Origin of the sequence: Kitasatospora sp. NPDC048296 (assembly GCF_043201815.1) — a bacterium.
Classification (GTDB): Bacteria; Actinomycetota; Actinomycetes; order Streptomycetales; family Streptomycetaceae; genus Kitasatospora.
In genome coordinates, this window is record NZ_JBICZB010000003.1 from 1 (window position 1) to 57,516 (window position 57,516).

A 57,516-nucleotide genomic window follows, 5' to 3' on the forward strand; every position below is an offset into this window, starting at 1 on the left:
TCGACCGGACCAGCTACAAGGCCACCATCAGCATCGACATCCTGACGACACCAGACCCGTGACCGGAACCCGCAGGCTCTATCTACACGGCGTTGCGGCTAGCCCAGGACGGTGACCGTCACCACCCCGTCCGCGTCCGCCGTGACGGTGACCGCGTCGAGGGTCGCGGCGAGGGCGTCCGGGTGGTGGGCGGCGGCGCGGGGGCCGATGCCGATGACGCGCATGCCGGCCGCGCGGGCGGCGGCGATGCCGGCGCCGGAGTCCTCGAAGGCGAGGCAGTCGGCGGGGGCGTGGCCGAGGGCGGCGGCGCCCTTGAGGAAGCCCTCGGGGTCGGGCTTGCTGGCGCCGACCGACTCGGCGGTGACCAGGACGGGCGGCAGCGGCAGGTCGGCGGCGGCCATCCGGATCCGGGCGAGCGGCTCGTCGGCGGAGGTGACGAGGGCGTGCGGCAGGTCGGCCAGGGCGGCGAGGAAGGCGGGGGCGCCGGGGACCGGGACGACGCCCTCGACGTCGGCGCGCTCCTCGGCGAGCATCTGCGCGTTCTCGGCGAGGTTGGCCTCGACGGGGCGGTCCGGCAGCAGCACGGCCATGGTCGCGTGGCCCTGGCGGCCGTGGACGACGTGCATCACCTCGACGGGGTCGAGGCCGTGCCGCTCGGCCCAGCGGCCCCAGCAGCGCTCGACCACGGCGTCGGAGTTGACCAGGGTGCCGTCCATATCGAGGAGGAGGGCGCGGGCGGTCAGCCGGAGGGGGGTGGCGGGCATGGGGTGGCTCCTCGGGGAGAATGGCGGCGCGGCCAGGAAGGCGAGCTCTTTGTTTCCAAATGATACAAAAGCTCAGTGGAGCAGATGGGCGTTGACCGCCCGGGCCTCCTCGGCCAGCTCCGGCAGCTCCACCACCTCGACCCCGGCCGCCTCCAGCAGGGCCGTGCCCTGGCAGTCGGTGACGAACAGGTCCGGCTCGCGCCAGGCGACCACCACCCGCGCCGCGCCCGCCGCGATGAGCAGCCGGGCGCACGGCACCGGCCGCGAGGCGCGCTGCCCGCAGGGCTCCAGGCTGCTGTAGACGGTCGCCCCGCGCAGCCGGGCGTCGCCCGCCGGGAGCTTGCCCAGGGCTGCCTCCTCGGCGTGGTCGTGCGCGTGAGCCTCCCGGCTGAAGCCCTCCGCCAGCACCTCGCCGTCGGTGCCGACGATCACCGCGCCGACCGAGAAGGCCGTCTCGGAGGGCGGGCAGCGGCGGGAGAGCTCGATGGCCCGGCGCAGGTGGTCGAGGTCGGTGGTGGTGGGCTGGTTCACGGCGCGGGCTCCTTCGGGGCGTACCTCAACAGGACGACGTCGCCCACGGTACGTGCCTCCAGCAGGCGCATCCGCCGGGCCGGACCGCCCGGGAAGGCGGCCTGGCCGACGAACCGCGGCGCCCCGGCCTGGCCGACCAGCAGCGGGGCGACGGCCAGCTGGAGCTCGTCCGCCAGGCCCCGGGCCAGGAACTGGGTGTGCACCCCGCCGCCCCCCTCGACCATCAGCCGGCGCACCCCGCGCGCGCCCAGGTCGTCCAGCACCGCGCCGAGGTCCACCGCGCCGCCGAGCGCGACCACCTCGGCGAGTCCGTCGAGCCGGGGCCGCAGCACGGCGGCCCCGGCGTCGGTGGTGTAGGCGAGCTTGGCGCCGCCGGTGTGCCAGAATCGCAGGTCGGCATCGAGCGCCCCGCTCGCGCTGAGCGTCACCTTCAGCGGGTACTCCGGGTGCCCGGCGGCCACCCGGGCGGCCCGGCGCGTGGGGTCGTTGACCAGCAGGCGGGGGTTGTCGGCGCGCAGGGTGTTGCCGCCGACCAGGATCGCGTCGGCGGCCGCGCGCTCCTCGTCCACCCGGTCGAAGTCGGCGGCGTTGGAGAGCAGCAGTCGGTCGGGGGAGGCGTCGTCGAGGTGGCCGTCGAGTGACACGGCGGCGCTGAGCAGGACGAAGGGGCGCTGGCCGGGGCCGGGCATGGGCGGGGACCGTTCTGTCGGGGGCGACTCCACGGTACGGCGGCGGGGTGTGGCGTGGCCCTGGAGGGGCCGGAATGTGAGACGGTTCTTCTCGCAATCCGGGATGGGGCGTAGCGTCGGAGCCGTCGCGCGAACGGAAGACCTGCCGGAACACCGACCACGCCCGGGGGGACCCTCATGCCAGGACCGCAGTCCGCCACCGTCTACACCCACGGCCATCAGGAGGCCGTGCTGCGCTCGCACCGTTCCCGGACCGCCGCCGACTCGGCCGCCTACCTGCTGCCCGAACTGCGGCCCGGCCAGGCCCTGTTGGACGTCGGCTGCGGGCCCGGCACGATCACCGCCGACCTGGCCGAACTGGTCGGCCCGACCGGGCGGGTGGTGGCCGTGGACACCTCCGCCGAGGTGCTGGAGCAGGCCGCCGGGTACGTCGCCGAGCGCGGCCTGTCCAACGTGCTGTTCGAGCTCGCGGACGTGCACCGACTGCCGTACCGGGACGGCGAGTTCGACGTCGTGCACGCCCACCAGGTGCTGCAGCACCTGGGCGATCCAGTGGACGCGCTGCGCGAGATGCGCCGGGTGACGGCGCCCGGCGGGGTGGTCGCGGCCCGGGACGCCGACTACGCCTCGATGACCTGGTTCCCCGAGGCGCCCGCGCTGGACCGCTGGCTGGAGCTGTACCGCCGCACCGCCCGCGTCAACGGCGGCGAGCCGGACGCCGGGCGGCGGCTGCTCTCCTGGGCCCGCGCGGCCGGCTTCACCGAGGTGGCCGCGAGCACCAGCACCTGGACGTACGCGACGCCCGAGCGGCGCGACTGGTGGGGCGGGATGTGGGCGGACCGGGTGACCGGCACGGCGTTCGGCCGGACGGCGGTGGAGCGGGGCTTCGCGGACCGGGCCGAGCTGGAGCGGATCGCGGCCGGCTGGCGGGAGTGGAGCGCCGCCGAGGACGGGTGGTTCTCGATGATCCACGGCGAGGTCCTGGCCCGCGGCTGAGCGGAGGGTCCGGTCGGGCGGTTGGGGGGGGGGGGCGGTAACGGTCGAGCGGGTGTTCGGAAAGATCGGGTAAAGTCGCGCAACCGTTCACCTCGGGCCCGTCCGGGTCCGAGCCACGGTGTCGAACGCCGCAACGCCGAGCTGACGCCCGCCCCGGCGGGTTGGGGGAGTCCACGTGTCCAAGCCTGAGTCCGAGCTGCCCGCCGCCTCGGGGCCGGACCCGCGGGTGGGCTTCCGCAAGGATTCGGGCCGTGCGGACGCCGAGGTCGAGCCCGCTGCCGTCCGGCCTGCTGCCGTCGCGCCCGCTCCCGTGGAACCCCCGGCCGCCGAGCCGGCCCCGGAACCGGAGTCCGCGCCCGAGCCGGCCCCGGCCTCCGCGCCCGTCGACCCCTGGGCCCCGCCCGCCGACCACCCTCCGCAGGCCGCCCCGCCGGCCTTGCCGGCCCCGCCCCAGCCGCCGCCCCCGCCGCTGCCCGCCGGTGGCTGGGCCACGGCGCCGTCGGCGGCGCAGTCCGGCCTCCGGCCCGGTCAGCCGTACCCGTACCCGTACCCGTACCCGTACGGTTCCGCGTCCCCGTACCACCCGAAGCCGGAGCAGCGCACCAACGGCTTCGCGGTCGGCTCGCTGGCGACCGGACTGAGCCTGCTCGCGCCGGTGGCCCTGGTGTTCGGGATCATCGCGCTGACCCAGATCAACCGCCGCAAGGAGCGCGGCCGCGGCATGGCGGTGACCGGTCTGGTGCTCGGGGTGGCCGGCACGGTGCTGCTGGCGCTCCTGGCGGGCGCGGGGGACTTCAGCTCCGCGCGGGACGGCCGGTACGCCCAGAAGCCCCCGCCGGGCTCGGTCCGCTGGTCCGCGCTGAAGGCCGGGGACTGCTACAACTCCCCGAGCGGGAGCAGCACGACCGACGGGCCCGGCGACGAGACGGTGTACTGGGTGGGCCGGGTGCCCTGCTCGGACCCGCACCACGGCGAGGTGGCCGGTACCGCCAAGGTGCCCGAGAGCAAGGGCCCGTACCCGGGCGAGACCGCCATGCGCGAGCGGGCGGCCACGCTGTGCCGCACGGTGCTGGAGGAGTACGCGCTCGACCAGTGGGCGGTGCCGGACGGCATGGACGACGTCTACCTCTACCCGACCTCGGGCAACTGGGCGGCCGGCGAACGGTACGTCACCTGCGCTTTCGAGGACCGGGACGACCAGCATCTGGGGACGGTCCGCACCGACCGTGCCAACCTGACCGCCGCTCAGCTGGCCTACCTGGAGGCGGTCCGGGGCTTCAACAACACCTACACCGACGCGCCGAAGCAGGACGTCGGCGTCGCCGAGGCCGAGTACCGGTCCTGGGCCCGGCGGATGGCCGCCGCCTCCCGGGCCGAGGCCGCCGCCCTGCGCAAGCCGGCCACGGACTGGCCGGCCGACGTCCGGCCGACGGTCGAGAAGCTGGCCGAGGCGCAGACCCAGGCGGCCACCGCCTGGGACGCCGCGGCCGCCGGCGCCGACCTGTCGGGCGACCTGCCCCGGGCCCGGGCGCTGGTGGCCAAGACCGTGCCGATCAGCGTGGAGATCCGCCGCGCCCTGGGCCTGTCCACCGGTGAGCAGGTGCCCGACCTCCGGGTCTGAAACGCCCGGGCGAACACCCGGGCACATGGGTTACCCGCCGTTAACTCCGCCCGTACCTCCCGGTAGCGCGCCGCCCGTACGCTCGCTGCCATGTCCCCGGCCCGACCCCCACGCCGGCCGGGGACAGCCTCCCGTGTCGCCGGTACGCTCCCCTCATGGGCACCTTCCGGGTGATGCGGCAGGACGACAACGGCAACCGCTTCCTGGTCGCCAAGGGCCTGGACCGGGCCGAGGCGCAGCGGTTGGCGGCGGAGTTCGAGGCGCGTGGCCACAAGCAGCTGTACTGGGTCGAGTCCGAGGACGGGGACGCCGCGCCGTAGGGTCGGGGCCATGGAGCAGACCGGTGAGACCCCCAGCGAGCCGCGGATCGTCGTCGGCGGTGCGCTGATCCACGGCGGCCGGGTGCTCGCCGCCCGGCGCAGCGCGCCCGCGGCGGTGGCCGGGCGGTGGGAGTTCCCCGGCGGCAAGGCCGAGCCCGGGGAGACCGAGCCGCAGGCGCTGGAGCGGGAGCTGCTGGAGGAGCTGGGCGTACGGGCGCGGGCGCTGCGTCGGCTGCCCGGGGCGTGGACCGTCCGGCCGGGCCTGGAGCTGCGGTTCTGGGCGGCCGAGCTGCTGGACGGCGAGCCGCGCCCGCTGGAGGACCACGACGAGCTGCGCTGGCTCGGCCCGGCCGAGCTGGACGGCGTGGACTGGATCGAGCACGACCGCGAGGTGCTGCCGTACGTCGCCGAGGTGCTGGTGGCCGCGGGCGACGCGCAAGCCGCCAGATAGGTCAATCGGACAAGACGACCCGGCGGCCGGGATAGCCTGGGTTCTGCTGGGTATGTCGCGTTTCCGCACTATTCGTCACCATCGGTGAGCCGTCCCAGCCGGCGACGCCGATCCCGACCCAGAGCCGGAGGCCCCGTCGGTGTCGACAACCGGGAACGGCGGCGGGGGAGCGCGGCGGGCAGGCGCCGCGGGAGGCGCCGCCGCCCGCGCCCGACTGCGCCGCGCCGTCCGTCCGGCCGCCCCGCAGCCGCCGTCCGGCCGCCGTCGCGCCGGTGCCTCCGCGGCCCCGGAGGCGGCCCGGCCCGCCCGGCCCGTCCAGCTCGTCCAGCCCGCGCCGACCCCGGCCGTCCCCGAGCCCGGCACCCCGCCCGGCCCGCGCAGCCGCCCCGCGCGGCCCTTCCCCGGCGGGCCCGCAGACGCCGCGCGGGGCCTGGGCGCGCCGCCCGACGGCAGCCTGCTGGACATGCTCAAGGTCGCCAACGCGATCCTGGACACCGCGGGTCGGGTGGTGCTGTGGAGCCCGGCGGCCGAGGAACTGCTCGGCTGGCCGGGCGAGCTGCTGGTCGGCCGCCGGATCGACGAACTGATCCCGGACCAGGCGCAGGTCGCCCGGATCCGGGCCGCGATCCAGGACACCCTGCACCACGGCCGCTGGGCGGGCAGCGTCGAACTGCGCGACCGGGACGGCCTGCCGGTCACCGTGGACGCCCGGATCTCCCTCCTGATGGACGGCGACGGCACCCCGTTCCTGCAGGCCAACATGGCCGAGACGGCCGCCGTCCGGGCCGTCGAGCGAGACCTCGCGGTGCGCGACGCGCTGTTCGAGCAGTCCCCGCTGGGCATCGCCATCCTGGACACCGACCTGCGTTACACCGCCGTCAACCGGACCCTCGCCGAGCTGAACGGCGTCGCCCCGGAGGACCACGTCGGCCGCACCACCGGCGAGACCCTGCCCGAGCGGGCCGCCGACGAGATCACCACGATCCAGCGCCAGGTGCTGGCCACCGGCGAGCCGGTCATCGACGTCACCCTCGCCTCCCCGGTCACCACCCGGCCCGGCTACCGCTCGATCTCCTACAGCCGGATGACCGACCGCTCCGGCCGGGTGCTCGGCATCTCCGGCACCGTGATGGATGTGACGGAGCGTTATCGGGCGGTCGCCAAGGTCGAGCACGCCCGGCGCCGGCTCTCGCTGCTCAACGAGTTCGGCTCCCGGGTCGGTGACCTGCTCGACGCCTCTCGGATCGCCCAGGAGCTCGCCAGCTCCGTGGTCCCCCGGCTGACCGACCACTCGGCGGTGATCCTGCTCCAGGCCGTCGCGCACGGTGACGACCTGCCCCGGCACGGCCACGACCGGCGCACCTCGTTGCTCCAGCTCGGCACCGCCTCCGTCCAGGACGGCCCCGAGGTCGAGGTGATGCTCCGGCGCGGCGCCCGGATCACCTTCGCCGAGGACTCCGCCTGCGGCCGGGTGCTGCGCACCGGCGTGCCCGAGCTGCTCTCCGGCGCCGACCAGCTGGACGAGGTGACCTACCCCGGCGACCCCAAGACGCAGGCCGCGCACGACCTGGGCGTGCACTCGATGCTGGTCGTCCCGCTGCGCGCCCGAGGCATCGTGATCGGCCTGCTGCTGGTCAGCCGGGCCGGCTACCGCGAGGGATTCGACCGGGACGACCTGGCCTTCACCGTCGAACTGGCCGACCGGGCCGGCAGCTCGCTGGACAACGCCCGCCTCTACGCCCGCGAGCGCACCGCCGCGCTCACCCTGCAGCGCACCCTGCTCCCGCAGCAGGTCCCGCAGCCCACCGGCGTCGAGGTCGCCTACCGCTACGTGCCCGGCAGCAGCGGCACCGAGGTCGGCGGCGACTGGTTCGACGTCATCCCGCTGCCCGGCGACCGCACCGCGCTGGTGGTCGGCGACGTGATGGGCCACGGCCTGCGGGCCGCCGCCACCATGGGTCGGCTGCGCACTGCCGTCCGGGTGCTGGCCGCCCTCGACCTGCCGCCCGACGTGCTCCTGCGGCACGTCCACGAGCTGGCCGACGACCTGGCCCAGGGCCCGGACGAGGCGCTGCTGGCCACCTGCGTCTACGCGGTCTTCGACCCGGGCACGGCGATGCTGACCGTCGCCAAGGCCGGGCACATCCCGCCGGTGCTGGTGGTGCCGGGCGAGGAGACCACCGAGGAGCCGACCCACACCGGCGGCCCGCTGCCCGGCGGCGCCGGCCGGATCCTCGACCTGCCCTCCGGCGCCCCGCTCGGCGTGGGCGGTGTCCCGTTCGAATCCGTCGAACTGAAGATCCCCGAGGGCAGCCTGCTCGCGCTGTGCACCGACGGCCTGGTCGAGTCCCGGGACAAGGACCTGGACGTCGGCCTCGGCCGGCTGATCACCGTGCTCCAGGAGCCGCACGCCTCCATCCAGGCCGCCTGCGAGGCGGTGCTCGACACCATGGAGCAGGGCCGCGAACCGGACGACGTCGCCCTGCTGCTGGCCCGGCTCGGGCACGGCCAGGCCGGCACCCCGACGGCCGGCTGGACCCTGCCCGCCGAGCCCACCGCCGTCTCCCGGGCTCGCCGGCTGGTCCGCGCCGCGCTCGCCGAGTGGGGCGTCGAGGACCTCACCGACACCGCCGAACTGTTGGTCAGCGAGCTGGTCACGAACGCCGTCCGGTATGCCAGCGCCCCGATCGGGGTCCGGCTGACGCTCGGTGAGACACTGCTGGTCGAGATCTCCGATCCACTGCCCGACCCGCCCCGGGAGCGGCACGCGGCCGAGGCCGACGAGGGCGGCCGGGGCCTGGAGCTGGTCCACCGGCTGGCACTGCACTGGGGCGCCCGGGCCGAAGGGATCGGCAAGGTGGTCTGGTTCGAGCTGGACCTGCCGGGTAATGAGCTCGGCGAGTAGGACGCGAGTAGAACGCCAGGAGAGCGGTGCCGCATATGCCATCGGGAGCCCGGGGGGAGCGCGCGCTCCGGAAGGGGGCGCGGGCGTGGCATTGTGGTTGCGCGGGCGGTAGGACAAAAACCTTCGCCCGATCTGATGTTGTGATGTTGAGGGCGTGTGAACGTACCCCTCGATGATGAATACTCGGTCTTCTCGACATCCGGACGGTCGCGGGTTGGAGGGGTCGGTCCGTTGAACAGCACACCGGCGCGGAACGCGCCGAGCAGCAGCGGTCATGCCGCCGTACCCGGGCAGGCCGGCTCCGCGCACCTGCCCGGACCGGCGGCGCCGCCCGCCACCGGGCAGCGCCCCTGGGGCGCCGGCGACCCCGGCTCGATCTACGACTACATCCGGGTCGCCACTTTCGCGATCGGCCCCGACGGGCGGATCAGCCAGTGGAGCGAGCGCGCCGCCGAGTTCTTCGGCGTCCCCGCCGCCGAGGCCGTCGGCGCCGACCCGGTCTCCACCTTCGTGCCCCGCGAACTCTGGCAGCGCGGCCGCGCCCGGCTGGAGCGCACCCTGGCCGGCGAGGAGTGGGTCGGCACCACCCCCTACCGGGACGCCGCCGGCGGCGAGGGCCTCGCTGAGCTCTACCTGATGCCGGACAGCGCCCTGCCCACCGCGGGCGCCACCTGCCTGGCCGTCGACCTCGGCCGACTGCGCCGGATCGAGACCGACCTCGCCGCCTCCGAGGCCGTCTTCGGCCAGACGCCCACCGGCTTCGTGCTCTTCGACGACCGGCTGCGCCTCCAGCGGGTCAACGACGCCTTCGCCTCCGGCATGGGCCTGGTTCCCACCGACCTGGAGGGCCTCACCCCGCACGACCTCTTCCCGCCCTCCGAGGCCGACCGGCTCACCGCCGCCCTGCGCAAGGTCCTCGCCACCGGCGAACCCGTCTTCGACCTGCGCTTCCACAGCGCCGTCCCGACCCGCGAGGGCAACCGGCTCTGGGCCGTCTCGCTGTACCGGCTGAACGGCTCGGCCGGGCAGCCGATGGGCGTGGCCGGGCAGGTCTCCGACGTCACCAGCCGGCACGTCGCCGAGCGCGAGGCCGACGGCGTGCGCCGCAACCTCGCCCTGCTCAACGAGGCCAGCGCGCACATCGGCTCCACCCTCGACCTGGAGACCACCGCCAAGGAACTCCTGGACGTCGTCGTCCCGCCGTTCTGCGACCTCGCCACCGTCGACCTGTACACCGCGCTGCTCTCCGGCGAGACCGTCCCCAGCGCCGGCCGGCCCGGCGACACCGTGCTCACCGACGGCAGCGGCGAACTGCGCCGGGTCGCCGTCTCCAGCGTGCTCGGCGGCGCCTCCTCGGTGCTCGGCTCGGTCACCGGCCTGCCGATCGCCGAGGCCGGCGGCACCCTCTGTTACCCGCGCCGCTCCCCGTACGCCCGGGCACTGCGCACCGGCCGCAGCGTCGTCCCCGAGCCCGGCCGCGACCCGCTGCTGCGCTCCACCCTGATCGTCCCGCTGGTCGCCCGCGACCAGGTGCTCGGGCTGGTCCAGCTCTCCCGGGCGATCGGCAGCGAGCCCTTCGACGCCCGCGACGTGGCCATCGCCGAGGAACTCGTCGCCCGTGCCGCCGTCTGCATCGACAACGCCCGGCTCTACCGCCGCGAGCACGAACGCGCGCTGATCCTCCAGCGCAGCCTGCTGCCCCCGGGCAACCCGGCCGCCAGCGGCCTGGAGATCGCCTGCCGCTACCTGCCCAGCAACAACAACACCGAGGTCGGCGGCGACTGGTTCGACGTCATCCCGCTGCCCGGCAACCGCACGGCCCTGGTCATCGGCGACGTGATGGGCCGCGGCCTGCGCGCCGCCGTCGCCATGGGGCAGCTGCGCACCGCCGTGCGGACCCTGGCGATGCTCGACCTGGAGCCCGGCGAGGTGCTCACCGCGCTGGACGAGATCGCCCGCGGCCTCGGCGACGACTCCGTCCCGGCCGGCCCGCCCACCCCGTACGGCCGGCTCACCTCGACCGCCGACGAGGAGGCCCGCGAGGTCTACCTGGCGACCTGCGTCTACGCGGTCTACGACGCCGTCACCCGGCGCTGCTGGATCGCCAACGCCGGCCACCTGCCGCCCGTGCTGCTCACCCCCGGCGAGGGTGCCCGGATGCTCGACGTGCCGCCCGGCCTGCCGCTCGGCGTCGGCGGCGAGCCCTTCGAGGAGGTCGAGGTGGACCTCCCGGACGGCGCCGTGCTCGGCCTCTACACCGACGGCCTGGTGGAGAGCCGCAAGCACCAGCTGGACGAGGGCCTGCGCGCCTTCCGGGCCGCCCTCTCCGCCGAGGGCAAGGCCCTGGAGGACCTCTGCGACCACGTCCTCGGCGAGCTCAACCCGCACCACGGCGAGGACGACATCGCGCTGCTGATGGCCAAGGTGCACGCCTTCCCCGAGGACGCCGTCGGCAACTGGTTCCTGCCCCCCGAGCCCACCTCGGTCGCCAAGGCCCGTGAGCTGGCCTGCAGCTGGCTGCTCTCCCGGGGCCTGGAGGAACTGGTCGACACCACCGAACTGCTGGTCAGCGAGCTGGTCACGAACGCGCTCAAGCACGGGCGGGGCGAGATCCGGCTGCGGCTGCTGCGCGAGCGCACCATGGTCTGCGAGGTCTGGGACGACGGCTACGCCCAGCCCCGGCAGCGGCGCGCCCAGGAGACCGACGAGGGCGGGCGAGGTCTGCAGCTGGTCAGTCTGCTGGCCGAACGCTGGGGCAGCCGGCGCACGCCCAAGGGCAAGATCGTCTGGTTCGAGCTGGCGCTGTAGCGGTGGCGAGGCCGTAAGGCTGGGCCGTACGGGTGCAGTCGCCCGGCTGCCCGCCGTGTCGGTGCGGGCCGGGCCGTCCGGGCGGCGTTGCATGGCCGCCATGCGCGTCCGCCAGCTCACCGCCGCAGCCATCGCCCTGTTGCTCGCCGCCGGCCTCGGCGGCTGCTCCGACGACCCGGCCCCGGCCCACACCGCCGAGCCCGCACCGGCCTCGGCCGACCCCACCGCCACCACCGGGGACGTCCGGCCCGCCAACCGCAACGACGTCGAGAACGGCGGCACGCTGCGCTGGGCGATGGACGGTTTGCCGGCCACGCTGAACGTCTACCAGAGCGACGCGAACGCCGACTCGGCGCTGCTCGCCCACGCGCTGTACCCCTCGCTGTTCCGGCCCGACGAGCACGGGCGGCTCGTCCCCGACCCGGACTACCTGGCCGGCGCCGAGTCCACCCCGCCCGGGCAGCAGCCGCAGGTGGTCACCTACCGGTTCAACCCGCACGCCGTCTGGAGCGACGGCACCCATCTGTCGGCCGCCGACCTCACCGCCCAGCAGGCCGCCCTGGCCGGGCTGGACCCGGCCTACCGGAGCGCACACCCGGCCGGGTACGACGCCATCGAGTCGATCACCGAGGGCGCCGGCCCGTACGAGGTCAAGGTGACCTTCCGGCGGCCGTACGCCGAGTGGCGCGCGCTGTTCGGACCGCTCTACCCGGCCGCCGAGACCTCCACGGCGGCGGCCTTCAACCGGGCGCTCACCGGCGGCGGCCACCTGACCGCCGGGCCGTACACCTTCTCCCGGTACGACGCGAAGGACAGACGGATCACCATGGTGAGCAACCAGCTCTGGTGGGGGGACCTGCCGAAGACCGACCGGATCGACTTCGTGGTCACGCCGCCCGAGCAGCGGTTGGACGCGTTGGACCAGGACCTGCTGGACGTCGCCCCGCTGACCGTGGCGGTGGACCGGGCGGTGCCGGTCGCTCCCACGGCAAGCCCCTCGGCGGGCACCGGTCCGGCCGCCCCGCCCGCCCCGCCCGCCGCCGCGGACGCCGGGGCGCCCGAGGCGGCGGCGCAGGCGCTGCGGCGGGCCGAGTCGCTGCCAGGGATCACCGTGCACCGGGCCGCCGCCGCCTCGCTCACCGAACTCACCGTCAACGCCGCCCGCGGCCCGCTCAGCGATTCGACGGTCCGGCGGGCGCTGGCCCGGGCGGTCGACCGGCGGCGGATCGCCGAGGCCGCGCTCGGCCCGCTCGGGCTGCCCGGCGCCCCGCTCGGCAGCCACCTGCTCACGGGGGACCAGGAGGGCTACCGCGACAACAGCGCCGCGGTCGGCCCGGCGGAGGCCGGTGAGCTGCTGGACGAGGCGGGCTGGAAGCGGCCGAACGGCGGCACCCGGGTCAAGGACGGCAAGGAGCTCGCCCTCACCCTGCTCGTCCCGGCCGGCTCGGCGACCGCCAAGCGCACCGCCGACGCGCTCACCGCCTCCCTCGCCGAGTCCGGCATCGCGGTGAAGACGCAGGCCGCGCCCGCCGAGACCTTCGTCAAGGACCACCTCGCGGCCGGGGACTACGACCTCGCCCTGTTCTCCTGGCCGGCCGGCCCCAGCCCGGCGGGCGAGCAGCGCGCCGCCTACGCCAAGCCCCGGCCGGACGCCAGCGGCACTCCCGAGCCGGGCACCAACTACGGCCGCAGCGGCACCGAGGAGATCGACCGGCTGTTCGACCGGGCGGCCGCCGAACTCGACCCGGCGGCCCGGCTGGACCTGCTGCAGGAGGCGGACGTGCGGATCTGGCAGTTCGGGCACTCGGTGCCGCTCTACCAGCGGCCTGAGCTGGTGGGTGTGCGGACCGGAGTGGCCGGGGTCGGCGCCTGGGGCTTCGGGTGGCCCCGGTTCCAGGACGTCGGCTGGAGCCGCTAGAGCTCGGCGGGCTGCGGCTCCAGCAGGCGCTCGACGTCGGCGATCCGGGCCAGCTCGGGGCACTCTTCACGGGCCCGGGCGAGCGCCTCGCGGGCCTCCTCGGGGCGTCCGGCCGCGATGAGGGCGGCGGCGAGGGAGCAGCAGGCCTGGGCCCGCCGGAAGGGGGAGTCGACCGCGGTGGAGAGGCGGCGGGCCACCCGGATGGCGGTGTGGGGGTCGTTCCGGAACCGGGCGAGGTCGGCCGTCGGCAGGAAGTCGGGGAAGCGCGCGGGGTCGTGGATGCCCCACCGGGCGAGGAACGGGTCCAGTCGGGCCGCGGCCAGCTCGGGCGAGATCTCACCGGCGTCGGTGTGGCCGATGAACGACATGCCGATGATGTAGCACACCGGATGAGGCGCGCCGCCGAGCTCCAGGTCTTCGAGGGCGAGCCGCTGGGCCTCCGCGTAGCGCCCCTCGGCCAGTGCGATCCCGGCCGGGGTGAGGAGCGCGGGCCGACCCTCGTCCATCGCTCGGTGTGCCTCGGAGATCCGGCCGCGGTTGAGGAGCCGCTCGGCCTCGACGGCGCTGGACGACCAGAGGTCGACCTTCGCGGACCCCGGGCGGAAGGGCATGACGAACACGACCCACAGCGAGTCGACCGGATCCGACGCGGTGCGCACCGCCTGCATGACGAAGGTGACCAGCAGGCCGAAGCCGATACCCCGGGGCAGCCCGGTGCAGGAGGTGGCCAGCCAGGCGCCGAGCCCCGCGTGGAGGCCGAACAGCGCGACAGCGGCGAGCCAGAGCCGCAGCCGCGGCGCGCGGACCGGCCGCAGCCCCCAGGGGAACACGAAGCCGCTGGTCGGCCGGAGGCCCAGTTCGACGGGCACCCCGGCGATCGAGCCGCTCCACAGCTTCCGCCCCCGGCCGTACCTGGCGCAGTACAGCTGCCCGCCGCAGAGCCGGTGGGTGAGCAGGAACCAGAGGTCGGAGAGCGGTTCCTGGCCGACCAGGAAGCCGATCGCGCAACCGGTCGCGGTCGAGGCCGGGAGCCCCCGGAGGACGGCCACGAGGAGGGCGGCGGCGCCGGCGGCGCGGAACAGCCGGGACAGCGAGGGGCGGAGGCGTTGGATCACGAACGGAAGAGTGTCGGAGCCTGGCCGCCGGGTGAAGAGTGCGTGACCCAGCTGTGATCTTGGTCCCGCCCGACCTGCTCGTTTCCGCCCACCTGGGTGCTTCCCCGTACGATAGGAGGAAGCCGAGGCATGTCCATATGCCCGGCGGGTGGACCGGTAGTAGCAGGCGGAACGGGTGGCAGCGGCCGACAGGGGCCGCAAGTGCGCGTCTCGCGGCCGGGCGCCGTAACCCACGATTCCGGGAGAATCCGCTAGGCATGCCCACGCGCAACGACATCCGTAACGTAGCCATCGTCGCCCACGTCGACCACGGCAAGACCACGCTGGTCGACGCCATGCTGAAGCAGGCCGGCGCCTTCGCCGCCCACCAGCAGCTCGACGACCGGATGATGGACTCGAACGACCTGGAGCGCGAGAAGGGCATCACCATTCTCGCGAAGAACACCGCGGTCAAGTACCACCCCAAGGACGGTGGCGCGCCGATCACCATCAACATCATCGACACCCCGGGCCACGCCGACTTCGGTGGCGAGGTCGAGCGCGGTCTGTCGATGGTGGACGCGGTCGTGCTGCTGGTCGACGCCTCCGAGGGCCCGCTGCCGCAGACCCGCTTCGTGCTGCGCAAGGCGCTCGCCCAGCGCCTGCCCGTCATCCTGTGCATCAACAAGACCGACCGTCCGGACTCCCGGATCGACGAGGTCATCAACGAGACCTACGACCTGTTCCTGGACCTGGACGCGGACGAGGAGCAGATCGAGTTCCCGATCGTCTACGCCTGCGCCCGTGACGGCGTCGCCTCGCTGACCAAGCCGGAGAACGGCACCGTTCCCGCGGACAGCACCAACCTGGAGCCGTTCTTCTCCACCCTGCTGGAGCACGTCCCGGCCCCCAGCTACGACGAGGACGCCCCGCTCCAGGCCCACGTCACCAACCTGGACGCCGACAACTTCCTCGGCCGTATCGCGCTGCTGCGCGTCGAGCAGGGCGAGCTGCGCAAGGGCCAGACCGTGGCCTGGATCAAGCGCGACGGCTCGATCCAGAACGTCCGCATCTCCGAGCTGCTGATGACCGAGGCGCTCACCCGCAAGCCGGCCGAGGTGGCGGGCCCCGGTGACATCTGCGCCGTCGCCGGCATCGGCGACATCATGATCGGCGAGACCCTGGCCGACCCGGAGAACCCGATCGCCCTGCCGCTGATCACGGTGGACGAGCCGGCCATCTCGATGACCATCGGCACCAACACCTCGCCGCTGGTCGGCCGCGGCGGCTCCGGCAAGGGCGCCGACGCCAAGGCCGGCGTCAAGGTGGACCGCAAGGTCACCGCCCGCCAGGTGAAGGACCGCCTGGACCGCGAGCTGATCGGTAACGTCTCGCTGCGCGTCCTGGACACCGAGCGCCCGGACGCCTGGGAGGTGCAGGGCCGCGGTGAGCTGGCGCTGGCCATCCTGATCGAGACCATGCGCCGCGAGGGCTTCGAGCTGACCGTCGGCAAGCCGCAGGTGGTCACCAAGGAGGTCAACGGCAAGACCCACGAGCCGGTCGAGCGCCTCACCGTGGACGTCCCCGAGGAGCACATGGGTGCCGTCACCCAGCTCATGGGCATCCGCAAGGGCCGGATGGACAACATGTCCAACCACGGCTCGGGCTGGGTCCGGATGGAGTTCGTCGTGCCGTCCCGGGGCCTGATCGGCTTCCGCACCGAGTTCCTCACCAACACCCGCGGCACCGGCATCGCCCACTCGATCCACGAGGGCCACGAGCCGTGGTTCGGCCAGCTGACCACCCGCAACAACGGCTCGCTGGTCGCCGACCGCGCCGGTGTGGTCACCGCCTTCGCGATGACCAACCTCCAGGAGCGCGGCGTGCTCTTCTGCGAGCCGGGCACCGAGGTGTACGAGGGCATGATCGTCGGTGAGAACTCGCGCGCCGACGACATGGACGTGAACATCACCAAGGAGAAGAAGCTCACCAACATGCGTTCCTCGAACGCTGACGTGGCCGAGTCGATCGTCCCGCCGCGCAAGCTCTCGCTGGAGCAGTCGCTGGAGTTCTGCCGCGAGGACGAGTGCATCGAGGTGACCCCGGAGACGGTTCGCATCCGTAAGGTCGTCCTGGACCAGAAGGACCGCGGGCGTACCGCCTCGCGCGCCAAGAAGGCGTGATCCGGACGCTCTGAACAGCCATTGGCCGGATTGTTTCGCCCCCCTTTCCGATTGGAGAGGGGGGCGAACTTTTTCAACTACTCCAAGTTGTCGGGGCCGGTATTAACGGAATAACGCTCATCACACCCGAGTGTCCGCTGAGCGGACGCGACGGTTCGTCATGCATGACGACTGTCCGTTTGATACCTGTCTGGCTATGTCTCAAATGTCCGGTTTTCGAAACTTGCCGACTGTTCATGTGACCTAATTGAGATCGTCGCTGGTCACTTTCGTGTCCGTGCGTGACGGATAGTGGAGCCAGTCAGGCTCGGGTCAAGGGTGAACGCGCAGGGGTGCGCGCCGAAACCACGAGCGCGGACGGCATTGCGGACCCGGTGACAACCGTTCCGTGGTGCCCTCCCCGTCGCAACGTCGAATTCAGGAGGCACACCGATGCGTGGTGTGAGCCAGGCCAAGTGGATTGTCGCAGCGGTTGCTGTCGCGCTCGCCGCGACTGCTTGTAGCAGCAGCGGCAGCAGCGACACCTCCGGTGGGAGCTCGGACAGCGCCGCGGTCAACCCCGCGGGCGTCTTCAGCTACCAGAGCGCCGAGCCCCAGCGCCCGCTGCAGCCGGCCAACGCCATGGAGAACCAGGGCGGCCGTATCGTCAAGCAGCTCTTCACGGGCCTCGTCGACTACGACCCCGCGACCGGTGCCCTGCGCAACCAGGTGGCCGACAAGATCGAGACCACCGACGCCAAGAACTACACCGTCACCCTGAAGTCCGGCTGGACCTTCCACGACGGCACCCCGGTCACCGCCAAGTCCTTCGTGGACTCCTGGAACTGGTCGGCCAACCCGGCGAACAACCAGATCAACTCGGACTGGTTCTCCGACATCGCGGGCTACGACGCCGTCCACCCGGACAAGGGCGACCCGACCGCCAAGGAGATGTCCGGCCTGAAGGTCGTCGACGACACCCACTTCACCATCGAACTGACGGGCCCCGTCTCGTACTTCACGTACAAGCTGGGTTACTCGGCCTTCTTCCCGCTGCCCACCGGGTTCTTCACCGACCCCAAGGGCTACGGCGAGAAGCCGGTCGGCAACGGCCCCTACAAGTTCGTCTCGTGGGAGCACAACAAGGCCATCACCCTGGCCGCCTACGACAAGTACGCGGGCAGCAACAAGGCGAAGAACGGCGGGATCGTCTTCCGCAACTACACCTCGCCCGAGGCCGCGTACAAGGACCTGATGTCCGACACGCTGGACGTTCTGGACCAGGTCGACTCGACCGACCTGCCGAAGTACAAGGACGACCTGGGCAAGCGCGCGGTCGACCAGCCGCAGGGTGCGATCCAGAACATCTCGTTCGCGCTGTACAACGCGGACTGGAGCGACCCGGCCAAGGCCAAGGTCCGCCAGGGCCTGTCGATGGCGATCGACCGCGACACCATCACCAAGACCGTGCTGAACAACAGCCGCCAGCCCGCCGACTCGTTCGTGGCGCCGGGCGTCATGGGCTACAAGGCCGGCACCTGCGGCGACGCCTGCAAGTACGACCCGGCCAAGGCCAAGCAGCTGATCGCGGACGGCGGCGGCGTCCCGGGCAACAAGATCACCATCCTCTACAACTCCGACGGTGGTCACAAGGAGTGGGTGGACGCGGTCTGCAACTCGATCCGCCAGGCCACCGGCGTCGAGTGCCTCGGCGACCCGAAGCCGGACTTCAAGACCTCTCGTGACATCATCACGAAGAAGCAGGTCCCGAGCATGATGCGGACCGGCTGGGTGCAGGACTACCCGCTGAACGCCAACTTCCTGCGGGACGTCTACGGCACCGGTGCCGCCGCGAACGACGGCGGCTACTCCAGCAAGGAGTTCGACGACCTGGCCCACCAGGCCGACGCGGCCACCTCGGTCGAGAAGACCGCGGACCTCTACCAGCAGGCCGAGGCCGTTCTGGCCAAGGACATGCCGCAGATCCCGCTCTGGTACTACAAGACCAACTCGGGCTACTCCAACAACGTTCAGAACGTGAAGTTCAACTCCTTCGGCGACCCGGTCTACACCGACGTCGAGGTCAAGAAGAAGTAATCGGTCGGCACCGCCTGACCCGGTGACAACGGCCGGTGCCCGTCCCATCCCCACAAGGGCGAGGACTGGCACCGGCCGTTGGCACGCCGACTTATCTCTGGCCGGGTTGACGGGCCCGGCAGAGTCATACATGGAGGCACGATGGGGCGCTTTGTCGCGAGGCGACTGCTCCAGATGATCCCGGTGTTCATCGGAACAACCGCACTCATCTTTTTCATGGTGCACGCGCTACCGGGTGACCCGGTGGCAGCGATGTGGGGCGACAAGGCGCCGGACCCGGTGCAGCTAGCCGCCCTGAGGCACCAGATGGGCTTCGACAAGCCGCTGATCGGTCAGTACTCCGATTACATGGGCAAGCTGCTCACCGGCGACTTCGGCAAGTCCCCCCTGGACGGACGTCTGGTGATCGACAAGATCACCGAGGCGCTGCCGGTCACCATCCGGCTCGCGCTGTTCGCGTTCGCCATCGAGATCGTGCTGGGCGTCACCATCGGGCTGTTCTCCGGTCTGCGCCGCGGCAAGGCGTTCGACAAGGGCACGCTGATCCTGACCCTGCTGCTGATCTCGATCCCGGTCCCGGTGCTGGGCTTCATCTTCCAGACGGTCTTCGCGACCAACCTGAAGTGGGTCACCCCGACGGTCCAGGACTCGAACGACATGACCCAGCTGGTGCTGCCGGCCCTCGTCCTCGGCTCCCTGTCGCTGGCGTACGTCGCGCGCCTCACCCGTACCTCCATAGCCGAGAACATCAAGGCCGACTACGTCCGCACCGCGGTGGCCAAGGGCCTGCCGCGCCGGAAGGTCATCGGCACCCACCTGCTGCGCAACTCGATGATCCCGGTGGTCACCTTCCTCGGCACCGACCTCGGCGCCCTCATGGGCGGCGCGATCGTCACCGAGGGCATCTTCAACGTCAAGGGCGTCGGCAACGCGCTCTACCACGCGATCAACCTGAAGGACAGTGCGACGGTCTCCGGATTCGTCGCCTTCCTGGTGATCGTGTACCTGGCCGCCGGCCTGATCGTCGACCTGCTTTACGCGGTCCTGGACCCGAGGATCCGTTATGCCTGACCTGACCGAGAAGAAGACGGCCGAGGAGATCCCGGCCCAGGCCGCCGTCGCGGTGGCCGCCAAGCCGGAGAAGGCCCGCAGCCTCGGCTCCGACGCCTGGCACGACCTGCGTCGCAAGCCGATCTTCGTGATCTCCGCGCTGCTGATCCTGCTGCTGATCGTCATCGCGATCGCCCCCGGCCTGTTCACCTCGGTGGACCCGCGGGCCGGCGACCTGCGCCTGCACTACCTGACGAAGCCGAACTACACCCACTTCTTCGAGGCGGACTGGTTCGGTTACGACCTCCAGGGCCGCAGCATCTACGCCCGCGTCGTCTACGGCGCCCGTGCCTCGGTCGTGGTCGGCATCTGCGTGACCCTCGGCGTGACCATCCTCGGTGGCATCACCGGCATGATCGCCGGCTACTTCGGCGGCTGGGTCGACACGCTCATCTCCCGCATCACCGACATCTTCTTCGGCATCCCGCTGCTGCTCGGTTCGCTGGTGGTCCTGAACGCCTTCACCTCGCGCACGGTCTGGAGCGTCGTCTTCGCGCTGGTCGCCCTGGGCTGGACCCAGATGACCCGTGTCATGCGCGGTTCGGTGATCACGATCAAGCAGGCCGACTTCGTGACCGCCGCCAAGGCGCTCGGCGCCGGCACCAGCCGGATCCTGTTCAAGCACATCCTGCCGAACGCGATCGCCCCGGTGATCGTGGTCGCCACCATCGCGCTCGGCGGTTACATCGCCACCGAGGCGACGCTGAGCTTCCTCGGCATCGGTCTGCAGGACCCGACCATCTCCTGGGGTATCGACATCAACTCGGCCCAGAAGGTGATCCGGACGGCGCCGTTCGCGCTGTTCTTCCCCGCCGGGATGCTGAGCATCACCGTGCTGGCCTTCATCATGCTCGGCGACGCGGTGCGCGACGCCCTCGACCCGAAGCTCCGCTGAGAGAAGAGGTGACGACCCGATGACCACCGTGATCGAGAACAACCAGAAGAGCGACCGTCTCGAAGTCGGAACCCCGCTCCTGGAGGTCAAGGACCTCCACGTGGAGTTCCACACCCGGGACGGCATCGCCAAGGCCGTGAACGGCGTCAACTACTCCGTCGCGGCCGGCGAGACCCTCGCCGTGCTCGGCGAGTCCGGCTCCGGCAAGTCCGTGACGGCGCAGACCATCATGGGCATCCTGGACATGCCTCCGGGCAAGGTGACCCAGGGCGAGATCCTGTACCGCGGTCAGGACATGCTCAAGATGAGCGACGAGGAGCGGCGCAAGATCCGCGGCCGGAAGATCGCGATGATCTTCCAGGACGCGCTGTCCGCCCTCAACCCCGTGCTCAGCGTCGGCTACCAGCTCGGCGAGATGTTCCGGGTGCACCAGGGCGCCTCCAAGGCCGAGGCGAAGGCCAAGGCCATCGAGCTGATGGACCGGGTGCGCATCCCCGCTGCCAAGCAGCGCGTGGGCGACTACCCGCACCAGTTCTCCGGCGGCATGCGCCAGCGCATCATGATCGCCATGGCGCTGTCGCTGCAGCCCGACCTGATCATCGCCGACGAGCCCACCACCGCCCTGGACGTCACCGTCCAGGCCCAGGTGATGGACCTGCTCGCGGAGCTGCAGGCCGAGTACAACATGGGTCTGATCCTGATCACCCACGACCTCGGCGTGGTCGCCGACGTCGCGGACAAGATCGCCGTGATGTACGCGGGCCGGATCGTCGAGACCGCCCCGGTGCACGAGCTGTACGCGAACCCCGCGCACCCGTACACCAAGGGCCTGCTCCGCTCGATCCCGCGCCTGGACCAGAAGGGCCAGGACCTGTACGCGATCAAGGGCCTGCCCCCGAACCTGCTGAAGGTCCCGGCCGGTTGCGCGTTCAACCCCCGCTGCGATGTCGCCACCGACCTGTGCCGCACGGAGATCCCGGCGCTGCATCACGTGACCGGCAAGGACGGCGAGGAGCTCACCGGCCGCCGCAGCGCGTGCCACCTTTGGAAGGAGACCCTCCATGGCTGAGAACATCCTGGAGGTCAAGGACCTGGTCAAGCACTACCCGCTGAGCCAGGGCATCCTGTTCAAGAAGCAGGTCGGCGCGGTCAAGGCCGTCGACGGCATCAGCTTCGACCTGAAGAAGGGTGAGACGCTCGGCATCGTCGGCGAGTCCGGCTGTGGCAAGTCCACGCTGGCCAAGGTGCTGATGAACCTGGAGCGGGCCACCTCCGGCCAGGTGCTGTTCAAGGGCGAGGACATCTCCAAGCTGAGCGGCTCGGCCCTCAAGGCCGTCCGCCGGAACATCCAGATGGTGTTCCAGGACCCGTACACCTCGCTGAACCCGCGTATGACGGTCGGCGACATCATCGGGGAGCCCTTCGAGATCCACCCCGAGGTCGCGCCCAAGGGCGACCGCCGCAAGGCCGTCCAGGACCTGCTGGACGTCGTGGGTCTGAACCCGGAGTACATCAACCGGTACCCGCACCAGTTCTCCGGCGGTCAGCGCCAGCGCATCGGCATCGCCCGCGGTCTCGCGCTCAAGCCCGAGATCATCATCTGTGACGAGCCGGTCTCCGCCCTGGACGTGTCCGTCCAGGCGCAGGTGATCAACCTGCTGGAGCAGCTGCAGGGCGAGTTCGGCCTGTCGTACATGTTCATCGCGCACGACCTCTCCATCGTCCGGCACATCTCCGACCGCGTCGGCGTGATGTACCTGGGCAAGATGGTCGAGATCGGCACCGACGAGCAGATCTACGAGAACGCCACCCACCCGTACACCCAGGCGCTGCTGTCCGCGGTGCCGGTGCCGGACCCGACGGCGCGCGAGTCGCGGGACCGGATCATCCTCACCGGTGACATCCCCTCGCCGGCCAACCCGCCGTCCGGCTGCCGCTTCCGCACCCGCTGCTGGAAGGCGGAGGACCGCTGCGCGGAGGAGATCCCGCTGCTGGCGATCCCGACCACGCTGGAGGGCCCGGCCGCGCACGAGTCGGCCTGCCACTTCGCCGAGGTCCGGGAGTCGGCCGCGGCCTGACCTCCCCCCGGTGTCCCAGGAAGGGCCCGCGGCTTCGGCCGCGGGCCCTTCCGGCATTCGGTCGATCCGGCACTGCGCCGGCCCGGCACCGCGTCAACCCCGCAGGGGGTTACGGCACTCGTCCGGGTGCACCCGGCTCGCGCCGTCGCCGGGGCACGCTTCTCATGGGGTGTGATGCGACACACACCCGATGAGGAGGGACCTCCATGCCCGTAGCCGCCCGTGCTCGCCTGGTCCTCGCCGCTGCGACGTCCGTGGTCCTGGTGGCCACCGGGTGCGGCGGCGGAGGAGGCGGTGGCACCAGCTCGTCGAACGCCACCAAGACGTTCAGCTACCAGAGCAGTGAGCCGCAGAACCCGCTGCAGCCCGCCAACGCGAACGAGGTCGGCGGCGGTCGCATCATCCAGAACCTCTTCAAGGGGCTGGTGGACTACGACCCCAGCACCGCGAAGATCCGGCTGCAGGCCGCGGACAAGATCGATACCAGCGACTCGCAGACCTTCAACGTCACCCTGAAGGACGGCTGGAAGTTCCACGACGGCACCCCGGTGCACGCCAAGAACTTCGTGGACGCCTGGAACTGGGCGGCCAACCCGGCCAACGCCCAGATCAACAGCTCGTGGTTCGACGACATCGAGGGTTACCAGGACGTCCACCCGACCAGCGGGAAGCCCACCGCGGACAAGATGTCCGGACTGACCGTCACCGACGACCTGCACTTCACCGTCAAGCTGCACCACAAGGTCTCGTACTTCGAGTACAAGCTCGGCTACATCGCCTTCTCGCCGCTGCCGGACGGCTTCTTCAAGGACCCGAACGGGTACGGGCAGAAGCCGGTGGGCAACGGCCCTTACCAGTTCGTCAGCTGGTCCCACAACACCGAGGTGGTCACCAAGACCTTCCCGGACTACCAGGGCGTGGACAAGCCGAAGAACGGCGGCATCGTCTTCAAGATGTACACCACGTCCGAGGCCGCCTACGCGGACCTGCAGTCCAGCAACCTGGACGTGATGGACCAGGTGCCGCCGTCCGCGCTGGCGACGTACAAGAGCGACCTCGGCGACCGGGCCATCGACGCCCCGCAGGGCGCGATCCAGAACATCGGCTTCACGCTCTACCAGGCCGACTGGTCCTCCCCGGACAAGGCCAAGGTGCGCCAGGGCCTGTCGATGGCGATCGACCGCGACACCATCACCAAGACCGTGCTGCAGGGTTCCCGCAAGCCGGCCAGCGCCTGGGTGGCCGAGGGCGTCGAGGGCTACAAGGAGGGCGCCTGCGGTGACTTCTGCAAGTTCGACCCGGCCAAGGCCAAGCAGCTGATCCAGCAGGGCGGCGGCGTCCCCGGCAACAAGCTGCTGATCACCTACAACGCGGACGGCGGCCACAAGGAGTGGGTGGACGCGGTCTGCAACTCGATCCGGCAGAACACCGGCGTCGACTGCCTGGGCGACCCGAAGCCGGACTTCAAGACCGCGCGCGCGGCGATCACCGCGCACCAGCTCGACGGCGCCTTCCGGACCGGCTGGGTGCAGGACTACCCGCTGAACGCCAACTTCCTGGCCGACGTGTACCGCACCGGCGCCGCCTCCAACGACTTCGGGTACAGCAACCCGCAGTTCGACGACGCGGCCACCAAGGCCGACGCGGCCCCCAGTGTCGCCGACACCGTGACCGGTTACCAGCAGGCCGAGGCCGTGCTGCCGAGCGGCATGCCGGCCATCCCGCTCTGGTACTACCGCACCAACTCGGGCTACTCGAGCAAGGTGCAGAACGTGAAGTTCGACTCCTTCGGCAACCCGGCCTGGACCCAGGTCGAGGTCAAGGGCTGATCTCCTGCGGCCCGCCCGGCGGCGGGCCCGCACCCCCGGGCCGGCCCCGCCCTCCCCGCACGGAGGGCGGGGCGCGGTCTCTCGGCCGACCGGCCCGGCCGGCCGGAACATAGGGCGTGTCTTGCGGGTCCTTGCCGGGTCCGCGGCCTGATCCGACAAAACCCACAAGACACGCCCTGGAAGGAGGCTCGGATGGGCAGTTACGTGCTGCGGCGGGTGCTGCAGATGATTCCGGTGTTCTTCGGCACCACGCTGCTGATCTTCGTGATGGTCTACACGCTGCCGGGTGACCCAGTGGTCGCGCTGTTCGGCGAGAAGGCCGCCGACCCGGCCGTGGTGGCCAGCATCAAGCACAAGTACTACCTGGACCAGCCGGTCTGGAAGCAGTACCTGCACTACATGGGGAACCTCTTCCAGGGCGACTTCGGCACCAGCTTCACCGGCCGCCCGGTCTCCGACATCATGGCCAACGCCTTCCCGGTCACCATCCGGCTGGCGCTGCTGGCCTTCGTCTTCGAGATGATCCTGGGCCTCGCCCTCGGCCTGGTCTCCGGGCTGAAGCGCGGCAGCATCCAGGACACCCTGGTGCTCGTGCTGACCCTGGTGGTGATCTCGATCCCGGTCTTCGTGCTGGCGTACATCGCGCAGACGGTCTTCGCCACCAACCTCGGCTGGGTCACCCCGACCGTGCAGAACAGCTACGACCTCTCCCAACTCGTTCTGCCTGCCGTGGTGTTGGGTTCACTGTCGCTCGCCTACGTGGCCCGGCTCACCCGGACCTCGATCGGCGAGAACCTGCGGGCCGACTACATGCGCACGGCCGTCGCCAAGGGCCTTCCCCGGCGCACCATCGTCCTGCGCCACCTGCTGCGCAACTCGCTGATCCCGGTGGTCACGTTCCTCGGCACCGACCTCGGCGCGCTGATGGGCGGCGCGATCGTCACCGAGGGCATCTTCAACGTGCAGGGCATCGGCAACGTCCTGTACCGGGCGATCAACACGAAGGAAGGCCCCACCGTGGTCGGCATCGTGACCGTCCTGGTGATCGTCTACCTGGTCGCCAGCCTGCTCGTCGACCTGCTCTACGCGGTCCTGGACCCGAGGATCCGCTATGCCTGACATCCACGACGAGGACTCGTACGAGCCGCACCCCAAGCCCGGCGTCGCGCGCCTCGACTACGCCGGGGAGCAGGGCATGGCGGTCGAGCAGGGGACCCTGGTCGAACGGGACGTGGAGAAGCGGGAGGACGCCCGCAGCCTCTGGGGCGACGCCTGGCGGGACCTGCGCCGGCGGCCGATCTTCCTGATCTCGGCGGTGCTGATCCTGCTGCTCGTCATCATGGCGATCTTCCCCTGGGCCTTCACCGACGCCGACCCGCGCAAGGCCGACCTGGTGCACGACTACCTGCGGCGGCCGGACTGGGGCGACATCTTCGGGACCGGCTGGTTCGGCTACGACGCGCAGGGCCGATCCATCTACGCCCGGGTCATCTACGGCGCCCGCGCCTCGATCACCGTCGGCATCTTCGTGACCGCCACGGTCACCGTGCTCGGCGGGCTGACCGGCATGGTCGCCGGGTACTTCGGCGGCGGCGTGGACGCGGTGATCTCCCGGATCACCGACATCTTCTTCGGCATCCCGCTGCTGCTCGGTTCGCTGGTGCTGCTGAACGCCTTCTCCACCCGCACGGTGTGGAGCGTGGTCATCGCGCTGGGCGTGCTCGGCTGGACCCAGATCGCCCGTGTCATGCGCGGCGCGGTGCTGACCGTCAAGCAGGCCGACTACGTGGTGGCCGGCCGGGCGCTCGGTGCCGGGACCGGACGGCTGATGTTCCGGCACATCCTGCCGAACGCGATCGCCCCGGTGATCGTGGTCGCCACCATCGCGCTCGGCGGCTACATCGCCACCGAGGCGACGCTGAGCTTCCTCGGCATCGGTCTGCAGGACCCGACCATCTCCTGGGGCATCGACATCTCCTCCGCCCAGAAGGTGATCCGCACGGCGCCGTACGTGCTGTTCTTCCCGGCCGCGGCGCTGTCCGTCACCGTGCTGGCCTTCATCATGCTGGGCGACGCGGTGCGCGACGCCCTCGACCCGAAGCTTCGCTGAGCGAGGGGAGCGCATCGTGACCACAGCTGTGCACAGCACCGAACACGAGCGGGAGACACCGTACGAGGGGCCGCTGCTCGACGTCCGGGACCTGCACGTCGAGTTCGTCACCCGGGACGGCGTGGCCAGGGCCGTCAACGGGGTCAACTACAGCGTCCGGGCCGGGGAGACGCTGGCGGTACTGGGCGAGTCCGGCTCCGGCAAGTCGGTGACCGCACAGGCGATCATGGGCATCCTGGACATGCCGCCGGCCCGGATCCCGCGCGGCGAGATCCGCTTCCGCGGCCGGGACATGCTGAAGATGGGCAAGGACGAGCGGCGGAGGATCCGCGGCCGGAAGATCGCGATGATCTTCCAGGACGCGCTGTCCGCCCTCAACCCGGTGCTCAGCGTGGGCTTCCAGCTGGGCGAGATGTTCCGGGCCCACCAGGGGGCCTCGCGGGCGGAGGCCAGGGCGAAGGCCGTCGAGCTGATGGAGCGGGTGCGCATCCCGGCGGCCAAGCAGCGGGTGAACGACTACCCGCACCAGTTCTCCGGCGGCATGCGCCAGCGCATCATGATCGCCATGGCGCTGGCCCTGGAGCCGGACCTGATCATCGCGGACGAGCCGACCACAGCGCTGGACGTGACCGTCCAGGCCCAGGTGATGGACCTGCTGGCCGAACTCCAGGCCGAGTTCCACATGGGTCTGATCCTGATCACCCACGACCTGGGCGTGGTCGCCGACGTCGCGGACAAGATCGCGGTGATGTACGCGGGCCGGATCGTCGAGACCGCGCCGGTGCACGAGCTGTACGCGCGCCCGGCCCACCCGTACACCCGGGGCCTGCTGGACTCCATCCCGCGGCTGGACCAGAAGGGCCAGGAGCTCTACGCGATCAAGGGCCTGCCGCCCAACCTGCTGCGGATCCCCAGGGGCTGTGCCTTCAACCCGCGCTGCCCCCGGGCGCAGGACATCTGCCGGGCCGAGGTGCCGGAGCTGTTCCCGGTCGCCGAGGAGGACGGCACGCCGCTGGAGGGGCGCGGCAGCGCCTGCTTCTTCTGGAAGGAGACCCTCCATGACCGTTGACGGAGCCGGCGCCGGCAGGGCCGCTGCCAACGGGTCCAGCGCGCTGGGCGGGGTGGTGCCGGAGGAGGTCGCGTTCAACCAGGACATCCCGCGCGGCGAGCCGATCCTCGAAGTCCGGGACCTGGTCAAGCACTTCCCGCTCACCAAGGGCGTGCTGTTCAGGCGGCAGGTCGGCGCGGTCAAGGCCGTCGACGGGGTCAGCTTCGATCTGATGCAGGGTGAGACGCTCGGCATCGTCGGCGAGTCCGGCTGCGGGAAGTCCACGCTGGCCAAGGTGCTGATGAACCTGGAGCCGGCCACCGGCGGCTCGGTCCGGTACAAGGGGGAGGAGATCTCCCGGCTGTCCGGGTCCGCGCTGAAGGCCGTCCGGCGCAACATCCAGATGGTGTTCCAGGACCCGTACACCTCGCTGAACCCGCGCATGACGGTCGGCGACATCATCGGGGAGCCCTTCGAGATCCACCCCGAGGTGGCGCCCAAGGGCGACCGCCGCAAGGCCGTCCAGGACCTGCTGGACGTGGTCGGGCTCAACCCGGAGTACATCAACCGGTACCCGCACCAGTTCTCCGGCGGTCAGCGCCAACGCATCGGCATCGCCCGGGGATTGGCACTCAAGCCGGAGATCATCATCTGCGACGAGCCGGTCTCGGCGCTGGACGTGTCGGTGCAGGCGCAGGTGATCAACCTGCTGGAGCAGCTGCAGGGCGAGTTCAACCTGTCGTACATGTTCATCGCGCACGACCTCTCCATCGTCCGGCACATCTCCGACCGGGTCGGCGTGATGTACCTGGGGAAGATGGTCGAGATCGGCACCGACGCGGAGATCTACGACCACGCGACCCACCCGTACACCCAGGCGCTGCTGTCGGCCGTACCGGTGCCGGACCCGACGGCGCGCGAGTCGCGGGACCGGATCGTGCTCACCGGGGACGTGCCCTCGCCGGCCAATCCGCCGTCCGGCTGCCGCTTCCGGACCCGCTGCTGGAAGGCGCAGGAGCGCTGCGCGGAGGAGATCCCGCTGCTCGCCTCGCCGAGCTGGCTGCAGGGCGCGGCCTTCCACGACTCGGCTTGTCACTTCGCGGCGGAGCGCGAGATCGAGCAGGGCGCGGCGGAGCGCGAGATCGAGCAGAGTGCGGCGGAGCGCGAGATCGAGCAGGGCGCGCCGGAACGCGAGAACGGGCCGAGCGGAGACTGACCGCGCCGTCCCCAGGGCGCGTCCTCGGCACGGGGGCGCGCCCCGTGCCGTGCCGTGATGGAACCGAGATCTGCCGCGCCCTCCCCAAGTGCGCGTCGGTCATTGATAGTTGCTAGACGCCTATCGGTGGTCGCTGCTGCGCTGAGGAGGGCTGCTCACATGGACGCGGTGGAGGTGATCGGCGGCGGCCGGTCGAGCCTGGAGCCCGGGACCCCGTTGCTGGAGGTCGAGGACCTGCACATCGAGTTCCACGCCCAGGACGGCGTCGCCAGGGCCGTCAACGGGGTGAGTTACTCGGTGTCGGCGGGGGAGACGCTGGCTGTGCTGGGGGAGTCCGGCTCCGGCAAGTCGGTGACCGCGCAGGCGGTCATGGGCATCCTGGACATGCCGCCGGGGAAGATCACCTCGGGGCGGATCCTGTTCCGGGGCGAGGATCTGCTGACCATGAACTCCAAGGCCCGGCGGGCCGTCCGGGGCCAGCGGATCGCGATGATCTTCCAGGACGCGCTGTCCGCCCTCAACCCGGTGCTCAGCGTGGGCTACCAGCTGGGCGAGATGTTCCGGGTGCACCAGGGGCTCTCCCGCAAGGAGGCCCGGGAGAGGGCCGTCGAGCTGATGGAGCGGGTGCGCATACCCGCCGCCCGGCAGCGGGTCGGTGACTTCCCGCACCAGTTCTCGGGCGGCATGCGCCAGCGCATCATGATCGCCATGGCGCTCTCCCTGGAGCCCGACCTGATCATCGCGGACGAGCCGACCACCGCGCTGGACGTCACGGTGCAGGCCCAGGTGATGGAGCTGCTGGCCGAACTCCAGGCCGAGTTCAACATGGGCCTGATCCTGATCACCCACGACCTGGGCGTGGTCGCCGACGTCGCGGACAAGATCGCCGTGATGTACGCGGGCCGGATCGTCGAGACCGCCCCGGTGCACGAGCTGTACGCGCGCCCGGCCCACCCGTACACCCGGGGCCTGCTGGACTCCATCCCGCGGCTGGACCAGAAGGGCCAGGATCTGCACGCCATCAAGGGCCTGCCGCCCAGCCTGCTGCGGATCCCGCAGGGCTGCGCGTTCAACCCGCGCTGCGACCGGGTGCAGGACCGCTGCCTGGCCGAACTCCCGCCGCTGGTGCCGGTGGTGGACGAGGAGGGCGCCGAGCTGCCGGGCCGGCGCAGCGCCTGCCACTACTGGCGGGAGACGCTGCACGGCTGAGCCCCTTCGGGCCAACCGGGCTCCGGGCGGCCCTACTTGGTGAATCCGACGTTCTCCCAGACGATGTCGGACAGCCCCTGCGCCCCGATGTTGGCGAGGTCGGCGCGGGCGCCGTACAGCTGCGGCCGCTGGTAGAGCGGCAGTACGCCGGCCACCTTCCAGAGCTCGCCGTCGGCCTGGTTGATCGCCTCGGAGGCGGTGCCGGCGTCGGTCGCGGCGGCGGCCCGGTCGAGCGCGGCGTCCGCGGCCGCGCTGCCGGCGCCGACGTGGTTGGCACCGCCGTTCTGCGCGAAGCCGGCCCGGCTGCCGCTGGCCGGGAACGGGGTGCCGATCAGGGCGTAGGCGGCCAGGTCGAAGTCGTTGCGGTTGACGTACTTGTCGAAGAACTCGTTGGCGGCGGCGGTCACCGTGGTGACCTTGATCCCGACGTCCTTGAGCATCTTGGTGACGCCGACGGCCTCGTTCTGGGCCACCGCGACCCCGGCCGGGACGATCATCCGCAGGTTCAGCTCGCGGCCGTCCTTCTTCCGGACGTCGCCGTCGAGCTTCCAGCCGGCCGCGTCCAGCTTGCGGGCGGCGTCGGCGGGGTCGAAGCGGGACAGGCCGAGGGAGTTGTCGCGGTAGCCGTTCTGGTTGGCGACCAGCAGGTGGTTGTTGAGCGGGACGCCGGGCCAGTCCAGGCCGTTGAGGTCGGAGCGGATCAGGGCGTCCCGGTTGATCGCCTGGAACACGGCCTGGCGGACGGACGGGTCGCCGAGCGCCGGGGTGCGGGCGTTCAGGGTGATCTGCCGGAAGTCCGGCCCGCCGGCCCGGCGCACGGCGGCGCCCTTGGTGTTCTTGATGACCTGGTAGCCAGCCAGGTCCGGGCCGTTGTTGAAGAGGTCGATCCCGCCCTTGGCGAAGGCGGCGCCCATCGCGTCGGGCAGCATGGCGTGGAAGACGATCTTGTCCAGCATCGGCTTGTCGCCCCACCAGGTGGGGTCGGCGACCAGGGTGACGGTCTGCGCGGCCGGGTCCAGGCGGTCGACCTTGAACGGGCCGGCGGTGAGCGGGATCGCGTCCAGGTAGGCCGAGTTGAACAGCTCCGGGGTGGAGACCTTGGCGGCCGGCAGCAGCGGGGCGTTGGCGGCGCCGTTGAACATCGACTGCCACTCGGAGAACGGCTGGTCGAAGGTCATCACGGCCTGGAAGTCGTCCTTGCCGCGCTCGACCGAGGAGACCAGCTCGAAGCCGGTGCTGCTGGAGGGCCGGTAGGCCGGGTTCCGGCCGTTCAGGGCGCGCCAGTTGGCCTCGATGTCGCGCCAGGTGATCGGGGTGCCGTCGGACCAGTGGGCCTTGGGGTTGAGCGTCCAGGTGACCACCTGCCGGCCGTCCTTGAAGTCGGCGTGCGCCTCCTGCAGGTAGGCCGGGTTGACGGTCTGGGTGCCGGCCGCGTCCGAGCGGAAGAAGGTCGGCAGCAGCGGCTTGGTGACGGCGATGGTCGAGGACTCGCTGCCGTCGGCGTGGATCGGCGACCACTGGTGGGAGAACTGGGTGATCGCCAGGTTCAGGGTGCCGCCCTGGCGCAGCTCGGAGCGGTCGTGCTGGTTGATGTCGATCGAGGTGAGCTTGGGGACCCCGGCGGCGCTCGGCATCGCGTCCGCGCCCGCGTCGCCTTGCCCGGAGGAGCAGGAGCAGAGCGCGAGCGAGAGAGTCAGGACGGTGAGGCCGGCGAGCAGTGCCGTCCGGTGGTGCTGGAGGCGGTTGCTCATCGGCGTGGCTCCCGGGGTCGTTGTGACGGAAGGTGTGGCGTCACATCTTGCTGACCGGGAGGGGGAGTTGTCGAGGGGCGGGACCGTCTGCCGGTACTGCGGCAGCGGGCCCGCCCCTCGTTCGTGTCCGGTCCGTCAGGCGACGGTGAACTTGAAGGTGCGGTCCTTGTCGCCGGTCTTGTCGAACAGCGAGGTGACGGCGTCCGCGACGTCCTGCGGGGTGATCGTGCCGGTCTGGCCGTTCTTCTTGACCTTCACCTTGTCGAACACGCCGTTCAGCTGCGAGCTCAGCGCGTCGAGGTCCCACTTGGGCGCGATCTTGCCGGAGGCGTCCGGGACCAGCGTGAGCGCCTTGGCGGCGGTCTTGGCGCCGAATTCCCAGGACTTGGCACCGGCCACAATGTGGATCTTGCCGTTGGCGACCTGCTTGCCGAGACCGTCGGCCGCGGCCTGCAGGGCCTGGGTGGAGACCTTGGGCTGGGCGGCCGTGACGGCCAGCGCGATCGGCTGGTCCGGCTTGCCGGCGGCGCGGTCGCGGTAGGCCTGCTCGACCACGTCCAGGGCGGCGTTGGAGTCCACCGCCTGGCCGGCCTTGCCGGGCACCACGACCGGGTCGCCGTTGTCGCCGAACTTGACGTAGCCCTCCTGCAGGCCCTGGCCCGAGCCGGCCGCCAGCGAGTCCAGCGCCGCCTTGAGCTTGGCCCGGTCGACCCGGACCTCCGGCGCGACCGCCTTGGTGCCGCCCTTGAGCGACTTGATGACGTCGACCGGGTTGTAGCTGTGCGCGGCGAGGCCGTCCACGGTGGCCGTGGTGTCGAAGCTCAGCCCGGCGACGGTCGGGTCGAGGTCGACGCTCTGGTCACCGATCTTCAGCTTGAGCGGCTGCTGCCCGGCCTTGCCGACCGACTCGTCCAGGGCGTGGATCGCCTGGTCACGGCTGTTGCCGCCGATGTCGGTGCCGAGCACCACGGTGCCCTTGGGGACGTCCGACTCGTTGAGCATCAGGCCGGTGCCGTACGCGGCGGCGCCGAGGAAGAGCACGCCGCCGACGGCGTAGACGCCGAGCTTGACCAGCTTCTTGGCGCCGCCTCCCTTGCCCTTGCCCTTGCCCTTGGCGGGGGCGGCCGGCTCGGCCTTGGCCGGAGCCGGGGCGGGGTTCGGTGCGGGGGCGGGCTGCGCGGCGGGACCGGGCGGAACCGGGCCGTCGGGACCGCCCGGCGCGGGTCGGGCCGCCTCCGGGCCCGGGCCGGTGGCCGGGGTCGGCAGCGGGGTGAACTCGGTGGCCTCCGGGTCGCGGCCGGCCTGCGGGGAGCCGCCGGGGGCGGGCTGCGGCGCGCCCGGGAACAGCCCGCCGGGGGCCGCCGGGGGGCCGAAGGGGTCCTGGCCGGGGGCGGCCGGACGCTGGGTGGCGAACGGGTCGGCGCCGGTCGGGGCCGAGGCGAACAGGCCCGGCTGCGGACGGCCGTCGGCGCCGCGCGGGGCGCCGTTCTGGGGCAGGCCGGGTATGGCGGCCGGCGGCGGGGTGTTCTCGCGGATCGGCGCGAAGCCGTCCACGGAGGTGTCCTCCGGGCCGGGCGCGGCGGGGGCCGGGCCCTGCGGACGGCCGTTCAGACCCGGCGCGCCCTGCGGGCCGTTCTGCTGCCGCCGCTTCGGCCGTCCACCGTTCGGCTGGGCCCCGTTCGGCTGCTGGGCCTGCTGCTGGGGGCGGCCGCCGCGCGGGCCGCGCGGACCGGCCTCGGAGCCGGTCGGGCCGAACGGGTCGGCGACCGGGGCGAACGGGTCGGTGACGGGGGCGAAGGGCTCGGCGGCCTCGTACACCCCGGGCTCCTCGGCCGGCGCATCGGCGCCGAACGGCGCGGGGGCCTGGTTCGGCGACTTGCCCGGGGCGGGCACCGGGCGGCCGTTCGGGCGGGCCGCAGCGGCCGACGGGGCCGGGCGGGCGCCGTTCGGGGTGCCCTGCGGACGGGCCTCGGCGGCGGTGCCGGCTCCGGCCGGGGCCTCCGGCGCGCTCGGGGCACCGGCCGGCACGGCGGCCGGGGTGGGCTCGGTGGCCGGGGCCTTCTTCTGCCGCGGCCGGAACCACGCGCCGGTGGACTCGGACTCGGAGGTCGCCGGCGGGATCGGCGGGATCTGCCACTCCGGCGGCAGGTGCGGCGGGGTGGCCCCGCGGCCACCGCCCTCCATCACGCCGAGGACGGGCGAGGCGGGCGCGGAGCGGTGCCGCGGGCCGCCCGGCTCGGCGGCGGCCGGGGCCGGGGCCGGCTCGCCCGGGCCGTCCTCGTTCTTGACGGTGCTGCGGACGACGACCGGCGGGATCGGGCGCGAGCCCGGGATGTTGATCCGCACCCGGGTGGTCAGGGTGGTCTCGGTCTTCGGGCCGTCGTCCTCGCCGCCCGACGCGGCGCCCTGGTCGGCACCGGCCGCGGCCCGGTCGCCGCCGGGGAATCCCGGTGTGCCGTAGGGCGGCGTGCCCGACGGGTAGGCGTCCGGACCCGTGCGCCGGGGCGTCGGGTTGGCGTTGTCAGATTCGCGGCTGCTCAATGCTGCTCTGCTCCGGGTTCGCGGGCGGGCCGTGCGGCGCGACCGCGGTTCGTGGTCGCCGGGCCCTGGGCCTGTCTCTGCGACCGACGGTCGGGTTCGACGTACTGCGGGACCACCATACTGGGAAGAACTGAGGGGTGAACGGCTTCGGACAGATCCTGATACGTCCGGTTCCTCCGGTATGAGAGTACGGCCGTGTGGTCCTGACTGCGCGTCGTGCGCGGTGCCGTACGCCGCGCGCGGGCGGGATCAGCGCGGGGGGTTGGGCACCCCCGGGAACCAGCTGCCACGGGTGGGCAGGGTGGCGCAGATCACGCCCAGGACCGATCCGGCGAACAGCCAGGCCAGCGAGGTGGCGTTGGACCACAGCACGTTGTCGCCCTCCGGCCGGGGCACCATCATCAGCAGCATCGCCAGGAACCAGCCGGCCGCGGGCATCGCGGCGCCGAGCCGGGTGCCGGTGATCCGCAGACCGGCGTAGAAGGTCGCGACGCTCGCGGCGAGCGCCAGCAGAACCCCCACCGGCGGCCACAGGGCCTGCACAAAGGATCCGCAGACCGATACCGCGATGCCCAGGAGGAAGAACAGGACATACACCGCGATCCGGACGGCGCGCGGGGGTTGAGGCTCGGCCAGCCGCTCCTTCTGGGTGCCGAGGACGGTCGCCGCGAACGAGCGGCGCGGCGGCGTGGCGGGCGCGGTCATCGGACGCTCCCCTCAGTGGCGGTCTCGGTCTCGGTGTCGTGGTCCAGGCCCGCGAACAGGTCGCGCTCGGGCCGCTCCGGCCCGGCCTGGCCGCGCACCAGCTGGTAGTACTCGGTGGCGAACAGCGGCTGGCCGAGGTCGTTGGAGAGCGCGAAGAAGGCGCCGTCCACGGTGATCTGGGTGGCGTGCGCGGCCATCGCGGCGGCCTTGCGCCCCGCGTACCCGGCGCCGTCCAGCGCGGTGGTGACGGCCTCGTCGGCCACCACCCCTGGCACGTCGGCGGGCTGGGCGACGCCCGGGAACGGCGCCTTGACGGCGGTTTCGGCGAGCCCGGCCTCGATCACCGAGCGGGGCATCCGGTTCCAGTACACCTTGGCGATCCGCCAGGCACTGCCCAGCTCAGGGCGGTGCGCCGGGTCGGCGGCCAGCTCGTACGCGCGCATCGCGACCCGGTGCGCCTGGATGTGGTCCGGGTGCCCGTAGCCGCCGTTCTCGTCGTAGGTGACCAGCACCTGCGGCCGCACCTCGCGGATCACCGCGACCAGGTGGCCGGCCGCCTCGTCCACGTCGGCCCGCCAGAAGCAGCCGGGGACGTCGTTGTCGGGCACGCCCATCATCCCGGAGTCGCGGTAGCGCCCCGGGCCGCCGAGGAAGCGGAAGTCGGTGACGCCGAGGGCGCGCATCGCCTCGGTCAGCTCGCCGATCCGGTACGCGCCGAGGGTGTCGTCCCGATCGGCCGTCAGATGGGCCAACTCGGGCGGGATCACCTCGCCGCCCTCGCCGAGGGTGCAGGTCACCAGCGTCACCCGGGCGCCCTCGGCGGCGTACCGGGCCATGGTGGCGCCGTTGCCGATCGACTCGTCGTCGGGGTGGGCGTGCACCAGGAGGAGGCTGCGGCCGGTAGTCGCGGTCATGGGAGGAAGCCTAGGGCCTGCCGCCAAACTCGCGTCGTTCGCCCGGAGGGCGGGCGGGGCGGCGGCAGGCCCTTGCCGACCGCGGCCGCGGGTCAGAGCTTCAGGCCGTTGAGCATCCCGGCGAGGTTGCTGGTGACCTGGCTGATCGACGGGGCGATCGAGCTGGAGGCCAGGTAGAAGCCGAGCAGCGCGCAGACGACGGCATGCGTCGGCTTCAGGTCGGAGCGGCGGACCAGCACCACCACGATCGTCAGCGTCAGCGCGACTGCGGAGATGTTCATGGCCATGTCGGCTCATCCCCCTTCTCGGGTGCCGACCCCTGGGGAGGGTGGCGGTGGGACCGTACGGGAATCGGGGCCGGGTGACCGGGGGCCGGGACGGACCCGACGGTCACTCGCCTGACCAGTCATACCCGATAGGTAAGGGGAGCATTACATTCAGTGAGCCCACGTGTGCCGGGGCATCGGCGCACTCGTACGGTGCATGGGCCGGTCGGAGGGGGTTTGGAGCTCTTTGGGGGGTACTTCGCGACGATGCTCCGAACGAGTGATCACCAGTCACCCTGTCGTGGGAGTCCGCCGTCGTAGGGTCTGGTGCCATGACCTCCCACACCCCTGCGGACACCTTCCCCCGGCAGTACGCGCGGACCCTGCGCTACACCGTCGGCGCGCCCCGCTCCTTCTCCGTCGCACCGGACGGCTCGCGGGTCGTCTTCCTGCGCTCACGCTCCGGCAGAGACCGGGCCAACCTGCTCTGGACCCTCGACACCGCCACCGGCGAGGAGCGGATCGCCGCCGACCCGGCCGTCCTGCTCGGCGGCGGCGAGGAGGACCTCTCGCCGGCCGAGAAGGCCCGCCGCGAGCGCAGCCGCGAGGGCTCGGCCGGCGTCGTCGGCTACGCCCTGGACGCGGACGGGAAGCTCGCCGCCTTCGCCCTGTCCGGTCGGCTGTTCACCGCCGACCTGGCCACCGGCGCCACCGCCGAACTGCCCGCCCGGGGCCCGCTGCTGGACCCGCGACTCTCCCCGGACGGCACGCACGTCGCCTACGCCAACACCACCGGCGAGCTGCGGCTGACCCGTACCGACGGCAGCGGCGACCGGGCGCTCGCCGAGCCGGACGGCCCCAACGTCACCTGGGGCCAGGCCGAGTTCATCGCACAGGAGGAGATGGACCGCGACTGCGGCTTCTGGTGGTCCCCGGAGAGCGACCGGCTGCTGGTCGAGCGCGCCGACGACAGCCCGGTGCGCCGCTGGTGGATCGCCGACCCGGCCAACCCGGACCGCGAGCCCGCCGAGGTCGCCTACCCCGCGGCCGGCACCGCCAACGCCGAGGTCGGCCTCTGGGTGCTCGACCTGCACGGCGGGCGCACCGAGGTGTCCTGGGACCGCGAGGCCTTCCCGTACCTGGCCCGGGTGCACTGGTCCAAGGGCGGGGTGCCGCTGCTGCTGGTCGAGTCCCGCGACCAGCGCGCGCAGCGGATCCTCGGCCTGGACGTGGTCACCGGCGCCACCGACGTGCTGTTCGAGGAGCGCGACGAGGCCTGGCTGGAGGCCTTCCCGGGCGTCCCGGCCTGGACCCCGGACGGCAAGCTGGTCCGGATCTCCGACGAGGGAGGAGTACGCGCGCTGGTGGTCGGCGACCAGGCCGTCACCGGGGCCGACCTGCACATCAGGTCCGTCGTCACCGTGACCGAGGAGGAGGTGTTCTTCACCGCCTCCGGCGGCGCCGAGGAGACCGACCCCGAGCCCGGCTGGATCGCCGTCGGCCGGATCAGCCACGACGGCAAGCGGCTCGCCTGGGAGTCTTCCAACGGCCGTCCGTTCACCTCCGTCACCAGCGCGGTGCACGCCGGCGGCATCACCGTCCGGGCCACCGCCGAGCCCGACCTGCCGGGCTCCCTGGTGCAGGTCGCCCGCGACCTGCCGGAGGGCGTGGTGGTCGACGACGTCGCGATCATCGCCTCCTACGCCGAGACCCCGGTCATCACCGCCCGCCCGGTCTTCCGCTTCGCCGGCGAGCGCCGCATCCCGGCCGCCGTCTTCCTGCCCACCGGTTACGACCGCGAGCGCGACGGCCTGCTGCCCGTCCTGATGGACCCGTACGGCGGCCCGCACGGCCAGCGCGTCGTCCAGGCCCACAACCCGCACCTCAACTCGCAGTGGTTCGCCGACCAGGGCTTCGCGGTGGTCGTCGCCGACGGCCGCGGCACCCCCGGGCGCGGTCCGGCCTGGGAGAAGTCCATCGCCTTCGACTTCGCCGGACCCACCCTGGACGACCAGGTGGACGCGCTCCAGGCGCTCGCCGGGGAGTTCCCGCTCGACCTCGACCGGGTCGCCATCCGCGGCTGGTCGTACGGCGGCTACCTCTCCGCGCTCGCCGTGCTGCGCCGCCCGGACGTGTTCCACGCGGCGGTCGCCGGTGCGCCGGTCACCGACTGGGAGCTGTACGACACCCACTACACCGAGCGCTACCTGGGCCACCCGGCCGAGCGGCCCGAGGTGTACGAGGCGAACTCGCTGAACGGCTACGCGGCCGGGCTGGAGCGGCCGCTGATGATCATCCATGGTCTCGCGGACGACAACGTGGTGGCCGCCCACACCCTGCGGCTCTCCTCGGCGCTGCTGGCCGCAGGCCGCCCGCACACCGTGCTGCCGCTGTCAGGTGTCACCCACATGACCCCGCAGGAGGAGGTCGCGGAGAACCTGCTGCTGCTCCAGGTCGACTTCGTGAAGCGCGCGCTGGGCCTGTAGAACCCCCCTGGCCAGCCTGTTCGCGGCCGGTACCCGGTACTGCCTCATTGGGGTGATGGGGGTGCCGGCCGCCGGCATGACATCCGTCATACCGAAGGCACGACGGCCGACACTGCCGCCGGCACCCGCCAGCGCGGGACTCTGAGGTGGTGCGGACAGCGCCGCACAGGACACCCGTCAGGGGAGAGGAGCCGGGCGATGGTTACCGAGGTGGCCGCCTTCCGCGGCGTCGGCAAGAACTACGGGCGGGTCCGCGCCGTGGACGGGCTGGACCTGGTGCTGCGGCCGGGCGAGACCGTCGCCCTGCTCGGCCCGAACGGCGCCGGGAAGTCCACCAGCCTGGACCTGCTGCTCGGCCTGCGCGAGCCCGACCAGGGCAGCGTGACGCTGTTCGGCGGCACCCCGCGGGAGGCGATCGCGGCCGGCCGGGTCGGCGCGATGCTGCAGAGCGGCGGGCTGATGACCGACGTCAAGGTCCGCGAGCTGGTCGAGCTCGCCTGCAAGGTGCACCCGAGCGGTCGGTCGGTCACGGAGGTACTGACCGACGCCGGGATCACCGAGATCGCCGACCGCCGGGTCGACAAGCTGTCCGGCGGCCAGGAGCAGCGGGTCCGCTTCGCCCTGGCGATCGCGGGCGACAACGACCTGATCGTGCTCGACGAGCCCACCACCGGCATGGACGTCAGCGTCCGGCAGGGGTTCTGGGCGAGCATGCGGGCACAGGCCGACGCCGGGCGCACGGTGCTGTTCGCCACCCACTACCTGGAGGAAGCCGACTCGATCGCCGACCGCGTCCTGGTGCTGCACCGGGGCCGGCTGATCGCCGACGGCAGCTCCGCGGAGATCAAGGCGCGCGCCGGGGCGCGCCGGATCGCCTTCGAACTCCACGACACGGACGGCGAGTTCGAGGAGGCCGTGCTGCGCTCCCTGCCGGGCGTGCAGTCGCTGGACGTCACCGCCCGCGTCCCGGGGGTGCGGACGGTGCGGATCCGCACCGCGGACGCCGACGCGAGCGTGGCCGGGATCTACCGGGCGGGCCTGTACCCGCGCGGGCTGGAGGTCGCCGGCCTGGGCCTGGAGCAGGCCTTCCTGACCATCACGGGCGAGCTGGACCGCGAGGACGGCGCCGCGAAGGAGAGCGTGCGATGACCACCCTGATCAAGCTGGAGATCCTGCGGACCCTCCGCAACCGGCGCTACCTGCTCTTCACCATCGCCTACCCGGCGCTGCTGTACGTCTTCTTCATCCACGCCTACGACACCTCCAAGGTGGCCGGCAGCCTGCCGGTGAAGTCCTACTTCATGGTCTCGATGGCCACCTTCGGCGCGGTCGGCGCGGTGCTCACCGGCAATGCGCAGCGGATCTCGCTGGAGCGCAAGAGCGGTTGGACGCGCCAGCTGCGGCTGACCGCGCTGCCGGGCCGGGCGTACACCGTCGGCAAGATCGCGGCGACCGCGGTGACCACGCTGCCGGCGATCCTGGTGGTCTTCGCGGTCGGCGCGAGCCAGGGCGTCGAGCTCGGCGCGGCACAGTGGATCGGGCTGGTGGCCGCGCTGTGGCTGGGCAGCTTCGTCTTCGCGGCGCTCGGGGTGGCGCTCGGGTACGCGGCGACGCCGGACGCGGTGCAGCCGATCGTGATGATCACCTACATGCTGATGGCGCTGCTCGGCGGCACCTGGTTCCCGGTGAGCGACTCGCTGGAGAAGTTCGCCCGGTTCAACCCGGTGTTCCTGTACAACCGGCTGGCCACCTTCACCCGGCCAGGGCACTCCCTGGACCTGGTCGCGGTCGCCGGGCTGGCCGCCTTCCTCGCGGTGTTCGTCGCAGCCGCCGCCGCACTGTACCGGCGTGACACCCGCCAGGCATGATGATCCACATGAGTGACGCGCGCCAGACCCAGCGTACCGACGAGCAGCCGGAGGCGGGTGCGGCGCGCGTGTCGTTCATGAACGTCCCCGGCGCCCCGGTGGAGACCCGGCGGCAGCTGATGGTCAAGGTCGCCTGGATGCTGCTGTGGATGCTCTACCTGGCCTACCCGGCGGGCAACCTGCTGCACGGGCACCACAGCCTGGCCGGTCAGGCGTTCGGCTGGACTTGCCTGGCGGTCTTCGTGGCCGCCTACATCCTGCTGGTGATCTTCCGTTCGCAGGCGGGGATGCGGCCGCGGGCCTGCCAGGTCATCGTCGCGACGATGACCGTGCTGGCGGTCGCCGCCTCCTTCGTCCTCGGCGACGCCTTCCTGACCTTGTTCATCTACGCCTCGGTGTGCCTCGCGGTCATCAGCCCGCTGAACCACGCGCTGCGCGCGCTGGTCGGCATGGCCGTGCTCACTGCTGCCACCGGCCTGCTGATCCACGCCAATGCGGACAACATCAGCACTTTCGCCCTCAGCGCCTTCCTCTCCGGCGTCGCGATGACCGGCATGCAGCGGCTGGTCGCCACCATGAAGGAGCTGCGTGAGGCCCGGGCGGCCGTCGCCCACTTGGCCGCCTCCGAGGAGCGGCTGCGGCTCGCCCGCGACCTGCACGACCTGCTCGGGCACTCGCTCTCGCTGATCACCCTGAAGAGCGAGCTCGCCGGGCGGTTCATGGACGCGGGCAAGGACGAGGCGGCGCGGGCGCAGGTCGCCGACATCGAGCAGGTCGCCCGGCAGTCGCTGATCGACGTGCGCGAGGCGGTCACCGGCTTCCGCCGCCCGACCCTGCCGGTCGAGCTGGCCGCCGCCCGGACCGCTCTGTCCGCCGCGCAGGTCCGGCTGGAGGCCGCGCCGGAGCTGGTGGACGCCTGGCCGTCGCTGGCCAACGAGGAGGCGGGCGCGCTGGCCTGGGCGCTGCGCGAGGCCGTCACCAATATCGTCCGGCACGGCGAGGGCGCCACCGTCTGCACCGTGACGGCGGACGAGAGCTGGGAGGCGAGCGGCGAGCGCTACGCCGTCCTGGAGATCGCCGACGACGGGCGCGGGCCGGGCAAGTCCCAGGCGGGCAACGGGCTCTCCGGGCTGGAGGAGCGCCTCGCGCTGGTCGGCGGGCGGCTGGAGACCGGGCCGGGGGAGCGCGGGAAGGGCTTCCGGCTGCGGGCCTCGGTGCCGCTGCGGACGACGGCCGCGCCGTCCGAGCCCGCCGCGCCTTCCGAGCCCGCCGCGCCTTCCGATCCCTCCAAGGCCCGCTAGCCGGACGGCAGTCGGGGAACCCGATCGGGCGGACTGATCGTTCTGTTGGGCATGTCCACCGTTCTCATCCTCGGTTTCGACCCGCACACCGTCCCCGGCATGGACGGCGACGGCATGCGGGCCGTCCTCGACGCCGAACTCGCCCGCTTCGCCGACCACGGCCTCGACGCGGCGATGACCCTGGTCGCCCCCGACGGGACCGCCGAGCCCGCGATCACCGCTGCCCTGGCCGACCGGGACTGGGACGTCGTGGTCATCGGCGGCGGCATCCGCAAGCCGGAGCCGGCGCTGCCGTTCTTCGAACTCGTCGTCAACCTCGTCCGCCGCCACGCTCCGCGGGCCGCCATCGCCTTCAACACCAGCGGCGCCGACAGCGTCGAGGCCGCCCAGCGCTGGCTGTAACCCCTGGCAGGACGTGGCTTCGTCGCACCGGTGCGTGCCATGGAGAACCGGAGTTACCGCCCGGTGCGGTGTGGGAAGTCGGCCCGGCCGACTTCCCACTGCGCTCAGCTCCCGCACTCCCACCGCTCGCCGAGGCGGCGGTACCACCAGGGGCCCGGCCCGAGGCGGTCGGCGAAGGGATCGGAAAGGGTGCGGCGGAGGTAGGCCGCATCCATGGGGAGCAGGAGCCGGACGAGTTCGCCGCGCGGCCGTGGCGGAAGAGCTCCCAGCACCTCGTCCAGAACGTCGCGGGCGTGCCGTACGTCGTCGAACGAGCAGCCGCGGCAGGTGCAGTGAAGCGCCCTCGGGTAGCGCGGACGGGTGCCGGGAGGGCTCAGGAACTGCCGGTACCGCCGCAGGGCTCTTTCGGTCGCGCCTGGAAACACGTAGTACGACCTGGACAGGTGCTCGTATCGATGGACGGCGAGGCTGGTCGAGGTCGAGAGCCCGTGAATCCGGACCGGTGGGGCGGTCTCCCAACGGCGGGCGGGATCAGGGTGCGCGCGCAGCGCGCCGGGCCGCTTACGCGGCATCGGCCTTTCGGTGGATCGTCATAGCCGCCATCATGCCGGCCCCGGCCGGTCCAGGTCGCGGTGATAGCGCAGGGCGGGGCGGTCACCGAGGAGGATCTCTCCGGTGACCGCGAACCCGTTGTGGGTGAGGACGGCCTGGGAGGCCGGGTTGTCCAGGGTGGTGGCGGCGTTCAGCGCGTGCAGGCCGTACGCGGTGGCGGCGAGGCGGCAGGCCTCGGCGACGGCGGCCTTCGCGAGGCCTCGGCCGGCCGCCGACTCGGCGATGCGGTAGCCGAGGTCGGCGGTGCCGCCCGAGAGGTCCACCAGGTTGATCCGGCCGATCAGAGCGTCGTCGGCGTCCAGGATGACGTGGAACCGGCAGGTGCCCTCGGCCTGTTCGGCGAGGAGGGCGGCGTGGCGGGCCGGGAACTCGGCGAAGTAGGCGTCGCCCCGGTCGGGGACGGTGCGGGCGAACCAGGCCCGGTTGGCGCGTTCGAAGGCGAGCAGGGCGTCGGCGTGGTCGGGGCGGAGGAGCTCCAGGGTCGGCATCCGGCCAGTCTGCTGCGCAGGGCCTCGGTGAACCACCCGAATACCGGGCGGTCCACCTCGGCGTCTCCCCCCTACAGGGAACTCAGGCCTCCCTCTAAGGTCTTGACCATGGGTAACACAGGGAACAGCCCCTCGATCCGCGTGCTGCTCGCCGAGGACCAGGGCATGGTCCGCGAGGCGCTGGCGGCGCTGCTCGGGCTGGAGGGGGACATCGACGTCGTCGCGCAGGTGGGCCGCGGGGACGAGGTGGTGGAGGCGGTGCTGGCGAACGACGTGCAGGTCGCCGTGCTGGACATCGAGATGCCGGGCATGACGGGCATCGAGGCGGCCGCCGAGCTGCACCGCAGGGCGCCGCGGACGAAGGTGGTGATCGCGACGACCTTCGGCCGCCCCGGCTATCTGCGCCGGGCGATGGAGTACGGCGCGGACGCCTTCCTGGTGAAGGACGCGCCCGCCTCCGAGCTCGCCGAGGCGATCCGCCGGGTGCTGCGCGGCGAGCGGGTGATCGACCCGGCGCTGGCGGCGGCCGCGCTGGCCGAGGGCGCCAACCCGCTGACCGCGCGCGAGCGGGACGTGCTGGGGGCGGCCGCCGACGGCGCGGTGAACGCGGACATCGCCAAGCGGCTGCACCTGTCGGAGGGGACGGTCCGCAACTACCTGTCGATGGCGATCCAGAAGACCGAGGCCCGCAACCGCACCGAGGCGGTCCGGATCGCCCGGGAGAAGGGCTGGCTGTAACCCCGCGGACGGTCAGTTGAGCCGGTGCCGGGCCGCCCTGGCCTCCTGGCGGACCTTGGCGGCGGTGTCCGGGTCGAAGGCGTCCAGGATCTGCGCGTAGGCGTCCATCTCCGCCGAGCCGCCGAGGAAGTCCCCCGTCCGCACCAGGAGTTCGGCCCGTTCCAGCCGGAGCTGGGCCGGGTGCCGGGGGAGCAGCAGGGCGAGCTCGGTGGCCCACAGCTGGGTGCGGGCGTGCTCGGGCCGGTCGGCGGCCCAGGCCCGGATGTTGCCGAGCACCCGCAGCACGATGTCCAGCGGCTGGGCGGGGGTGAGCAGGTCGGGGGTGAACTCGTGCCCGGCGCCGGCGACCAGCTGTTCGACGTCGGCCGGGTCGAGCAGCCGGCCGCCGTGGAAGGGGTCGGCGAGCACGTAGTCCTCGCCGCCGGCCGGGCCGCCGACCGCGACGATGAAGTGGCCGGGCAGCCCGATGCCGTGGACGGTGAGCCCGGCCCGCCGTCCGACCGCCGTCCACACCAGCGAGAGCATGATCGGCAGTCCGCGCCGGCGCCGCAACACGTCCGGCAGCAGCGAGGACTCCAGCCGCCGGTAGTCGGACATCCGCCCGTGGAACCGCTCCCGCCCGCCGAGGACGGCGGCGAGCAGGGCAGCGGTCTCCTCCGGGCCGGAGGGCGAGCGCTCGGCGACGGCGAGCCGCACGGCGGCCGCGTGCCGGTCCAGCGCGGCCTCGCAGGCGGCGAGCAGGGCGTCGACGCCGGGCGGTTCGCCGACGTCGCCCGGGTCGAGGACCGGGGCGTGCTCGGCGGCGGCGAGCAGGCAGAGCAGCACCGGGTCGGGCTGCTCGGCGCGGGCGGCGGTCCGGAAGCGGTCTCTGCTCTGCTCGGTCACGGTGACGACGACGGCCTTCGTGCGACGGACGGACAAGCGGACAAACGGGGACGTAGCGGTCGGGCGGCTACCCCTGGGGCAGGGGTGCGTAGTGGTAAGTGTGACTGGTCGTGAAGCCGAGTCCGTCATAGAGCGCGATCGCACCGCCGTTCCCGGCCTCGACCTGCAGGTACGCGCCGCTCGCCCCCTCCTCGGCCGCCCGGGCGGCGAGCACGGCCATGACCGCCGTCGCCAGCCCGGCCCGCCGGGCGTACGGCTGGACCTCGATCGCGCCGAGGCAGGCCCAGGGCCCGTCGATGACGCAGCGTCCGATCGCCAGCGGCGGCTGCCCGGGGGCGCCCGGCACGGTGGCGAACCAGACCGACGGGCCGCCGTGCAGCACCCGCCGGGCCGCCTCCCGCACCGCCGGGTCCTCGCTCAGCCGCCCGTACAGCGACATCCAGTCCGCGTCCGCGGTCCGCGAGAGCCGGACCCGGTCGTGCCCGGCGCCGGCCCGGGCCACCCCGGCCAGCGCGGCCGTGCGCACCAGGGTCGGCGAGCGCAGTGGGCCCAGCAGCGCCCGCAGTTCGTCCGTCGTCCCGGGGGTGACCACCTCGACCAGCGCGGGCAGGCCGCGTGCCGCGTACCAGTCCCGGACGGCGGCCAGCGCCTCCGGCAGCGGCAGCCCCGGCTCGCCGAGCGCCTGGACGGAGTTGGCCCGCTGGGTGAACCCGGACGCGGCCCGCAGGGTCCACTCGCCGAGCGCCTCCTGCTGGACCCCGGGCCAGCCGCGCCCGGCGATCCGCTGCAGCTCGACGGGCGTGGCGGCCGGCTGCGGCACCCGCCGGGCCGGGAACAGCGGGACGGCCTTGCCCGCGACCAGCAGTTTCTCCGGGAAGGAGACCGGCTCGCCCGAGCGCGGTGCTACGGTGAGCCCATGATCGTCCCACGATGTGAGCACCCCGATCACATCGCGGAACACCGGACGGTCGTCCACGAACTCGGACACCCGTCGTACGGACACGCGTCGTCCCACGTCAGAGCGATCTATCCGGACTTCCGGGCGGCTGTCCAGCGGGTCCCGAGTCATGATCCGGCCACCTCCTGTGCATTTGCGGTCTCCGACCCGCGATACTAGGGGCGGGCATCGACGACGCCGCGCTCACCGCGCACGCGAGCAGAACAGAACGGGCCGCCAGGGCCCTTCCGAGGAGGAACGACAGCGTGACCTACGTCATCGCGCAGCCTTGTGTCGACGTGAAGGACAAGGCGTGCATCGAAGAGTGCCCGGTTGACTGCATCTACGAGGGCAGCCGTTCCCTCTACATCCACCCGGATGAGTGTGTCGACTGTGGTGCTTGTGAGCCGGTCTGCCCGGTCGAGGCGATCTTCTACGAGGACGACACTCCGGAGGAGTGGAAGGACTACTACAAGGCGAACGTCGAGTTCTTCGACGACCTGGGCTCGCCCGGTGGCGCCTCGAAGCTCGGCCTGATCGAGCGGGACCACCCGTTCATCGCCGCTCTGCCGCCGCAGAACGCCGACCACTGACGATCGGTGGCTACTGAGCTGTGAGCACGAACAACACGCGCGCGCCGTTCCCGGGCCACCCGGGGGCGGCGCGCCGCGTTTCCGACCGGCTGCCCGTCTTCCCCTGGGACAAGCTGGAGCCCTACAAGGCCACCGCCCTCGCCCACCCGGGCGGCCTCTGCGACTTCTCCGTCGGCACCCCCGTCGACCCGGTCCCCGAGGTGATCCAGAAGGCGCTGGCCGCCCACACCGACACGCCCGGCTACCCGACCGTCTGGGGCCCCCTGGAGCTGCGCGAGGCGATCGCCGGCTGGCTGCACCGCCGCTGCGGCGCCGAGATCGGCCCGCAGGCCGTCCTGCCGACCGTCGGGTCCAAGGAGCTGGTGGCCTGGCTGCCGACCCAGCTCGGCCTCGGCCCGGGCGACCAGGTCGCCTACCCGCGGCTGGCCTACCCGACCTACGAGGTCGGCGCCCGGCTGTGCGGAGCCGAGCCGGTCGAGTACGACTCGGTGGACGAGCTGGACGGCTCCCGGGTGCGCCTGCTCTGGGTGAACTCGCCGTCCAACCCGACCGGCCGGGTGCTCGGCGGGGACGAGCTGCGCCGCGCCGTCGAGTGGGCCCGGGAGCACCGGGCGCTGCTGGTCAGCGACGAGTGCTACCTGGAGCTGGGCTGGGAGGCCGACCCGGTCTCCGTCCTGCACCCGGACGTCTGCGGCGGCCCTGACGACGGAACGCAGCACGAGGGCCTGCTGGCCGTCCACTCGCTCTCCAAGCGCTCCAACCTGGCCGGCTACCGCGCCTCCTTCGTGGCGGGCGACCCGGTGGTGGTCAAGGAGCTGCTGGAGGTGCGCAAGCACGGCGGCATGATCGTGCCGGCGCCGGTCCAGGCGGCGACGATCGCGGCGCTGGCGGACGACGCCCACGTGGCCGAGCAGCGGGAGCGGTACGCGGCCCGGCGCTCGGCGCTGCGGGCGGCGCTGGAGGCGTACGGCTTCCGCGTCGAGCACTCCGAGGCGAGCCTCTACCTGTGGGCGACCCAGGACCGGCCGTGCTGGGAGACCGTGGCCGAACTGGCCGCTCTGGGCATCCTGGTGGCGCCCGGCGACTTCTACGGCCCGGCCGGCGAGCGCTTCGTCCGGGTCGCCTTCACCGCGACCGACGAGCGGGTCGCCGCGGCCGTCGAGCGGCTGAACGCGGCGCGCTGACGACACGTCGAAGGGGCCGGTGTTCCGAGCGGGAACACCGGCCCCTTCGGCCTGTGCGGACTACCAGGGACTACCGGGGGCTACCGGGAACCACCGCGGACTACAGCGGCAGGCCGCTGATGCCGCCGCCGTTGACACCGCCCAGCAGGCCGCTCACCGGGCCGAGCGCGCCGGTCAGGCCGGAGAGCGGGTTGTGCGGGCCGAGGTCGGCGCCGCCGAGGCGGTTGGCCGAGCCGTGCTCCGCGAGGCCCAGGACGTCGGTGCCGGGCAGGCCGCCGGGCAGGGCGTGCTCGACCGAGCCGACCGGCAGCGCGCGCTGCACCGAGCCGAGCGGCAGCGCGTCGGTGACGGCGTTGGGGCCGGGGACGGCGCTGGAGAGCTTGTCGGTGCCGGGCAGGGCCTGGGCGACGGCGCCCGCCTGGCCGAGCCCGCCGACCGGGCCGGTGCCGGCGTTGGCGCTGCGGGTTCCCATGCCCTTGCCGGTGACGGCCTCGCCGAGCTTGCCGGCCAGCGCCGAGGTGACCTTCGGGGTGATGGCGGAGAGCTGGCCGGTGGTGGCGGCGGTCTGGTCGACCGGGGCGGTCAGCGAGCTGGCCTTCTCGTTCGCCTCGGGGAGCTGGTGGGCGACGATGCCGCCGGCGGCGTCGGCGGAGGCCGGCACGCCCGCGGCGACGGTGGCCGCGCCGGTGGTGCCGGCCGCCTGGCCGAGCTGGTGGGTGGTGTGCTGCAGGGTGGAACCGGTGTCGGTGTTGGTCAGCTGGCCCAGCGGCGCCGCGAGGTCGCTCTTGGGAAGCAGGGCGTCCCCGCCCAGGGCGGACGCGGAGCCGGCCGCGACCAGCGGGGTCGCTCCGGCGGCCACGACGAGCGCGGCCTGGGCGATCCGGCGCGTGAGGGGGTGAGACATGGGGCTCCTCGAAGGGGTCTGGGTCCGTCCCGTCCGCCGGGTGGACGACCGGGCCTGGACGGGACCGGGCGGACGAGGTTGTTACCGCTTGAGAAGCCAGAAGGTTTCGGCCGGGGCAAGGAAAGTTCCAAACCGACCATCGGATCGTATGACCACAGCGGCGGGGTCCACCGGACCCCGCCGTACCCCGTCGGATCGGCCCCGGCCAAGGGAAGTGACGGTTCTCCACCCGGGTTCGCCGGAACGGGCGGCCGGTCCACCGGAGTTGACCGAAATCACCCGTCCGGCGGCAACCCGTACGTCTGTGCGTCAGCTCTTGTCGTACGGGGCCAGGGTGACCTGAACGAGCTTGGTCGACGTCCCCGAGGTCTGGGTCTGCCAGCCGTCCTCGGACTTGGTCTTGCGCCAGATCTTCCCGTCGTAGGCGACCGTCGCGATGCCCAGCTGCTGGGCCTGCGCGACCGCCCAGTGGGCCACCTCCCAGCCGCTGGTCCGCTCCGCGCTCGCCCCGGCGTCGCCGCCGGCGTCCGCCGAGGAGGTCAGCGCCGCGGTCGCCGGGTCCGGGGTCAGCGAGACCGCGTTCTCGGCGCCCTTGATCGTCGAGGTGTAGCCGGTGGCCGGTGTGACGGTGCGGCCGAACTCCCGGCGCACCCGGTCGGACAGCACCTGGGCACGGTCCGGCTGGGCGACCGGGGTGGCCGAGGCACCCGCGGTCGGCGACGGCGAGTCGGCCGGGTCCGGCTTGGCGTAGTCGTGCACCACGCAGGTGAAGGAGGCCGGCTCGCGCCCGGCCAGCGCCGAGGTCAGCAGGGTCGCCTTGGTCTCGTGCTTGGCGTACGCCTGCGGATAGCCGCTCTTCTGCACCGCCTGCGCCGCGTCGGTCAGCGGCATCCGGGTGTAGCCGGGCACCTTGACCAGGCCGTCCAGGAACTTGTTGGTCGCGTACACCGGGTCCGCGATCTGCGTCGGGGTGCCCCAGCCCATCGACGGCCGCTGCTGGAACAGGCCGATCGAGTCCCGGTCACCGCCCGCGAGGTTGCGCAGCTTGGACTCCTGCATGGCGGTCGCCAGCGAGATCGCCGTCGCCCGGTCCGGCAGCCCGCGCGACCGCGCCACCGCGGCGATCGTCGCCGCGTTGGCGGCCTGCGGCAGCTCCAGCGTCCCGCTGCCGGCCGCGGTCTTCACCGAGCACTCCTCGGAGACGCCCGGCCGGAACCCGAACCACCAGATCCCGACCACCGCCAGGCCCGCGACCAACGCCAGGCCGAGCAGCCCGACCAGCACGAGCAGCAGCGCGCGCACCGGACCGCGGCGGCGGGGCGCCACTTCATCGCCCAGCTCCTCGCCCAGCTCCTTGCTGCGCCTTCTCCTGGCCACCCTCGCCCCTCTCGCGCCCGCCTTCTTGATCCGACACCGTACCTACTCGGACGGATGTGCGGCGCATCCCGGTTGCCGATCCACGTGCGTTCCGTGTCACGGAACGACCACATCGGCGGCACGGCCACGCGGATAGGCTGGCGCCATGAGCAGCCCGAACCCGACGCCCCTGGACCTCACTCTCGACGGCGGCACGCTGACCGCCCGGCTCGTCGACTTCCCCTCGGTGAGCGGCGACGAGCAGGCGCTCGCCGACGCCGTGGAGGCCGCCCTGCGCGGCTACCCGCACCTCACCGTGGACCGGTACGGCAACAACGTGGTCGCCCGCACCACCCTCGGCCGCGGCGAGCGCGTCGTCCTGGCCGGCCACCTGGACACCGTGCCGATCGCCGACAACCTGCCCTCGTACGTCGAGGGGGACCTGCTCTACGGCTGCGGCACCTCGGACATGAAGTCCGGCGTGGCCGTCGCGCTGCGCCTGGCCGCCACCCTGACCGAGCCCAACCGCGACCTCACCTACGTGTTCTACGACTGCGAGGAGGTGGAGGCCCACCGCAACGGCCTCGGCCACCTCGCCAAGGACCGTCCGGAGTGGCTGGCCGCCGACTTCGCGGTGCTGATGGAGCCCAGTGACGCCGTGGTCGAGGGCGGCTGCCAGGGCACCCTGCGGGCGCAGATCCGGCTCTCCGGCGTGCGCGCCCACGCGGCCCGCAGCTGGCTCGGCGACAACGCCATCCACCGCGCCGCCGAGGTGCTCACCCGGCTCGCGCAGTACCAGCCGCGCCGGGTGGAGATCGACGGCCTGGAGTACCGCGAGGGACTCAACGCGGTGCGGATCGACGGCGGCGTGGCCGGCAACGTCATCCCGGACGAGTGCGTGATCACGATCAACTTCCGCTACGCGCCGGACCGCAGCGAGGCCGAGGCGGAGAAGCACGTGCGCGAGGTCTTCGACGGCTTCGAGCTGACCGTGACCGACTTCGCCGCGGGCGCGCTGCCCGGCCTCTCCCAGCCCGCCGCCCAGGCCTTCCTGGCGGCCACCGGCGGCCAGGCCCGGGCCAAGTTCGGCTGGACCGACGTCGCCCGGTTCAGCGCACTCGGCGTCCCGGCGGTCAACTACGGCCCCGGCGACCCGAACTACGCGCACAAGCGGGACGAGCACTGCTCGCTGAGTGCCATCGCCGAGACCGAGGACCGGCTGCGCGCCTGGCTGACCAGCTGAACCGGGTCCGTTCGGCCACTGATCCGATCAGCTGCTGAAGGCCATCTTCCGGTTGCCCAACCGACCTTCCCCCGTTGCCTGAAAACGGGGGAAGGTCGGCGTAGGGTTTCGTCATGACAGGCACAGGAGACGACAAGCACTACGGACACGGCCCCGAGCAGGTCGGCGTGCCGCGGAAGAAGAAGGCCTGGCCCGAGAAGCAGAAGGGCCCGGTGCTGGTGCGCCGGGACCAGGTCGGCACGAGCACCACGGACCAGCGCCTGCTGGACACCACCGGTCCCACCGACTGGCTGCACACCGACCCCTGGCGGGTGCTGCGGATCACCTCCGAGTTCGTCGAGGGCTTCGGCGCCCTCGCCGAACTCCCGCCCGCGATCAGCGTCTTCGGCTCGGCCCGGACCCCGGCCGACTCGCCCGAGTACGAGGCCGGGGTGGCCATCGGCCGGGCCCTCGCCGAGGCCGGCTACGCGGTGATCACCGGCGGCGGCCCGGGTGCGATGGAGGCCGCCAACCGCGGCGCCTCCGAGGCCGGTGGTCTGAGCGTCGGGCTCGGCATCGAGCTGCCCTTCGAGCAGGGCCTCAACGAGTACGTCGACCTCGGGCTGAACTTCCGTTACTTCTTCGTCCGCAAGACGATGTTCGTGAAGTACGCCCAGGGCTTCGTGGTCCTGCCCGGCGGGCTGGGCACGCTGGACGAGCTGTTCGAGGCGCTGACGCTGGTGCAGACGAAGAAGGTCACCCGCTTCCCGGTGATCCTCTACGGCAGCGCCTACTGGGGCGGCCTCTACGAGTGGCTGAAGACCACCCTGGTCGCGCAGGGCAAGGCGGCCCCGCACGACCTGGAGCTGTTCCACATCACCGACGAGATCGACGAGGTCATGAAGATCCTCGCCGACGCCCGCCGGCCCGCCAACGAGATCTAGCGCGAGCGAGCCCGCGAGCGAGCCGAAGGGGCGCGCCGGTGCCGAAAGCGAGGAGCGACAAGCGAGGCACGAGCGCCGGAGTGACGAACGTCGGCACCGGGTCCGAGCGCCCCGGAGGCGAGCCGAGCGCCAACAAGAGAGTCCTAGGCCAGCCCCCGGCGGGCGACCGCCGGGGGGCGGGTGCCCCGGATCGAGGCGACCATGTCCAGCACCTGGCGGGTCTCCGCGACCTGGTGCACCCGGTAGACCTGCGCGCCCAGCCAGGCCGAGACCGCCGTGGTGGCCAGGGTGCCGAGCAGCCGCTCGTTCACCGGCCGGTCCAGGGTCTCGCCGACGAAGTCCTTGTTGGAGAGCGAGACCAGTACCGGGAAGCCGGTCGCGGTCATCTCCGGCAGCCGCCGGGTGGCCTCCAGCGAGTGCCGGGTGTTCTTGCCGAAGTCGTGCCCCGGGTCGATGATCACCGCGTCCCGGCGGACGCCCAGCCCCACCGCCCGCTCGGCCAGCCCGACGGTCACCCGCAGGATGTCCGCCATCACGTCCTCGTACCCGATCCGGTGCGGCCGGGTGCGCGGCTCGGCGCCGCCCGCGTGGGTGCACACCAGCCCGGCGTCGTACCGGGCGGCCACCTCGGCGAGCTTCGGGTCCACCCCGCCCCAGGCGTCGTTCAGCAGGTCCGCGCCGACCTCGCAGACCGCCTCGCCGACCTCGTGCCGCCAGGTGTCCACGCTGATCACCGCGTCGGGGTGGCGCTTGCGCAGCTCGGCCACGAAGGGGACGGTGCGCCGCAGCTCCTCCTCGACCGTGACCTCGTCGCCGGGGCCGGCCTTCACCCCGCCGATGTCCAGGATCGCGGCGCCCTCGGCCATCGCGCGGTCGGCGGCGGCGAACGCGGCCTCGTCGGTGAAGGTCGAGCCCTTGTCGAAGAACGAGTCCGGCGTCCGGTTCACGATCGCCATGATCACCAGCTCGTCCTCACCGAATTCGCGCGGTCCCAGGCGCAGTGCCACCGATGTCTCCTCCACAGCTCCTGCGGGTGCGATGATGGCCCCCGGCCTCACTAGGGACCATGCTGTCATGATCAGTCTGGTTCCCTGGCACTTGATCGAGGACCGGCCGGGAGTTCGGGAGGACAGCTCGTGTTCTGGGTGATCGTGGTCGCCATGGCCGTGGTGGTCGGCGGCGCCGCGCTGGTGGCGCTGGGCGGGGGCGGCTCGATGCCGGAGGCGGTGCCGGACCGCATGGCCGCGCGGCTGCCGCAGGACCGACCGCTGAGCAAGACGGACGTGGACGACCTGCGCCTGCCGATGGCCGTGCGCGGCTACCGGATGGACGAGGTGGACGACGTCCTGGACCGCCTCGGCGCCGAACTCGCCTACCGCGACTCGCGGATCGCCGAGCTGGAGGCCGCCGCCCACCTGCGCGGCGCGGTCGAGGCCACCACCGCCCCGGACCCGGGCGCCGAACCGCTGCCGGGCCTGGAGGAGTTCGCCAAGGTGGTCCAGCCCGCCGCCGCGCTCACCGAGCAGCCGGCCCCCGAGGACGCCAAGCCGGGGACGCAGCAGTGACAGAGGTCGTCGAAGGCGCGGTGCTCGGCGCGGACGGCCTGCGCCGCTGCGGCTGGGGCGAGTCGACGGACGACTACCGCGTCTACCACGACACCGAGTGGGGCCGCCCGGTGCACGGCGACGACGCCCTGTTCGAGCGGGTCTGCCTGGAGGCCTTCCAGTCCGGCCTGTCCTGGCTGACCATCCTGCGCCGCCGCGAGGGGTTCCGGGCCGCGTTCGCCGGCTTCCGGATCGCCGAGGTCGCCGAGTTCGGCGAGGCGGACGAGGAGCGGCTGCTCGCCGACACCGGCATCATCCGCAACCGGGCCAAGATCGAGGCGGCGATCGCCAACGCCCGGGTCGCCCGCGAGCTGGACGGCGGCCTGGACGCGCTGATCTGGCAGTTCGCCGCCGACCCGGACCGGCCGGCCCCCCGCACGCCGGCGGAGGTGCCGGCCGTCACACCCGAGTCGACGGCCCTGGCGAAGGCGCTGAAGAAGGCGGGCTTCCGCTTCGTCGGCCCGACCACCGCCTACGCCCTGATGCAGGCCTGCGGTCTGGTCGACGACCACCTGGCGGACTGCCACGTCCGCACCGGCGGGAGGAAGCGGCGCTGAGCCTCAGCGCCCGACGTACTTCGGCTTCTCCTTGGCGATGAAGGCGCGCACCGCGATCCGGTGGTCCTCGCTCTCGCCGGCCAGGGTCTGCAGCTCGTCCTCCTTGTCGAGCAGTTCGTCCAGCGAGTGGGAAGCGCCGTACGCCAGCGACTCCTTGATGGCGCCGTAGGCCACGGTCGGGCCCTCGGCCAGCTCGCGGGCGAAGACCCGCGCGGTGGCGGCGAGTTCCTCGGCCGGCACGACCTTGGTGGCCAGGCCCAGCTCCATCGCCTCGGCGGCCTTGACCGTGCGGGGCAGCATCAGCAGCTCGGTGGCCTTGGCGTGTCCGACCAGCCGGGGCAGCGTCCAGGACGCCCCCGAGTCGGCGGTCAGGCCGATCCCGGCGAAGGCGGTGTTGAAGCCGGCCCGGTCGGAGATGATCCGGAAGTCGCAGGCGAAGGCGAGCGAGGCGCCCGCGCCGGCCGCCACCCCGCCGACCGCGGCGACGGTCGGCTTGCGCATCCCGGCCAGCGCCCGGGTCAGCGGGTTGTAGTGCTCGGCGACGGTCCGCAGCGCGCCCTCGCCGGTCTCCTCGAACCGCTTCAGCAGCGCCAGGTGCTCGTTCAGGTCCTGCCCGACGCAGAACGCCCGGTCGCCGGCCCCGGTCAGCAGCACCGCCCGCACCGCCGGGTCCCCGGCCGCCTCGGTCACGGCGTCGCGCAGCGCCACCTTGGTGGCGACGTCCAGGGCGTTCATCGCCTCCGGGCGGTTGATGGTGATGACGGCCAGGCCGCCGTCCAGCTCGTACAGCACGGAATCGGACATGGGGGAGGGCTCCCTAAACGATCGTCGCGTCGGTGGTCGTGCCAGGATGCCGGAGCGCGGGCCGGACTGGGGAGTGTGAGGTATCGCACCTTCCCGCGGTGCCGGTACCGCCACCGCACCGGGGCTTATGACGCCAATTGCGGCGGTTGGAGTCGGTCCGGCCGATGTTGCACCGAGAGTGATGTTGGTCATCAGGCCGTGGCATGCGGGATAATGGCTTCCGATCAATGCGTTCGATACCGGCGGTGGACGGACTGCCGGTGCGTAGCTGAGCGGTTGCAGGAAGGGGAACGAGCATGGCGGCCATGAAGCCGCGGACGGGTGACGGCCCGCTCGAAGTCACCAAAGAGGGGCGGGGCATCATCATGCGCGTTCCGCTCGAAGGCGGCGGACGCCTCGTGGTGGAGCTCACGCCTGACGAGGCCGAAGCCCTGGGCGATGCCCTCATGAAGGTCACCGGCTGACCGCAGCGGGTGCTCGCCGTCTCCTGGAGACGTACTGCCGGGCCCGGGTACGACGTCACGTCGGCCCGGGCCCGCGCGGTCTCCGGGGCGGGCGGCCCCTACCGCTTGACGGCGCAGAGCAGCCCGTCCGAGACCGGCAGCAGTGCGGGCAGCAGCGCCTCGCTCTCCCGTACGTCCCGGACCAGGTCCCGCACCGCGCCGGTCTGCGGGTCCTGCAGCTCCGGCTCGGCGAGCCGGCCCTCCTGGAAGACCCCCTCGAAGCAGACCATCCCGCCCGGCCGCAGCAGCCGCAGCGCCTCCAGCAGGTACTCCCGGGACTCGGCCGGATCGCCGTCGCAGAACACCAGGTCGTACTGGCCGTCGGCGAGCCGGGGCAGCACCTCCAGTGCCCGGCCCGGTATGAACCGCGAGCGGTTGGCCGCGAACCCGGCCGCCTGGTACGCCTCGCGGGCCAGCTGCTGGCGCACCGGCTCGGAGTCCACCGTGGTGAGCACGCCGTCCGGGCGCATGCCGCGCAGCAGGTAGACGCCTGACACGCCTGTGCCGGTGCCGATCTCGGCCACCGCCTTGGCGTCCAGCGCGGCGGCCAGCAGCCGCAGGCACGCCCCGCCGCTCGGCCCGATGGCCCGTATCCCGGTCCGCGCGGACTGCGCCCGGGCGTAGGTCAGCACCGCGTCCTCGCCCACGTAGGTGTCGGCGAGGGCCGCGCGCGCGGGCCCGAACTCGCTGATGGCTGCCTCTTTCGGAGCCCCGGGTGGCGGCCCGGTGCCGGGGGATGTCGATATTTCCTGCCACAGATTACTGGCCGGGCGGGAACCGCGTACGGCGGCGGGCCGTTGTCACTGAGGACCGGGTGCGGGAGACCTCCCGGGCACTTTTATCCGGGCTTGACGGGTGAGGTGGATATGGTGGTGGCCCTGCTGGGCAGAAGAGCCGACCGAGGAGGTGTGGCCGAGGGCGACGTCCCCGTGCGGCGGCACTCCCGCGGCACCGCGTCGGCCCGTACGCCGAAGCCCGTGATGAACCAGTCTGCGCACTCCGACCTGGACCAGCCCGCCGCCGCGACGCCGGCCGCCGGTACCACCGAGGCCCCCGCCCTCGCGACCTTCGCCGAGGGCCCCGACGCGCAGAGCTGGACTCCGCCCACCTGGGAGGAGATCGTCGAGGCTCACAGCGCCCGCGTCTACCGCCTCGCCTACCGTCTGACGGGCAACCAGCACGACGCCGAGGACCTCACCCAGGAGGTCTTCGTCCGGGTGTTCCGTTCGCTGTCCACCTACACCCCCGGCACGTTCGAGGGCTGGCTGCACCGGATCACCACCAACCTGTTCCTGGACATGGTCCGCCGCCGCCAGCGCATCCGCTTCGACGCGCTCGGCGAGGACGCGGCCGAGCGGCTCGCCTCCCGCGAGCCCAGCCCGGCCCAGCACTTCAGCGACACCCACTTCGACGCCGACGTGCAGCAGGCCCTGGACACCCTCGCCCCGGAGTTCCGCGCCGCCGTGGTGCTCTGCGACATCGAGGGCCTGTCCTACGAGGAGATCGCCGCCACGCTGGGCGTCAAGCTCGGCACCGTCCGCAGCCGCATCCACCGCGGCCGCTCGCACCTGCGCGCCGCGCTCAAGCACCGTGCCCCCGGCCAGGTCCCCGGCCGTGAGCGCCGCGGCGGCTCGGAGGAGCCGGTGCCGGTCGGCGCCGTGGCCGTGGAGCCCGCGGCCACACCGGGCGGGCGTGGACGGAGGCGATCGTGAGCGGAGCCAGCCGGTCCGGTCCGGAACGGTCGGAGGCGTCCGACCGGCCCCAGACCTGGCGGAGCTGGGCGCTGGGCCGCCGGGGCGGTGACGACCCCGGTGAGCCGCTGCCGACCGCCGTCCCGCTGCCGGGCGACACGGAGCTGCGTGCCGTGCCCGTACGCCCCGTCGAGCCCGCCGCCGAGGAACACCACCTCGGTGAGCGCCTGTCCGGATTCCTGGACGGCGAGCTCGGCCACGACTCGCGCGAGCGGGTCCAGGCCCACCTGGCCACCTGCCCCCAGTGCCTGGCCGAGGCCGACGAGGGCCGCGCCGTGAAGCACCTGCTGACCCGCACCGACACCCCCGGCCCCTCCTCCTCGCTGATGGCCCGGTTGATGGCCGTCGG

General features: G+C 72.5%; 49 protein-coding genes and 1 pseudogene (1 of these 50 only partly in view). 34 read left to right on the forward strand and 16 right to left on the reverse strand.

Annotated features, from left to right (window positions below; all coding sequences use genetic code 11):
- Positions 1-98: 98 nt before the first annotated feature.
- Positions 99-764: an HAD-IA family hydrolase gene (locus ACGF12_RS03030; protein WP_393024667.1), complete on the reverse strand. Its 666-nt coding sequence runs from the start codon at positions 762-764 to the stop codon at positions 99-101.
- Between the two features lie 72 nt (positions 765-836).
- Positions 837-1,984, reverse strand: a pseudogene (locus ACGF12_RS03035) (dihydrofolate reductase family protein).
- Positions 1,985-2,161: 177 nt separating this feature from the next.
- On the opposite strand from ACGF12_RS03035, the gene ACGF12_RS03040 reads away from it, so the two are divergent.
- The 7 genes from ACGF12_RS03040 to ACGF12_RS03070 all read left to right on the forward strand — a co-directional run bounded on the left by ACGF12_RS03040 (position 2,162) and on the right by ACGF12_RS03070 (position 13,003).
- Positions 2,162-2,980: a methyltransferase domain-containing protein gene (locus tag ACGF12_RS03040; protein WP_393024670.1), complete on the forward strand. Its 819-nt coding sequence runs from the start codon at positions 2,162-2,164 to the stop codon at positions 2,978-2,980.
- Positions 2,981-3,155: 175 nt separating this feature from the next.
- Entirely contained in the window at positions 3,156-4,601 is a 1,446-nt protein-coding gene (locus tag ACGF12_RS03045) for a DUF4190 domain-containing protein (RefSeq protein WP_393024672.1), read from the forward strand.
- A 155-nt stretch (positions 4,602-4,756) separates the two neighbouring features.
- Positions 4,757-4,921, forward strand: coding sequence for a hypothetical protein (locus tag ACGF12_RS03050; RefSeq protein ID WP_387623676.1), 165 nt, complete (start codon positions 4,757-4,759; stop codon positions 4,919-4,921).
- Between the two features lie 10 nt (positions 4,922-4,931).
- Positions 4,932-5,372, forward strand: coding sequence for an NUDIX domain-containing protein (locus ACGF12_RS03055; protein ID WP_393024676.1), 441 nt, complete (start codon positions 4,932-4,934; stop codon positions 5,370-5,372).
- 139 nt (positions 5,373-5,511) lie between these two features.
- Positions 5,512-8,277, forward strand: coding sequence for a SpoIIE family protein phosphatase (locus tag ACGF12_RS03060; RefSeq protein WP_393024679.1), 2,766 nt, complete (start codon positions 5,512-5,514; stop codon positions 8,275-8,277).
- A gap of 231 nt (positions 8,278-8,508) precedes the next feature.
- Complete coding sequence (locus tag ACGF12_RS03065) at positions 8,509-11,085, forward strand: SpoIIE family protein phosphatase (protein WP_393024682.1); 2,577 nt, start codon at positions 8,509-8,511, stop codon at positions 11,083-11,085.
- A 100-nt stretch (positions 11,086-11,185) separates the two neighbouring features.
- Entirely contained in the window at positions 11,186-13,003 is a 1,818-nt protein-coding gene (locus ACGF12_RS03070) for an ABC transporter family substrate-binding protein (protein WP_393024685.1), read from the forward strand.
- Here the strand turns inward: ACGF12_RS03070 and ACGF12_RS03075 are convergent.
- Positions 13,000-14,118 (reverse strand): tetratricopeptide repeat protein, encoded by a 1,119-nt coding sequence (locus ACGF12_RS03075; RefSeq protein WP_393024688.1) that lies wholly within the window; start codon positions 14,116-14,118, stop codon positions 13,000-13,002. The two genes, ACGF12_RS03070 and ACGF12_RS03075, sit on opposite strands and share 4 nt — an antisense overlap.
- A 257-nt stretch (positions 14,119-14,375) precedes the next feature.
- Between ACGF12_RS03075 and typA the strand changes: the two genes are divergently transcribed.
- The 12 genes from typA (at position 14,376) to ACGF12_RS03135 (ending at position 29,851) form a co-directional block, all read left to right on the forward strand.
- Complete coding sequence (gene typA, locus ACGF12_RS03080; RefSeq protein ID WP_393024690.1) at positions 14,376-16,280, forward strand: translational GTPase TypA; 1,905 nt, start codon at positions 14,376-14,378, stop codon at positions 16,278-16,280.
- Positions 16,281-16,712: 432 nt separating this feature from the next.
- Positions 16,713-18,356: an ABC transporter substrate-binding protein gene (locus tag ACGF12_RS03085; RefSeq protein ID WP_393024693.1), complete on the forward strand. Its 1,644-nt coding sequence runs from the start codon at positions 16,713-16,715 to the stop codon at positions 18,354-18,356.
- 141 nt (positions 18,357-18,497) lie between these two features.
- Positions 18,498-19,427 carry an ABC transporter permease gene (locus ACGF12_RS03090; RefSeq protein WP_393024696.1) on the forward strand — a complete coding sequence of 310 codons (930 nt, stop codon included), beginning with the start codon at positions 18,498-18,500 and terminating at the stop codon, positions 19,425-19,427.
- Positions 19,420-20,361, forward strand: coding sequence for an ABC transporter permease (locus ACGF12_RS03095; protein ID WP_393024699.1), 942 nt, complete (start codon positions 19,420-19,422; stop codon positions 20,359-20,361). Before ACGF12_RS03090 ends, ACGF12_RS03095 begins: the two co-directional genes overlap by 8 nt.
- A gap of 19 nt (positions 20,362-20,380) precedes the next feature.
- Positions 20,381-21,430, forward strand: a complete 1,050-nt coding sequence (locus tag ACGF12_RS03100; protein ID WP_393024702.1) for an ABC transporter ATP-binding protein — start codon at positions 20,381-20,383, stop codon at positions 21,428-21,430.
- Positions 21,423-22,439 (forward strand): ABC transporter ATP-binding protein, encoded by a 1,017-nt coding sequence (locus ACGF12_RS03105; protein WP_393024705.1) that lies wholly within the window; start codon positions 21,423-21,425, stop codon positions 22,437-22,439. Before ACGF12_RS03100 ends, ACGF12_RS03105 begins: the two co-directional genes overlap by 8 nt.
- A gap of 206 nt (positions 22,440-22,645) precedes the next feature.
- Positions 22,646-24,268 carry an ABC transporter substrate-binding protein gene (locus ACGF12_RS03110; RefSeq protein ID WP_393024708.1) on the forward strand — a complete coding sequence of 541 codons (1,623 nt, stop codon included), beginning with the start codon at positions 22,646-22,648 and terminating at the stop codon, positions 24,266-24,268.
- A gap of 192 nt (positions 24,269-24,460) precedes the next feature.
- A complete protein-coding gene (locus ACGF12_RS03115; RefSeq protein WP_393024711.1) occupies positions 24,461-25,387 on the forward strand; it encodes an ABC transporter permease in 927 nt (308 codons plus the stop codon).
- A gap of 76 nt (positions 25,388-25,463) precedes the next feature.
- Positions 25,464-26,378 (forward strand): ABC transporter permease, encoded by a 915-nt coding sequence (locus ACGF12_RS03120; protein ID WP_393025181.1) that lies wholly within the window; start codon positions 25,464-25,466, stop codon positions 26,376-26,378.
- Between the two features lie 16 nt (positions 26,379-26,394).
- The gene (locus ACGF12_RS03125; RefSeq protein WP_393024714.1) at positions 26,395-27,447 is read left to right on the forward strand and encodes an ABC transporter ATP-binding protein; all 1,053 of its coding nucleotides are present in this window, start codon (positions 26,395-26,397) and stop codon (positions 27,445-27,447) included.
- Positions 27,437-28,642 carry an ABC transporter ATP-binding protein gene (locus tag ACGF12_RS03130; protein ID WP_393024717.1) on the forward strand — a complete coding sequence of 402 codons (1,206 nt, stop codon included), beginning with the start codon at positions 27,437-27,439 and terminating at the stop codon, positions 28,640-28,642. Before ACGF12_RS03125 ends, ACGF12_RS03130 begins: the two co-directional genes overlap by 11 nt.
- Positions 28,643-28,801: 159 nt before the next feature.
- A complete protein-coding gene (locus ACGF12_RS03135) occupies positions 28,802-29,851 on the forward strand; it encodes an ABC transporter ATP-binding protein (protein WP_393024720.1) in 1,050 nt (349 codons plus the stop codon).
- A 32-nt stretch (positions 29,852-29,883) separates the two neighbouring features.
- On the opposite strand, the gene ACGF12_RS03140 is transcribed toward ACGF12_RS03135, so the two are convergent.
- The 5 genes from ACGF12_RS03140 to ACGF12_RS03160 form a co-directional block, all read right to left on the reverse strand.
- A complete protein-coding gene (locus ACGF12_RS03140) occupies positions 29,884-31,602 on the reverse strand; it encodes an ABC transporter family substrate-binding protein (RefSeq protein ID WP_393024723.1) in 1,719 nt (572 codons plus the stop codon).
- Between the two features lie 135 nt (positions 31,603-31,737).
- Positions 31,738-34,143: a peptidoglycan binding domain-containing protein gene (locus ACGF12_RS03145; protein WP_393024726.1), complete on the reverse strand. Its 2,406-nt coding sequence runs from the start codon at positions 34,141-34,143 to the stop codon at positions 31,738-31,740.
- Positions 34,144-34,392: 249 nt separating this feature from the next.
- On the reverse strand, positions 34,393-34,848 hold the full coding sequence (locus ACGF12_RS03150) for a DUF6113 family protein (protein WP_393024729.1): 456 nt from the start codon (positions 34,846-34,848) through the stop codon (positions 34,393-34,395).
- The gene (mshB, locus tag ACGF12_RS03155) at positions 34,845-35,762 is read right to left on the reverse strand and encodes an N-acetyl-1-D-myo-inositol-2-amino-2-deoxy-alpha-D-glucopyranoside deacetylase (RefSeq protein ID WP_393024731.1); all 918 of its coding nucleotides are present in this window, start codon (positions 35,760-35,762) and stop codon (positions 34,845-34,847) included. Before mshB ends, ACGF12_RS03150 begins: the two co-directional genes overlap by 4 nt.
- A 92-nt stretch (positions 35,763-35,854) precedes the next feature.
- Positions 35,855-36,049, reverse strand: a complete 195-nt coding sequence (locus ACGF12_RS03160; RefSeq protein WP_393024734.1) for a DUF2304 domain-containing protein — start codon at positions 36,047-36,049, stop codon at positions 35,855-35,857.
- Positions 36,050-36,360: 311 nt separating this feature from the next.
- Here ACGF12_RS03160 and ACGF12_RS03165 point away from each other — a divergent pair, with 311 nt between their 5' ends.
- From ACGF12_RS03165 to ACGF12_RS03185, 5 genes are all read left to right on the forward strand, one after another.
- Positions 36,361-38,514, forward strand: a complete 2,154-nt coding sequence (locus tag ACGF12_RS03165) for a prolyl oligopeptidase family serine peptidase (protein ID WP_393024737.1) — start codon at positions 36,361-36,363, stop codon at positions 38,512-38,514.
- Between the two features lie 198 nt (positions 38,515-38,712).
- Complete coding sequence (locus tag ACGF12_RS03170; RefSeq protein ID WP_393024740.1) at positions 38,713-39,663, forward strand: ABC transporter ATP-binding protein; 951 nt, start codon at positions 38,713-38,715, stop codon at positions 39,661-39,663.
- Positions 39,660-40,382 (forward strand): ABC transporter permease, encoded by a 723-nt coding sequence (locus ACGF12_RS03175; protein ID WP_393024743.1) that lies wholly within the window; start codon positions 39,660-39,662, stop codon positions 40,380-40,382. The genes ACGF12_RS03170 and ACGF12_RS03175 overlap by 4 nt, the downstream gene beginning before the upstream one ends.
- 8 nt (positions 40,383-40,390) lie before the next feature.
- Positions 40,391-41,683, forward strand: coding sequence for a sensor histidine kinase (locus tag ACGF12_RS03180; protein ID WP_393024747.1), 1,293 nt, complete (start codon positions 40,391-40,393; stop codon positions 41,681-41,683).
- A gap of 51 nt (positions 41,684-41,734) precedes the next feature.
- On the forward strand, positions 41,735-42,085 hold the full coding sequence (locus ACGF12_RS03185; RefSeq protein WP_393024750.1) for a hypothetical protein: 351 nt from the start codon (positions 41,735-41,737) through the stop codon (positions 42,083-42,085).
- Positions 42,086-42,687: 602 nt separating this feature from the next.
- Here ACGF12_RS03185 and ACGF12_RS03190 read toward each other — a convergent pair.
- Complete coding sequence (locus ACGF12_RS03190; RefSeq protein WP_393024753.1) at positions 42,688-43,185, reverse strand: GNAT family N-acetyltransferase; 498 nt, start codon at positions 43,183-43,185, stop codon at positions 42,688-42,690.
- Positions 43,186-43,293: 108 nt separating this feature from the next.
- Between ACGF12_RS03190 and ACGF12_RS03195 the strand changes: the two genes are divergently transcribed.
- On the forward strand, positions 43,294-43,923 hold the full coding sequence (locus ACGF12_RS03195; protein ID WP_393024756.1) for a response regulator transcription factor: 630 nt from the start codon (positions 43,294-43,296) through the stop codon (positions 43,921-43,923).
- A gap of 12 nt (positions 43,924-43,935) precedes the next feature.
- Here ACGF12_RS03195 and ACGF12_RS03200 read toward each other — a convergent pair whose 3' ends face one another.
- Both ACGF12_RS03200 and ACGF12_RS03205 read right to left on the reverse strand, forming a co-directional pair.
- Positions 43,936-44,844, reverse strand: a complete 909-nt coding sequence (locus tag ACGF12_RS03200) for a transglutaminase family protein (RefSeq protein ID WP_393024758.1) — start codon at positions 44,842-44,844, stop codon at positions 43,936-43,938.
- A 31-nt stretch (positions 44,845-44,875) separates the two neighbouring features.
- Positions 44,876-45,811 (reverse strand): GNAT family N-acetyltransferase, encoded by a 936-nt coding sequence (locus ACGF12_RS03205; protein WP_393024761.1) that lies wholly within the window; start codon positions 45,809-45,811, stop codon positions 44,876-44,878.
- Positions 45,812-46,011: 200 nt separating this feature from the next.
- Here ACGF12_RS03205 and fdxA point away from each other — a divergent pair, with 200 nt between their 5' ends.
- The gene (gene fdxA / locus ACGF12_RS03210) at positions 46,012-46,338 is read left to right on the forward strand and encodes a ferredoxin (protein WP_350511846.1); all 327 of its coding nucleotides are present in this window, start codon (positions 46,012-46,014) and stop codon (positions 46,336-46,338) included.
- Positions 46,339-46,358: 20 nt separating this feature from the next.
- Positions 46,359-47,522 (forward strand): succinyldiaminopimelate transaminase, encoded by a 1,164-nt coding sequence (gene dapC, locus ACGF12_RS03215; protein WP_393024764.1) that lies wholly within the window; start codon positions 46,359-46,361, stop codon positions 47,520-47,522.
- Positions 47,523-47,622: 100 nt separating this feature from the next.
- Here dapC and ACGF12_RS03220 read toward each other — a convergent pair whose 3' ends face one another.
- Together ACGF12_RS03220 and ACGF12_RS03225 are read right to left on the reverse strand one after the other, a co-directional pair.
- Positions 47,623-48,426 carry a hypothetical protein gene (locus ACGF12_RS03220; RefSeq protein ID WP_393024767.1) on the reverse strand — a complete coding sequence of 268 codons (804 nt, stop codon included), beginning with the start codon at positions 48,424-48,426 and terminating at the stop codon, positions 47,623-47,625.
- A 309-nt stretch (positions 48,427-48,735) separates the two neighbouring features.
- Positions 48,736-49,803, reverse strand: a complete 1,068-nt coding sequence (locus ACGF12_RS03225) for a hypothetical protein (protein WP_393024770.1) — start codon at positions 49,801-49,803, stop codon at positions 48,736-48,738.
- A gap of 145 nt (positions 49,804-49,948) precedes the next feature.
- Between ACGF12_RS03225 and dapE the strand changes: the two genes are divergently transcribed.
- Positions 49,949-51,025: a succinyl-diaminopimelate desuccinylase gene (gene dapE / locus ACGF12_RS03230; protein ID WP_393024773.1), complete on the forward strand. Its 1,077-nt coding sequence runs from the start codon at positions 49,949-49,951 to the stop codon at positions 51,023-51,025.
- 113 nt (positions 51,026-51,138) lie between these two features.
- On the forward strand, positions 51,139-51,948 hold the full coding sequence (locus ACGF12_RS03235) for a TIGR00730 family Rossman fold protein (protein WP_393024776.1): 810 nt from the start codon (positions 51,139-51,141) through the stop codon (positions 51,946-51,948).
- Positions 51,949-52,091: 143 nt separating this feature from the next.
- On the opposite strand, the gene folP is transcribed toward ACGF12_RS03235, so the two are convergent.
- Positions 52,092-52,904 carry a dihydropteroate synthase gene (gene folP / locus ACGF12_RS03240; RefSeq protein ID WP_393025184.1) on the reverse strand — a complete coding sequence of 271 codons (813 nt, stop codon included), beginning with the start codon at positions 52,902-52,904 and terminating at the stop codon, positions 52,092-52,094.
- Between the two features lie 180 nt (positions 52,905-53,084).
- On the opposite strand from folP, the gene ACGF12_RS03245 reads away from it, so the two are divergent.
- Together ACGF12_RS03245 and ACGF12_RS03250 are read left to right on the forward strand one after the other, a co-directional pair.
- The gene (locus tag ACGF12_RS03245; protein ID WP_393024778.1) at positions 53,085-53,513 is read left to right on the forward strand and encodes a DivIVA domain-containing protein; all 429 of its coding nucleotides are present in this window, start codon (positions 53,085-53,087) and stop codon (positions 53,511-53,513) included.
- The gene (locus tag ACGF12_RS03250) at positions 53,510-54,109 is read left to right on the forward strand and encodes a DNA-3-methyladenine glycosylase I (RefSeq protein ID WP_393024781.1); all 600 of its coding nucleotides are present in this window, start codon (positions 53,510-53,512) and stop codon (positions 54,107-54,109) included. Before ACGF12_RS03245 ends, ACGF12_RS03250 begins: the two co-directional genes overlap by 4 nt.
- A gap of 3 nt (positions 54,110-54,112) precedes the next feature.
- Here the strand turns inward: ACGF12_RS03250 and ACGF12_RS03255 are convergent, their stop codons facing one another.
- Positions 54,113-54,913, reverse strand: a complete 801-nt coding sequence (locus tag ACGF12_RS03255; protein ID WP_393024784.1) for an enoyl-CoA hydratase-related protein — start codon at positions 54,911-54,913, stop codon at positions 54,113-54,115.
- A gap of 296 nt (positions 54,914-55,209) precedes the next feature.
- On the opposite strand from ACGF12_RS03255, the gene ACGF12_RS03260 reads away from it, so the two are divergent.
- Positions 55,210-55,377: a DUF3117 domain-containing protein gene (locus tag ACGF12_RS03260; protein ID WP_270144370.1), complete on the forward strand. Its 168-nt coding sequence runs from the start codon at positions 55,210-55,212 to the stop codon at positions 55,375-55,377.
- 98 nt (positions 55,378-55,475) lie between these two features.
- Here ACGF12_RS03260 and ACGF12_RS03265 read toward each other — a convergent pair whose 3' ends face one another.
- Complete coding sequence (locus tag ACGF12_RS03265) at positions 55,476-56,108, reverse strand: O-methyltransferase (RefSeq protein WP_380615729.1); 633 nt, start codon at positions 56,106-56,108, stop codon at positions 55,476-55,478.
- Between the two features lie 288 nt (positions 56,109-56,396).
- On the opposite strand from ACGF12_RS03265, the gene sigE reads away from it, so the two are divergent.
- Positions 56,397-57,128: an RNA polymerase sigma factor SigE gene (gene sigE / locus ACGF12_RS03270; RefSeq protein ID WP_393025188.1), complete on the forward strand. Its 732-nt coding sequence runs from the start codon at positions 56,397-56,399 to the stop codon at positions 57,126-57,128.
- On the forward strand, positions 57,125-57,516 hold the 5' end (the start) of the coding sequence (locus ACGF12_RS03275; protein ID WP_393024788.1) for an anti-sigma factor family protein. It continues 625 nt past the right edge of the window; only the first 392 of its 1,017 coding nucleotides appear in the window; it begins with the start codon at positions 57,125-57,127; its stop codon lies off the right edge, out of view. The genes sigE and ACGF12_RS03275 overlap by 4 nt, the downstream gene beginning before the upstream one ends.

Coding starts and splice junctions, on each gene's coding strand:
- ACGF12_RS03105 (WP_393024705.1), top strand. CDS start 21,423: ATGGCTGAGAACATCCTGGAGGTCAAGGACCTGGTCAAGCACTACCCG.
- dapE (WP_393024773.1), top strand. CDS start 49,949: ATGAGCAGCCCGAACCCGACGCCCCTGGACCTCACTCTCGACGGCGGC.
- ACGF12_RS03220 (WP_393024767.1), bottom strand. CDS start 48,426: ATGTCTCACCCCCTCACGCGCCGGATCGCCCAGGCCGCGCTCGTCGTG.
- ACGF12_RS03095 (WP_393024699.1), top strand. CDS start 19,420: ATGCCTGACCTGACCGAGAAGAAGACGGCCGAGGAGATCCCGGCCCAG.
- ACGF12_RS03195 (WP_393024756.1), top strand. CDS start 43,294: ATGGGTAACACAGGGAACAGCCCCTCGATCCGCGTGCTGCTCGCCGAG.
- ACGF12_RS03135 (WP_393024720.1), top strand. CDS start 28,802: ATGGACGCGGTGGAGGTGATCGGCGGCGGCCGGTCGAGCCTGGAGCCC.
- ACGF12_RS03175 (WP_393024743.1), top strand. CDS start 39,660: ATGACCACCCTGATCAAGCTGGAGATCCTGCGGACCCTCCGCAACCGG.
- ACGF12_RS03050 (WP_387623676.1), top strand. CDS start 4,757: ATGGGCACCTTCCGGGTGATGCGGCAGGACGACAACGGCAACCGCTTC.
- ACGF12_RS03255 (WP_393024784.1), bottom strand. CDS start 54,913: ATGTCCGATTCCGTGCTGTACGAGCTGGACGGCGGCCTGGCCGTCATC.
- ACGF12_RS03115 (WP_393024711.1), top strand. CDS start 24,461: ATGGGCAGTTACGTGCTGCGGCGGGTGCTGCAGATGATTCCGGTGTTC.
- ACGF12_RS03180 (WP_393024747.1), top strand. CDS start 40,391: ATGAGTGACGCGCGCCAGACCCAGCGTACCGACGAGCAGCCGGAGGCG.
- folP (WP_393025184.1), bottom strand. CDS start 52,904: ATGGCGATCGTGAACCGGACGCCGGACTCGTTCTTCGACAAGGGCTCG.
- ACGF12_RS03190 (WP_393024753.1), bottom strand. CDS start 43,185: ATGCCGACCCTGGAGCTCCTCCGCCCCGACCACGCCGACGCCCTGCTC.
- ACGF12_RS03070 (WP_393024685.1), top strand. CDS start 11,186: ATGCGCGTCCGCCAGCTCACCGCCGCAGCCATCGCCCTGTTGCTCGCC.
- ACGF12_RS03260 (WP_270144370.1), top strand. CDS start 55,210: ATGGCGGCCATGAAGCCGCGGACGGGTGACGGCCCGCTCGAAGTCACC.
- ACGF12_RS03085 (WP_393024693.1), top strand. CDS start 16,713: ATGCGTGGTGTGAGCCAGGCCAAGTGGATTGTCGCAGCGGTTGCTGTC.
- ACGF12_RS03090 (WP_393024696.1), top strand. CDS start 18,498: ATGGGGCGCTTTGTCGCGAGGCGACTGCTCCAGATGATCCCGGTGTTC.
- ACGF12_RS03120 (WP_393025181.1), top strand. CDS start 25,464: ATGGCGGTCGAGCAGGGGACCCTGGTCGAACGGGACGTGGAGAAGCGG.
- ACGF12_RS03165 (WP_393024737.1), top strand. CDS start 36,361: ATGACCTCCCACACCCCTGCGGACACCTTCCCCCGGCAGTACGCGCGG.
- ACGF12_RS03185 (WP_393024750.1), top strand. CDS start 41,735: ATGTCCACCGTTCTCATCCTCGGTTTCGACCCGCACACCGTCCCCGGC.
- ACGF12_RS03055 (WP_393024676.1), top strand. CDS start 4,932: ATGGAGCAGACCGGTGAGACCCCCAGCGAGCCGCGGATCGTCGTCGGC.
- ACGF12_RS03030 (WP_393024667.1), bottom strand. CDS start 764: ATGCCCGCCACCCCCCTCCGGCTGACCGCCCGCGCCCTCCTCCTCGAT.
- ACGF12_RS03110 (WP_393024708.1), top strand. CDS start 22,646: ATGCCCGTAGCCGCCCGTGCTCGCCTGGTCCTCGCCGCTGCGACGTCC.
- ACGF12_RS03150 (WP_393024729.1), bottom strand. CDS start 34,848: ATGACCGCGCCCGCCACGCCGCCGCGCCGCTCGTTCGCGGCGACCGTC.
- ACGF12_RS03140 (WP_393024723.1), bottom strand. CDS start 31,602: ATGAGCAACCGCCTCCAGCACCACCGGACGGCACTGCTCGCCGGCCTC.
- ACGF12_RS03100 (WP_393024702.1), top strand. CDS start 20,381: ATGACCACCGTGATCGAGAACAACCAGAAGAGCGACCGTCTCGAAGTC.
- ACGF12_RS03170 (WP_393024740.1), top strand. CDS start 38,713: ATGGTTACCGAGGTGGCCGCCTTCCGCGGCGTCGGCAAGAACTACGGG.
- sigE (WP_393025188.1), top strand. CDS start 56,397: ATGAACCAGTCTGCGCACTCCGACCTGGACCAGCCCGCCGCCGCGACG.
- ACGF12_RS03040 (WP_393024670.1), top strand. CDS start 2,162: ATGCCAGGACCGCAGTCCGCCACCGTCTACACCCACGGCCATCAGGAG.
- ACGF12_RS03160 (WP_393024734.1), bottom strand. CDS start 36,049: ATGGCCATGAACATCTCCGCAGTCGCGCTGACGCTGACGATCGTGGTG.
- ACGF12_RS03130 (WP_393024717.1), top strand. CDS start 27,437: ATGACCGTTGACGGAGCCGGCGCCGGCAGGGCCGCTGCCAACGGGTCC.
- ACGF12_RS03235 (WP_393024776.1), top strand. CDS start 51,139: ATGACAGGCACAGGAGACGACAAGCACTACGGACACGGCCCCGAGCAG.
- mshB (WP_393024731.1), bottom strand. CDS start 35,762: ATGACCGCGACTACCGGCCGCAGCCTCCTCCTGGTGCACGCCCACCCC.
- typA (WP_393024690.1), top strand. CDS start 14,376: ATGCCCACGCGCAACGACATCCGTAACGTAGCCATCGTCGCCCACGTC.